At 33.3% G+C, this 44,962-nt stretch carries 39 protein-coding genes, 1 other RNA gene and 1 pseudogene (1 of these 41 running past the window's edge); 21 read left to right on the top strand and 20 right to left on the bottom strand.

Features of this window, described 5'->3' with window-relative positions; all coding sequences use genetic code 11:
- On the bottom strand, positions 1-2,016 hold a 2,016-nt coding region (locus DMB71_RS03135; RefSeq protein WP_317048393.1), incomplete at its 3' end, for an HYR-like domain-containing protein.
- Between the two features lie 823 nt (positions 2,017-2,839).
- On the opposite strand from DMB71_RS03135, the gene DMB71_RS03130 reads away from it, so the two are divergent.
- The 7 genes from DMB71_RS03130 (at position 2,840) to DMB71_RS03100 (ending at position 9,177) form a co-directional block, all read left to right on the top strand.
- Positions 2,840-3,325: a SixA phosphatase family protein gene (locus tag DMB71_RS03130; RefSeq protein ID WP_111363607.1), complete on the top strand. Its 486-nt coding sequence runs from the start codon at positions 2,840-2,842 to the stop codon at positions 3,323-3,325.
- A 5-nt stretch (positions 3,326-3,330) separates the two neighbouring features.
- Entirely contained in the window at positions 3,331-5,409 is a 2,079-nt protein-coding gene (gene ppk1, locus DMB71_RS03125) for a polyphosphate kinase 1 (protein WP_162614774.1), read from the top strand.
- A gap of 35 nt (positions 5,410-5,444) precedes the next feature.
- Positions 5,445-6,335, top strand: a complete 891-nt coding sequence (locus tag DMB71_RS03120; protein ID WP_111363603.1) for a Ppx/GppA phosphatase family protein — start codon at positions 5,445-5,447, stop codon at positions 6,333-6,335.
- A gap of 15 nt (positions 6,336-6,350) precedes the next feature.
- Complete coding sequence (locus DMB71_RS03115) at positions 6,351-6,932, top strand: TMEM175 family protein (protein ID WP_111363601.1); 582 nt, start codon at positions 6,351-6,353, stop codon at positions 6,930-6,932.
- An 11-nt stretch (positions 6,933-6,943) separates the two neighbouring features.
- A complete protein-coding gene (locus DMB71_RS03110; protein WP_111363599.1) occupies positions 6,944-7,504 on the top strand; it encodes a Crp/Fnr family transcriptional regulator in 561 nt (186 codons plus the stop codon).
- 61 nt (positions 7,505-7,565) lie between these two features.
- Complete coding sequence (locus DMB71_RS03105) at positions 7,566-8,594, top strand: saccharopine dehydrogenase NADP-binding domain-containing protein (RefSeq protein WP_111363597.1); 1,029 nt, start codon at positions 7,566-7,568, stop codon at positions 8,592-8,594.
- Between the two features lie 4 nt (positions 8,595-8,598).
- Entirely contained in the window at positions 8,599-9,177 is a 579-nt protein-coding gene (locus tag DMB71_RS03100; RefSeq protein WP_111363595.1) for an NAD(P)H-dependent oxidoreductase, read from the top strand.
- A 106-nt stretch (positions 9,178-9,283) separates the two neighbouring features.
- On the opposite strand, the gene DMB71_RS03095 is transcribed toward DMB71_RS03100, so the two are convergent.
- The 3 genes from DMB71_RS03095 to DMB71_RS03085 all read right to left on the bottom strand — a co-directional run bounded on the left by DMB71_RS03095 (position 9,284) and on the right by DMB71_RS03085 (position 11,767).
- The gene (locus DMB71_RS03095) at positions 9,284-9,700 is read right to left on the bottom strand and encodes a DNA polymerase III subunit gamma/tau (protein WP_111363593.1); all 417 of its coding nucleotides are present in this window, start codon (positions 9,698-9,700) and stop codon (positions 9,284-9,286) included.
- Positions 9,701-9,957: 257 nt separating this feature from the next.
- Complete coding sequence (dnaX, locus tag DMB71_RS03090) at positions 9,958-11,043, bottom strand: DNA polymerase III subunit gamma/tau (protein WP_066034110.1); 1,086 nt, start codon at positions 11,041-11,043, stop codon at positions 9,958-9,960.
- A 61-nt stretch (positions 11,044-11,104) separates the two neighbouring features.
- On the bottom strand, positions 11,105-11,767 hold the full coding sequence (locus tag DMB71_RS03085) for a hypothetical protein (protein ID WP_162614773.1): 663 nt from the start codon (positions 11,765-11,767) through the stop codon (positions 11,105-11,107).
- 110 nt (positions 11,768-11,877) lie between these two features.
- Here DMB71_RS03085 and DMB71_RS03080 point away from each other — a divergent pair, with 110 nt between their 5' ends.
- The 6 genes from DMB71_RS03080 (at position 11,878) to DMB71_RS03060 (ending at position 14,880) form a co-directional block, all read left to right on the top strand.
- Positions 11,878-12,678 (top strand): peptidase, encoded by an 801-nt coding sequence (locus DMB71_RS03080; RefSeq protein WP_111363589.1) that lies wholly within the window; start codon positions 11,878-11,880, stop codon positions 12,676-12,678.
- Positions 12,679-12,692: 14 nt separating this feature from the next.
- Entirely contained in the window at positions 12,693-13,088 is a 396-nt protein-coding gene (locus DMB71_RS03075; RefSeq protein WP_111363587.1) for an NIPSNAP family protein, read from the top strand.
- Between the two features lie 29 nt (positions 13,089-13,117).
- Positions 13,118-13,756 (top strand): 8-oxoguanine DNA glycosylase OGG fold protein, encoded by a 639-nt coding sequence (locus tag DMB71_RS03070; protein ID WP_111363585.1) that lies wholly within the window; start codon positions 13,118-13,120, stop codon positions 13,754-13,756.
- 19 nt (positions 13,757-13,775) lie between these two features.
- A complete protein-coding gene (locus tag DMB71_RS22215) occupies positions 13,776-13,910 on the top strand; it encodes a hypothetical protein (RefSeq protein WP_262510400.1) in 135 nt (44 codons plus the stop codon).
- A 113-nt stretch (positions 13,911-14,023) separates the two neighbouring features.
- On the top strand, positions 14,024-14,500 hold the full coding sequence (locus tag DMB71_RS03065; protein WP_111363583.1) for a BON domain-containing protein: 477 nt from the start codon (positions 14,024-14,026) through the stop codon (positions 14,498-14,500).
- A gap of 8 nt (positions 14,501-14,508) precedes the next feature.
- Positions 14,509-14,880 (top strand): LysM peptidoglycan-binding domain-containing protein, encoded by a 372-nt coding sequence (locus DMB71_RS03060; RefSeq protein WP_111363581.1) that lies wholly within the window; start codon positions 14,509-14,511, stop codon positions 14,878-14,880.
- A 102-nt stretch (positions 14,881-14,982) separates the two neighbouring features.
- Here the strand turns inward: DMB71_RS03060 and DMB71_RS03055 are convergent, their stop codons facing one another.
- Entirely contained in the window at positions 14,983-15,276 is a 294-nt protein-coding gene (locus DMB71_RS03055; protein ID WP_111363579.1) for an SH3 domain-containing protein, read from the bottom strand.
- Positions 15,277-15,401: 125 nt separating this feature from the next.
- Between DMB71_RS03055 and rnpB the strand changes: the two genes are divergently transcribed.
- Together rnpB and DMB71_RS03045 are read left to right on the top strand one after the other, a co-directional pair.
- An RNA gene (rnpB, locus tag DMB71_RS03050) (RNase P RNA component class A) lies at positions 15,402-15,742 on the top strand.
- A 30-nt stretch (positions 15,743-15,772) separates the two neighbouring features.
- Complete coding sequence (locus DMB71_RS03045; RefSeq protein ID WP_111363577.1) at positions 15,773-17,020, top strand: cation:dicarboxylate symporter family transporter; 1,248 nt, start codon at positions 15,773-15,775, stop codon at positions 17,018-17,020.
- Positions 17,021-17,330: 310 nt separating this feature from the next.
- Here DMB71_RS03045 and DMB71_RS03040 read toward each other — a convergent pair whose 3' ends face one another.
- The 3 genes from DMB71_RS03040 to DMB71_RS03030 form a co-directional block, all read right to left on the bottom strand.
- On the bottom strand, positions 17,331-17,525 hold the full coding sequence (locus tag DMB71_RS03040) for a hypothetical protein (protein WP_008467912.1): 195 nt from the start codon (positions 17,523-17,525) through the stop codon (positions 17,331-17,333).
- 97 nt (positions 17,526-17,622) lie between these two features.
- Entirely contained in the window at positions 17,623-18,309 is a 687-nt protein-coding gene (locus DMB71_RS03035) for a response regulator transcription factor (RefSeq protein WP_111363575.1), read from the bottom strand.
- A gap of 10 nt (positions 18,310-18,319) precedes the next feature.
- On the bottom strand, positions 18,320-19,720 hold the full coding sequence (locus DMB71_RS03030) for a sensor histidine kinase (protein WP_239452910.1): 1,401 nt from the start codon (positions 19,718-19,720) through the stop codon (positions 18,320-18,322).
- 91 nt (positions 19,721-19,811) lie between these two features.
- Here DMB71_RS03030 and DMB71_RS03025 point away from each other — a divergent pair, with 91 nt between their 5' ends.
- Positions 19,812-21,926 carry an outer membrane beta-barrel family protein gene (locus tag DMB71_RS03025; protein ID WP_111363573.1) on the top strand — a complete coding sequence of 705 codons (2,115 nt, stop codon included), beginning with the start codon at positions 19,812-19,814 and terminating at the stop codon, positions 21,924-21,926.
- A 115-nt stretch (positions 21,927-22,041) separates the two neighbouring features.
- Here DMB71_RS03025 and DMB71_RS03020 read toward each other — a convergent pair whose 3' ends face one another.
- Together DMB71_RS03020 and DMB71_RS03015 are read right to left on the bottom strand one after the other, a co-directional pair.
- Positions 22,042-22,647, bottom strand: coding sequence for an RsmD family RNA methyltransferase (locus tag DMB71_RS03020; protein ID WP_111363571.1), 606 nt, complete (start codon positions 22,645-22,647; stop codon positions 22,042-22,044).
- Entirely contained in the window at positions 22,644-23,465 is an 822-nt protein-coding gene (locus tag DMB71_RS03015) for a DUF3822 family protein (RefSeq protein WP_111363569.1), read from the bottom strand. The genes DMB71_RS03020 and DMB71_RS03015 overlap by 4 nt, the downstream gene beginning before the upstream one ends.
- A gap of 358 nt (positions 23,466-23,823) precedes the next feature.
- Between DMB71_RS03015 and DMB71_RS03010 the strand changes: the two genes are divergently transcribed.
- A complete protein-coding gene (locus DMB71_RS03010; protein ID WP_111363567.1) occupies positions 23,824-25,233 on the top strand; it encodes an ATP-dependent DNA helicase in 1,410 nt (469 codons plus the stop codon).
- Positions 25,234-25,435: 202 nt separating this feature from the next.
- On the top strand, positions 25,436-26,266 hold the full coding sequence (gene ygiD / locus DMB71_RS03005; protein ID WP_111363565.1) for a 4,5-DOPA-extradiol-dioxygenase: 831 nt from the start codon (positions 25,436-25,438) through the stop codon (positions 26,264-26,266).
- A 1-nt stretch (position 26,267) separates the two neighbouring features.
- Here the strand turns inward: ygiD and DMB71_RS03000 are convergent, their stop codons facing one another.
- On the bottom strand, positions 26,268-27,602 hold the full coding sequence (locus tag DMB71_RS03000; protein ID WP_111363563.1) for an outer membrane protein assembly factor BamB family protein: 1,335 nt from the start codon (positions 27,600-27,602) through the stop codon (positions 26,268-26,270).
- Positions 27,603-27,716: 114 nt separating this feature from the next.
- On the opposite strand from DMB71_RS03000, the gene DMB71_RS02995 reads away from it, so the two are divergent.
- Positions 27,717-28,241 carry a hypothetical protein gene (locus DMB71_RS02995; RefSeq protein ID WP_111363561.1) on the top strand — a complete coding sequence of 175 codons (525 nt, stop codon included), beginning with the start codon at positions 27,717-27,719 and terminating at the stop codon, positions 28,239-28,241.
- 2 nt (positions 28,242-28,243) lie between these two features.
- On the top strand, positions 28,244-28,978 hold the full coding sequence (gene kdsB / locus DMB71_RS02990) for a 3-deoxy-manno-octulosonate cytidylyltransferase (protein WP_111363559.1): 735 nt from the start codon (positions 28,244-28,246) through the stop codon (positions 28,976-28,978).
- A gap of 151 nt (positions 28,979-29,129) precedes the next feature.
- Here kdsB and DMB71_RS02985 read toward each other — a convergent pair whose 3' ends face one another.
- From DMB71_RS02985 to DMB71_RS02950, 9 genes and pseudogenes are all read right to left on the bottom strand, one after another.
- Positions 29,130-31,541: an alpha-ketoacid dehydrogenase subunit alpha/beta gene (locus DMB71_RS02985; RefSeq protein WP_111363557.1), complete on the bottom strand. Its 2,412-nt coding sequence runs from the start codon at positions 31,539-31,541 to the stop codon at positions 29,130-29,132.
- Between the two features lie 190 nt (positions 31,542-31,731).
- Positions 31,732-34,479 carry a gluzincin family metallopeptidase gene (locus tag DMB71_RS02980; RefSeq protein ID WP_111363555.1) on the bottom strand — a complete coding sequence of 916 codons (2,748 nt, stop codon included), beginning with the start codon at positions 34,477-34,479 and terminating at the stop codon, positions 31,732-31,734.
- A 300-nt stretch (positions 34,480-34,779) separates the two neighbouring features.
- A complete protein-coding gene (locus DMB71_RS02975; RefSeq protein ID WP_111363553.1) occupies positions 34,780-35,508 on the bottom strand; it encodes an LOG family protein in 729 nt (242 codons plus the stop codon).
- A 27-nt stretch (positions 35,509-35,535) separates the two neighbouring features.
- A complete protein-coding gene (locus DMB71_RS21930) occupies positions 35,536-35,712 on the bottom strand; it encodes a hypothetical protein (protein WP_162614772.1) in 177 nt (58 codons plus the stop codon).
- A gap of 463 nt (positions 35,713-36,175) precedes the next feature.
- Complete coding sequence (uvrA, locus tag DMB71_RS02970) at positions 36,176-39,007, bottom strand: excinuclease ABC subunit UvrA (protein WP_111363551.1); 2,832 nt, start codon at positions 39,005-39,007, stop codon at positions 36,176-36,178.
- Positions 39,008-39,108: 101 nt separating this feature from the next.
- Positions 39,109-40,059, bottom strand: a pseudogene (locus tag DMB71_RS02965) (Fic family protein).
- Positions 40,060-40,122: 63 nt separating this feature from the next.
- A complete protein-coding gene (locus DMB71_RS02960; protein WP_111363549.1) occupies positions 40,123-41,907 on the bottom strand; it encodes a chloride channel protein in 1,785 nt (594 codons plus the stop codon).
- A 72-nt stretch (positions 41,908-41,979) separates the two neighbouring features.
- Positions 41,980-43,668 (bottom strand): gamma-glutamyltransferase, encoded by a 1,689-nt coding sequence (ggt, locus tag DMB71_RS02955; RefSeq protein WP_111363547.1) that lies wholly within the window; start codon positions 43,666-43,668, stop codon positions 41,980-41,982.
- A 21-nt stretch (positions 43,669-43,689) separates the two neighbouring features.
- Complete coding sequence (locus DMB71_RS02950; protein WP_111363545.1) at positions 43,690-44,274, bottom strand: acyl carrier protein phosphodiesterase; 585 nt, start codon at positions 44,272-44,274, stop codon at positions 43,690-43,692.
- A 205-nt stretch (positions 44,275-44,479) separates the two neighbouring features.
- Here DMB71_RS02950 and glmM point away from each other — a divergent pair, with 205 nt between their 5' ends.
- On the top strand, positions 44,480-44,962 hold the 5' end (the start) of the coding sequence (gene glmM / locus DMB71_RS02945) for a phosphoglucosamine mutase (RefSeq protein ID WP_111363543.1). It continues 906 nt past the right edge of the window; only the first 483 of its 1,389 coding nucleotides appear in the window; its start codon is at positions 44,480-44,482; the stop codon falls past the right edge of the window.

The following is a 44,962-nucleotide window of genomic DNA, read 5'->3' as shown; positions in this document are numbered from 1 at the left end:
CCAAGTTGGAGCAGTCGTGTCTTGAATAGTGATTACCTGAGTGAAAACTGTTGAAGTATTATTGCAGACATCTTTTGCGGTCCACGTGTTGGTGTAAGTTCCAGAATTTGCACAAGTTCCAGCGACGAAAGTTCCGCTCACTTTTGTATAGGTTACAGTTCCTCCGCAATTGTCTGTGGCAACAGGAGTTTGATTTTGTGCTGCTGTCAATCCTGCTGCATCACTGCATTGCAAAGTAACATTCAAAGCTGTAGGAGCAGTTGTCCAAGTTGGAGCAGTCGTGTCTTGAATAGTGATCACCTGAGTGAAAACTGTTGAAGTATTATTGCAGACGTCTTTAGCTGTCCAAGTGTTGGTGTAAGTTCCAGCGTTTGCACAAGTTCCAGCGACGAAAGTTCCGCTCACTTTTGTATAGGTTACAGTTCCGCCGCAATTGTCTGTAGCCACTGGAGCTTGATTTTGTGCTGCTGTTAATCCTGCTGCATCGCTGCATTGCAAAGTCACATTTAAGGCTGTTGGAGCAGTTGTCCAAGTTGGAGCAGTTGTGTCCTGAATAGTGATGACCTGAGTGAAAACTGTTGAAGTATTATTGCAAGCGTCTTTGGCAGTCCATGTGTTGGTGTAAGTTCCAGAATTGGCACAGGTTCCAGCAGCGAAAGTTCCGCTCACTTTTGTATAGGTTACAGTTCCTCCGCAATTGTCTGTGGCAACAGGAGCCTGATTTTGTGCTGCTGTCAATCCAGCCGCATCGCTACATTGCAAAGTTACATTCAAAGCTGTTGGGGCAGTTGTCCAAGTTGGAGCCGTTGTGTCGTTAACAGTTACTATTTTTTCACAAGTAGAACTGCATCCATTTAAAGTAGTAGTTAATAATAATTTAAACGTTGTATTACAAGTAGAACCAGCTTTAACAGTTACGTTTTGTAAATTTGTAGCTGATGTGATTGTAGCACCATTCGCAGTTGCAGGAGGTAAAGACCATAAATAGGTCGTCATACCAGCTGGAGCCGCATAAACATTAGAAGAAGATAAACATACCGGACCATCAGTACCAGTAATAGAGCAAGCTGTTGGAGTATTTACCGTTACAGTTGCTTCACTTGTCGCAATATTACTTCCAGAGCATAAACCTGAATTAGAGAATATTGCTCTGAATTTTGTGGTTACTGTTAAATTACCTGTATTGTAAGCTGTTAAACCTGAAGTGCCAGAAATATCTACCCAAGTTGAAAATGGAGCAACAGATGATTGCCATTTAATTACAGTAGAACCGGCATTGAGACCTGTTATGGTTAAAGCAGCACTAGCTCCCGAACATATAGTTGAGTTTGGTCCAACTGTTCCTTTTAGTGGAATTCCAAAAGTAAGTGGAGTATTAGTACATAGACTTGAATTAGGTGAGTTACCACTAACGGAAGCTAATTTTGTAACGTTAATTACGCCAGGATTATTGGGATCACAAATGTTAATTCCTAAGCTTCCAAAAGGAACATTAAACTCTAAAAATGTAGCGCCAGAATTACAATTGGCATTACCTGCCTGAGCAGCAAGACCTGGAGGGATAACATTAGTTTGAGTTTTGACACTACCATTTCCGGTATATAAAGTAAAACCATTTCCGTTAGAATTAATTTCTAAGATATACTCAGCACCAGCCACACTAATGGTTCCTCCAAATGAATCTGAAGTTAATCCTGTTGATGAATTATTATCGGTATCTAAGTACAATCTAAAAAGTGCCGAACCACCATTACCAATGTCCATACCTAATCTTAAAACTTGACTTTGGGTATCAACTTTAGCGTGAATCGTTCCGATGTTACATGTTGAAGAAGGGTTAGCTAATAATACTGTGCTATAAACCGTTCCAGTCGCATATTCATCACCAACTGCACCTGGGCCAGGGCAGTAATTGCCATCATATGTATTTTGAGAATAGCCACTTGTAATAAATATTAAAAGCAACGTAATATAAACGCATTTAATATTCAAATTAATTAAAGTAATGTTTTTCATAATCTCTAATTTTTAATCTTTAGTAAATTTTATTTTGAGATTCTTGAGCTATAATCCGTTTTAATTGATTATAAATTGCCGAGGTTGTTCTTAATAAAAAATTATAATGCTGACTTAAAAAATTGGCTTGTAGAAAAAATGAGCGTTTTTTGTTTCTTTAGTTTTAGGTTAATGTTCAGTAAAATCTCAAGAAGATGGAAAAACTGTTCTATTCATTTTAAATGGGACAAATAGTTTATTAATCACATCGTACATTTCTAACAAAAAAATAACTTACAATTTTGACACTTTTTAGGACCGTTCAAGTGACACTTTTTTATTCTTATAAATTGTTTCTCTGTTTTGTGATATATTTAATATTTTAACAGAATCAAAGTTATATTAGAGTTTTTCTAATATGATTTTTTTATCTGTAACTAACCTAAAAACTCGTTGAAGTGTTGTTTTTTTATAAAAAAATGACTCAAAAACACTTTTTTTTAACCCAAAAAAGTAGAATTTTTTCGTACATTTTTTTGCTTTATTCGTGATATTGAGATTTTTAAAAACGTTTTAAATGATTAATAATCAGGTGTTTGGTTGAAATTTTAAAATATTGTATAATATCGACCAAATACTAATTTTATAGATGAAGTACACAAAATGCAATTTTTGATTTTTTAGAATATTCTATGTGTTAACATTTTGAGGATTATTTATTCTTGTTAAAATTTAGATATAATGTTAACAGAAGTAAAAAAAAGAAAAGGTTTGAAATTTCTTTTGTAAATTAGAACTTAATTAAAAAATGACCTGCAATTCAGGTTTTTAAAATATGCTACTTATGAAAAATCTTATATTAATTCGTCATGCCAAATCTAGTTGGGAAGCACCATTAAAAGATTTCGATCGTCCGTTAATGAAAAGAGGAATTTTAGATGCGCATGATGTTTCATTAAATATTTCAGAGTATCTTCCAAAAACGTATATTATTTGGAGCAGCACTGCCGCGAGAGCCACAGAGACTGCTTTAATTTTTGCGCAAAACATTTCCTATCCATTAGAAAGCATCATTTTTAGAGATGATTTGTACACTTTTGATGAGAAGCAACTCGAAAAAGTTATTAAATCGTGTGATAATAGTCTTGAAAGCGTTATTCTTTTTGGACATAACGAGGCTATTACAAATTTTGTTAATAAATTTGGGGATGTTTTTATAGAAAATGTACCAACTTCAGGCTTTGTTTCGTTACAGTTTGATGCCGATAGTTGGGACACGATCTATAAAGGCAAAACACATAAAACTATTTTCCCCAAAGATTTAAAATAATTACAGTGTACGAACAGAAATATATCGATAGAGAAAAAAGCTGGTTAGCGTTTAATGCAAGAGTACTTCAAGAAGCAGCAGACAATACAGTTCCACTTTTAGACAGACTGCGTTTTGTTGGAATTTTTTCAAACAACTTAGACGAATTTTTTAGAGTTCGGTACGCGGCCATTCGACGATTAAGTCTCTCAGGTATTTCTGGCGAAAAGTATTTAGGAGGTATTTCTGCCCACCAATTAATTAAAGATATTACCGAAATCGTAATTCAACAGCAATCTGAAAGTTTACGTATTCTAGGAAATATTGAAGCTGAGCTAGAATCAGAAAATATTTTTATTATCAACGAAACTCAGATTACACCAAAACAAGAGTGTTTCTTAAAAGACTTTTATACTCAAAAATTAAGTCCGGAATTGGTAACCATCATTTTAAATGATTTAGCTGTTTTTCCAATTCTAAAAGATACTTTAGGATATTTGGCAGTTCGTTTAGAATTAGCCAATGATGAGGTTCGTTATGCTTTAATTGAAATTCCAAAAAACATCAACAGATTTGTTGTGCTTCCTTCTGAAGACGAAAAACAATATGTTATTTTAATTGACGATGTTATTCGTTTCAAACTGAAAAACATCTTTAATATATTTGATTACAAGAGCGTTTCTGCTCACATGATCAAAATTACTCGTGATGCGCAATTGGATATAGATAGTGATTTGAGTAAAAGTATGCTTGAGAAAATCGCTTCGTCTGTAAAAGATCGCCGAATCGGAGAACCTGTTCGTTTTATTTACGATAATTTAATTGAAGAAGATACCCTGCAATTTTTCTTAGATAAAATGAAAATTGTAGAAACAGATAGTATAATCCCTGGAGGAAGATATCATAACCGTCGCGATTATATGAGTTTTCCAAACCTTGGCAGATACGATTTATTGTATAAGCCAAACGAACCGCTGCCAGTTCCAGGTTTGAGTTTGGAAGGAAGTATTCTAGAAAAAATCTCTAAAAAAGATTATCTAGTGCACGCACCTTATCAGTCATTTTCATATTTAACGAAGTTTTTGCGTGAAGCCGCTTTAGATCCAAAAGTAACAAGCATTAAAATTACCTTATATCGTTTAGCTAAAAACTCGCAAATCATCAGTTCACTGATAAACGCAGCTAAAAACGGTAAAAGAGTAGTAGTTCAAATTGAACTTCAAGCACGTTTTGATGAAGCTTCAAATATTTCGTATGCAGAACAAATGCAGACAGAAGGAATCGAGCTTATTTTTGGTATTAAAGGACTTAAAGTGCATAGTAAAATTTGTGTGATCGAAAGATTGGAAGAAGGTAAAAACCGTCGTTACGGATTCATTTCGACTGGAAACTTCAACGAATCGACAGCAAAAATTTATACCGATGTAACGCTTTTTACTTGCCACCAAGGAATTTTAAAAGACACATCCAAAATATTTGAGTTTTTTGATATCAATTATAGAGTGCACAGATACAAACATTTAATTGTATCGCCTCACTATACAAGAACTAAATTCATCAAACTAATTGATCGTGAAATTCTTCATGCGCTTGCTGGAAGAAAAACGCACATAAAGCTGAAAATGAATAGTTTATCTGATTTTAAAATGATCGATAAATTATATGAAGCAAGTAATGCAGGAGTAAAAATTCAGCTTCAGGTAAGGGGAATTTGTTCTCTAATTCCGGGAATTCCAGGAATGAGCGAAAACATCGAAGCTATAAGTATCGTGGATAATTACTTGGAACATTCAAGAGTTTATATTTTCGGAAATGCTGGTCTGACCGAAGTTTACATTTCGTCTGCCGATTTCATGACTAGAAATCTAGACGGAAGAGTCGAAGTAACCTGTCCGATTTATGATCTTGAAATCAAAAAAGAACTGATTGATAATTTCAATATTGCGTGGAAAGGAAACGTAAAAGTGAGATATCACTCTTATAAATTAGATAATAAATATAAGCCCAAAAATCATCATGCCCCATTTAGAGCACAATTTGAAACCTATAAATATTATCAGAACAAAGTAGCCATACTTGAAGAGGTTCCTCAAAAAGTAAATTAATAATAAATACCAATTTTCAAAATCATAAAGTGAGCATGATTAATATTAGGAAGTTTGCAGCGATAGATATCGGTTCAAATGCCATGAGGCTTTTGATCGCTAACGTTGTAGAACAAGAAGGCAAAGAACCGCAGTTTAACAAAAGTTCCCTTGTTCGTGTGCCAATTCGTTTAGGACAAGACGCCTTCACGGTTGGAGAAATTTCACCAGAAAATATAGATCGAATGGTAGATGCTATGAAAGCATTCAACCTTTTGATGAAAGTACATAAAGTAGAGCGTTATATGGCATTTGCAACTTCTGCAATGCGCGAAGCCTATAATGCAAAAGAAGTTGTGGCTTTAATTAAGAAAAAAGCTGACATTAAAATAGAAATTATCGATGGTAAAAAAGAAGCAGCAATTATTGCTTCTACAGATTTGCATCATTTAATTAAATCTGACGAAACCTATCTTTTTGTGGATGTTGGAGGTGGAAGTACCGAGTTTACGTTATTCTCTGACGGAAAAATGATTACTTCAAGATCTTTCAAAGCAGGAACCGTTCGTTTATTGAACAACATGGTTCATGATTCAGTTTGGGATGAAATCGAAAAATGGATTAAAACCAACACGGCAGATTATGATGAGGTAACGCTGATTGGTTCTGGAGGGAACATTAATAAGCTGTTTAAAATGTCTGGTAAGCAGCAGGAAAAACCGCTTTCGTACATTTATGTTAACTCGCAATATGCATTTTTAAATTCATTGACATATGAACAGAGAATTGCCGAATTGGGTCTAAACTCCGACCGTGCCGACGTAATTATCCATGCGACTCGTATTTATCTAAATGCGATGAAATGGAGTGGCGCGCGCCAGATTTATGTTCCTAAAATTGGACTTTCTGATGGTATCGTAAAAGCAATGTATTACGGTAAAATTTAATATTATATTTTTTAAATGAACAAAGGCAGATTAGAAGCTTTTAGTGATGGCGTTTTGGCAATCATTATAACGATTATGATTCTGGAAATTAAAGCGCCAGAAGGGCATCAATTTACAGATCTAAAACCGCTTATTCCGAAGTTTTTGAGCTATATTTTAAGTTTTATATACGTTGGAATATACTGGAACAACCATCACTATTTACTTCATAGTTTATCAAGAGTAAACGGAAAAGTATTATGGAGCAATCTGCACTTTTTGTTTTGGCTGTCTTTAATTCCTGTTTCCACCGCTTGGATGGGAGAACATAATTTTGAAAAAGCAGCTATGACAATGTACGGAGTTGTATTGCTTCTTTCTGCGATCTCGTATATTATTTTGCAATACACTATTATGTGCAGCGAAGGAAAGAATTCTGCTTTGAGAAACGCACTTAAAAAAGATTTTAAAGGTAAAATATCTTTAGTTTTATATGTAATAGGAATTGTTACTGCATTTTACAACCAGTGGATTTCTGGTGCAGCTTATTTTACAGTTGCAATGTTATGGCTTATTCCTGATAAAAGAATTGAGCGCGTTTTTGACTCAAGAGATTAATTTCGCCTAAAATGAAATCCGTATTTCAATCCATTCAGCTTATACCGCAAAGTGAATTAGATCAGTTAGATGATTTAATTATCACACACAAACTCAAAAAAGGAGAGTTATTATTAAAAGAAAATCAGATTAGTAAAGAAATCTACTTTATTAAAAAAGGCATTTTGCGTTCTTTTTTTTTCAACCATCAAGGAGATGAAATCACCAATTGTTTTGCTTTTGAAAATGAATTTATGGCTTCATTTTCAAGTTTTATAACGCAGAACGTTGCCGAAGAAAATATTCAGGCTCTGGCAGATACAGAGCTAGAAGTTTTAAGCCGTGAAGGATTATTCAAGCTTTATGAATTAGGCGCACATTGGCAAGAAATTGGACGTAAATTGACCGAAATGGAATATGTAACGCTTCAAAAACGCATGATTTCATTTCAGAAATTATCGGGAACAGAGCGCTATGAAGAACTTTATAAAAACCATCAGAAATATTTGCAGTTAATTCCGCTTCAGTATTTAGCCTCTTACTTAGGCGTTACCCCAAGGCATTTAAGCCGAATCCGTAAAGCTATTTTATAGGACATTTGTCTAGTTGTCTTAAGATATTGCCTCATTATTTTTGCTGAAAACAATATATATAATGAGAAAAAATATTTTAGTAATCGGAGGAACCGGATTGGTTGGAAAAGTTATATTGCGTATTCTAGAAGCAAGAAATCCCGATTTTAACCTTTTTATCGGCAGCCGCCAATCGGGAAAAAATGCTAACAATCTTGTTATTGATGTAACCAATTCAAAAACTTTTGATGCTATTACAGATAACAAAATTGACCTGATTGTATTATGTACAAAAGACGGCAATAATGAAGTTTTACAGTTTGCAATAAAAAACAAAGTCGATTATATAGATATTACAAAACCAACTCCAGAGTTAACCATTGCTTATGATTTAGCCAGAACAATGCTAAATGTGCAAAGCCGAATTGTTTTCAGTTCTGGATGGATGGGGGGAATTGTGCCTAGCTTGATTGATTTTACGGAATCTGACAAAACTAAAATTCAGGAAACGGGTATTTATATATACTATTCTGTTAAAGACTTGGCAGGTAAAAGTTCGGCCAATTTTTTAGCTGAAAATGTATGCAAACCATTTCTAACTTATAAAAATGACAAACCGTTAAGAGTCAAACATTTTCTAGATTCTGAGAGGTTTAATTTTTCATTCGGAATAGGAGATCGTCAGGTTTATAATCTAGATGTTCCGGATTTGTTTATTTTAAACCAGATAGAAAAAATTCCAACAGTGTGTGTTAAGATGACGTACAATTCTAAGTTTATAACCCGCTTAATGGGATATTTTCAATCGCTTAAAATTTTCAATATCATGCTTTTGAGAGAAAGACAATTGTTGTTTGGTTCTAGTGGAAACGGTGATCAGACTGTTTTTGAAGTGATAATTAAAACTCAAAATACAACCAGACGAATTAGTTTGCAAAGTTTAAAAGGTCAAGCCGAGTTAACTGCATTTTCTACTGTTTTGCATATTGAGAAAATGCTGCATGAGTCTTTGTCTGGCGGAGTTTATTTTAGTCATCAGATACATTCCTCGAAAGAAGTTTATGAAGCATTAAATAGTTACAGTACATTCAATCTTAAAATTGACAATTAGCATTATGAAAAAAATACTGATTATAAACGGACATCCCAATGCGGAAAGTTTCAATTTCGGAATCGCAGAAGCTTATGAAAATGGAGCCATTTTTTCGGGTGCTGAAGTAGAAACGATTACAATTGCCAATTTAAAATTCAATCCAAATTTGCAGTTTGGGTATCAAAAACGTACTGAGTTAGAACCAGATTTGCTAGAATCTTGGGAGAAAATAAAAAGAGCCGATCACTTGGTTTGGATTCATCCTGTTTGGTGGGGTGGGCTCCCAGCGATAATGAAAGGTTTTTTGGACCGATTATTTTTACCTGGAATGGCTTTTCGATACCGAGAAAACTCTGTTTGGTGGGACAAATTGCTTAAAGGTAAAACAGCTCACATCATTACAACGTTAGATCAGCCAGGCTGGTATTATAGATTAATGTTCGGCAGACCAAGCGTTAATCAATTAAAAAAATCTACTTTGGAATTCTGTGGGGTAAAACCGGTCAAAGTAAGTTATGTTGGAATTATAAAAACCTCTAACGAAAAACAAAGAAAAAAATGGCTCGAAAAAATCTATAATTACGGATTGCAAAATAAATAGCGACAATCTAAGAAATAAGCGAATAAAGAAGCAATTTTATGAATTTGCAAAGTATTCATAAAGAAAAGAATAAGAAAAAAATATCGTAATTCGCGATGAAAAAATATTAAGAAGGAAGATCCAATCCAAATGTAGAACGCAAAAGTTCAATGTTTGGATTGATTTCTAAGAAGCGATTGTATCGATCTTGATCGTTAAGGGCTCTTACTGTTTTAATTTCTTCGTTTACAATTACTTCAATCGTAATGTCATGATTGTGTAAATGTCCTTTTAAATACCCTAATAATCCATTTATTTGGTTTTCAAAATCTAGTTTTGAACCTTCATTTGGCAACTCATAATAAATTGTTGTACCATCCAGAGTAGGATCACTAATCAATAGAATTGATTCCATGATCTTAAGTCCTTTTTGGCCTAAACGTTCCGCGTATTTGTTCCAATGCAGACGCATATCGGTTTCGTTAAATTCTTCAGTTAGAAAAACAGTAGTAGGCTTAACGTACGATTTGCTATTTGCTTCCATTTCTTTTTTCTTGCGGATACTAGCAAGAGAAAAAGCAGAAACTTTAGGTCCGCTATTAGCTTCTGTTTTTGGAGCTTCTGGAGTTTGAACTTTGGGAGTTTCGGTAGGAGCTTGAACTGTATTTTGGGTATTTACAGATGCGGCATTATTTTTTTCTTCCGAATTTGGAATTTGGGATTTTGTATTTGGATTTTCCTTACTCGGACTTTGAACTTCAACAATAGAATAACCTCCATTTTTAAAGTAAACGGGCGGAATTATGAATTGCTCAACTTTTTTTTTTCTCCATCAAAGTTGATAGAGGCCAATTGCATCAAGCATAATTCAACTAAAAGTCGCTGATTCTGGCTTAATTTGTATTTTAAATCGCAGTCGTTTGCAATGTCAATTCCTTTAAGTAAAAACTCTTGAGAACATTTTTGAGATTGAACTGCATACATTTGCTGCGCTTGTTCACCAACTTCTAATAAAGCAATAGTAGAAGGTGTTTTGCTCACTAATAAATCTCTGAAATGAGAAGCTAAACCAGCAATAAAATGATGTCCATCAAAACCTTTAGCTAAGATATCATTGTATGCCAATAAAAGTTTCGGAATCTCATTTTCCAAAAGTAAATCGGTAATCGAAATGTAAGTTTCGTAATCTAGAACGTTTAGGTTCTCGGTTACAGCTTGACGCGTCAAATTTGTTCCGCAATACGAAACTACACGGTCAAAAATAGATAAAGCATCACGCATGGCTCCATCTGCTTTTTGAGCAATAATGTGCAATGCATCATCTTCAAAAACGATTCCCTGACTTTCAGCTACATCTGCTAAATGTTCTTTAGCATCTTTTACTGTAATTCTTTTGAAATCAAAAATTTGGCAACGAGATAAAATCGTTGGAAGAATTTTGTGTTTTTCTGTTGTTGCTAAAATGAAAATAGCATGTTTTGGCGGTTCTTCTAATGTTTTAAGGAAAGCATTAAAAGCAGCCGAAGACAACATATGGACCTCGTCAATGATATATACTTTGTATTGTCCAGTTTGTGGCGGGATTCGAACCTGATCGATAAGGTTACGAATATCATCAACAGAGTTGTTTGAAGCAGCATCTAGCTCAAAAACGTTAAATGCAAAATCTTCGGTAGGATCATCATATCCAGGCTGATTTATTTTTCGAGCCAAGATACGGGCGCAGGTAGTTTTACCAACCCCACGCGGTCCTGTAAATAAAAGAGCAGACGCTAAGTGATTGGTTTCAATAGCATTCAACAAAGTGTTGGTAATGGCTTTTTGCCCCACAACATCCTTAAAGGTCTGCGGGCGATATTTTCTTGCCGATACTACAAATTGTTCCATATTCTCTTTTATTGGATAGCAAATATATGACTTTTGTTTCGTTGTTTAAAACCGATTTTAGTTATTTAGAGAAATTCTTTTTCCTCAAAATAACAAAGAGTAAAATAAGAAATAATACGATGTTGACAATCAAAGCAATGATAATATATTGACTATAGCATTCTATTTTTGATTGCTGTTCTTTTTCTAAATTTTGATTTTCAAAAGTTTTATATGCTCTAAGTTTTTCTAGATGATAAATCCAATCTTGTATATTTTGATTTTCGTATTTTAGTTCCCAGACGTAATTTGATAATAAATTTACTTTTTCATCTTTTGAAATTAATAGATGATCTTTTGGAGGTGGTGGAGGGAGGAAGTAATTTTGATATGGCTTGAATCCCATACTTGGTGAACAACCGCTTATGTCAATAATAGTTTTATCTTTTTTAAAATCGGCATAAATAATCCAAAGTTGTTTTTGGATTGGTAAAATAGAACAACTAGTAAATTCTTTCCCTTTAATATATTGAGAATTGTATTTTCCTTTGAATAATTCTATAATTCTAAAAGTAAAAGTTCTTTTTATTGAATCCACTTTTATGACTTCTCCGTAGAATACAATTTCAGATTGATTTAACCCTTTTTCGATCATATTTTCTTTGTCAATAGGCATGCATTCACAAGAAAAAGAATAATTAGGGAAGTAAATAAATATAAAAAAGAGAAGAGGGCTAAACTTCATAAGTTAGATTTTAAATACAATAATAATAAATTTTTGTAATAAAAAATGCACTATTTTTAATCCGAAACTAAAATAACTTTATTTAAAAAACATAATTTTTTTTATAATTCATGAACGCAAAACAAATTGTCAGATTAAGTAATATTATTGGTATTGCTTCTATACTTTTATTGGTGTATTGGGTTTTTACATTTATTGTAATTGAGGTTTTCGGACTAAAGGTTTTTAGAGAAAACATGACCGAAAGCTTTTATTTAAGCATACTTGGAATCCTTGCTCTTATGGCTGGATCTCTAATAGTGAATCTCATGTTTAATTTGACAAGAATTGCCGAAAGAAAAAATGAAGATGAAGTCAACACCAAATCAAACCGACGCAAGTTTGCTGTTCTGCTTTTAATTTTTCCATTAATTCTAAGTATACTTTTTGGCGGTGATTATCTGACTTCTGCCAAAAAGGAAAAAATGCTAATTGATTCTGCAAAATCAATCATAGAATCAAATAAGTCAAATAGTGATAAACTTCTAAATTATACTTTTTCTAAAGCGTATATCAAGGAAACCACTGGTATTTTAAGAGTTTTGTCTGAAACAGACAATAACTTTCCAAGTGTTACCTTAATAGTGAAAGATTCGATTAAGGATTCGCCTGTTTTTCTAGGTTTTAATGCTTATTATGATGAAATTTTGGAAGCAAATGATAGTATACAGCCTAAGAAAGTAAATTATATTTATAAGACAACTAAAGAAGAAAGAGCTTATTTGAATGAGGTTTTTGATAAAAACAATGATGAATTATGCTATAGTTCGAGAAAAGGAAATTATGAATTGTTTTACCCATATAAAAAAAATGGAAAAACGATTATTATTTATTTTTCTGAACAGCAGCGTTATGGTAAAATAGGAAGCTGATAAACTTGCATAATATGAGGAAGTATTTTCTACTAATAATTTTGCTTGCAGCGTTTGCTGTAAAAGCGCAAAAAACTCAAACGAGTCCAATTTATCAATTGCGAATCTATGAGATTTTCGAAAGCAATAAAAAAGAATTTCATGAGCGTTTTCGCGACAATGCCATGCGTATTATGAAGAAATACAATTTTAAGATTATTTCTATTTACGAATCAAAATCAGATAAGAAAACCGAGTTTGTCTATTTTCTGGAATGGCCGGATGAAGCAAAAATGAAAAAAGCTTGGGAAGATTTTAGAAAAGATCAGGAATGGATTGATATTAAAAAACGATATACCGAAAAATATGGCGATGTTGTGGGGAATATCGAAGATCGAGTTTTGAATAAACTTGATTATTCGCCTAATTAGGATGGTTTTAAAGTTAAAATAGTAATAATATGGATATTTCAATTTATAGAGAAGAAATTAAAAAGCTGAAGCCATTAATGGATTCTAAGTTTAAGTATAATATTAACAAATGGAGCAAGTTAAATCCTGATTTTGTAAGTCATGTAAATGAGTTTGAAAATTTAGATATTTCAAGGCATGATGTCATTTATGCATTTAGAGAATATTATTCTAATAAAATTAGATGGGAAAAACCTTTCCTTCTCACAATGATTTGGGGATTCGCAGATACTGGGTATGGAACATTTCGAACAAATAATTATATTACTGAAAAAGATAATCAAAATAAAATTAGGAAATCATTTGATGCTGTGAGAGATAATGATTTAGAATTGGCATATAAAATTTTAAAATCAATTAAAGGTCTTAATATAAGTTATATTTCAAAGATTTTATATTTTGCAACAAGAGCTTGTGATTATAGCGAATATGCACTGATTTATGATATTAGAGTAGCAAGATCACTTATAAAATTGACAACTTTGCCTGAGATTTTTGAAATTGTGGAAATAAACCCTTCATCTAAATTCTCTCATTATAAAATTTATAATTCTTTGATGCATAGATATGCTAATGAATTAGATTTTGAAGCAGAATCATTGGAAATGTTTCTTTTTAATCTTAAGTGATATAAACTTAATCTTAATTATGAAAGCAAAAGAAAGCGAATTAGCTATTTTAAAGAAAGCAATCCAAGATGGTCTTGAGAGTGGAAGAGCGGAAAGCTTTAGTTCTAAAAAGCATCTTGAAAACTTGAAGCTGTCCAGGAATGCTAGAAAATAGATGCAAATTAAGTTCCTACTGAAAAACTTATAAAACTCACCACAACATCATATAATCTTTTGATACTTAATCTTTTTAATTTTAAAAATGTAAACTATTAAAAAGAGAGTATTATGAAAATGAGATCCATTTTATTAGGAATGAGCCTTAGTATTGCTTTGGTGTCGTGCAAACCGAGCGATGCTGATATTGAAAAAGCAATCAGTGAAAAATTAAATGATCCAGATATCCAAGTTGCAGTTCATGAAGGCGTGGCTACAATTACAGGTGTTTGTGATGACGAAATTTTCAAAAAAAATATTGAAAAAAGTGTAAGGGCAACCAAAGGTGTTAAATCTGTGGTAAATACTTGCGAATTGGCAAGAGCCAATCAAGAACCAGCTGCCGCTACGGTTGTTATTAATTCTGATACAGATTTTGATAAATCGGTTAGTAAGGTTGTAGATGCTTACGATGGCGTAAGTGCTACAGTTGTAGGTGGCGTTGTGACGCTTTCGGGTGAAATTAAAAGAGACAAGTTACAGCCTTTAATGCAAAGCATTCACGAATTACATCCTAAGAAAGTTGACAATAAATTAATCATTAAATAAAAGATGTTATGAGTTTACAAGATAAATACAGAGAAGTGACCAATTTAGCATCTGAATTAGGAATCGAAAATTTGCAGGTAAGAGAACAAGATAATGTGTTATACATTGACGGAACAGCAAAATCGGCAGCAGATAAAGATAAACTTTGGAATGCTTATGAAAAATTGGATCCAGAATATAGATCGGCAGATGTAGTTATGAACATACAAGTAGAAGAAGGCGTTTCTAGAGAATATACAGTTGAAGTGGGAGATTCTCTTTCGAAGATTGGAAAAGCGTATGGAGTTTCTTGGCAGGATATTTTTGAAGCGAATAAAGATATTATTTCGAATCCTGATTTAATTCAGCCAGGCTGGAAATTGAAAATACCGACACCCTAAAATTGACAAATTCCAATAAAAAAAATCCAAATTCCAATTTTGCATTAATACAATTGGAATTTGGATTTTTTTATTTTCAAGCTCTGGATTGGATTTTAAAAATTACCTTCCCCTAATGCTTAAATCAAATAAAAACTGTGCTGTTTCCTGATCTGAATCGGCTGAGAAACCAGCAACATAAACTCCTTTTTTGCCCGTAGTCGACTTAATTCCGTATACAACTGCCTCATCCGCTGGGTCTGACTCACCCTCGTATCGATACACATGAACAATTTCAAATTTCTCAGGATTCTTCTTAATCGCATCAGCATTTCGATTAAAATCGCACGTAAATCCTTTCTCATTCAATTGATCTAAAGCCTTTGAAACAGTTGCGTAATGATACATTCTTTTCATGATAAACTGTATTTAAAATTATAGATTTCTAAAGATAACTATTTTAAAATTAAAAAGTTATGATGAAACTCATAAAATAGGAAATTTAAAATCATTATTGTTAGTTCTTAAATCGTTACTTTTGCAGTGCAGACCGCCTTATCGTCGTCCCGTCCCGATAGCTATCGGGATCGGGAGGGAGGAAAGTCCGGACACCATAGAGAAGCATAGCGGGTAACGCCCGTCGGTTCCGAAAGGGATTAGGACAAGTGCAGCAGAAAGTATGTACAGGTAATGCTGTAGTGAAACCAGGTAAACTCTATGCGGTGAAATACCAAGTATATCGGCATTTAAGGGCTTCTCGTTCGTTGCCGAAGGGTAGGTAGATTGAGTCCCGAAGCAATTCGGGATCTAGATAAATGATAAGGTATTGTCTCCTTGCAAAATGAGACAAGAACAGAATCCGGCTTACAGGTCTGCATTTTTTATATATTTGTGAACTATCTAACTTATCCTCATGAATATTACGACTCCAAACCCTTCTTCAAAAGCTAAAAAAAGTCTTTTTCGAACTGTTGTAACCAATCTTACATTTTGGGTTTTAATTGCTATTATTTCGGGCGTTTTGCTTGGACATTTTTCTCCTGAAAATGGTGTGAAAATGGAGTTTCTTGGCAAGAAGTTTATTCAGCTTATTTCTCTTTTTATAGGTCCAATTATTTTCTTGACAATCGTTTTGGGAATTTCTGGAATGGGAAACTTAAAAAAAGTGGGTAGAATTGGCGTTAAAGCTTTAACTTATTTCGAAATGGTCTCCACAGTTGCTCTTGCAATTGGTGTGGCTGTTGCTTATATATTTAAACCAGGAAAAATAGATAAATCGGGACTTACTTTTGGCGATGCAAGCCAATATACAAATGGAGCAGCAAAAGATTTTTCTTGGTTACAGTTTTTCTTATCCAATTTTACATTACAGGTTTTATTGGCCGCTATTATATGCGGAATCGCTCTGAACTTTTATAAGAAAAGAGAGCAGACTATTTTGGTTTTAGAACGCTTTTCGAAAGTCGTTTTTACTGCTTTAAAATATGTTATGTATCTAGCTCCAATCGGTGCTTTTGGCGGAATGGCTTACACGATTGGAAAATTTGGTTTAGCAACTTTGATTCCTCTTGGAAAACTGATGCTTTGTGTTTATCTGACGATGGCATTATTTGTCTTTTTGGTTTTGGGAAGTATATTGAGATATTATAAAATAAGCATTCTTTCAATTTTAAAATACATTAAAGAAGAACTTTTGCTAGTTCTCGGAACTTCATCTTCAGAAGCTGCTTTGCCAAGTATTATGGTAAAATTGGAGAGAATGGGCTGTAGTAAATCGGTTGTTGGATTGGTTATTCCGACTGGTTATTCTTTTAATCTTGACGGAACTTCGATTTATCTTTCTATGTCGGTGCTTTTCATTGCGCAACTTTACGACGTACATTTAACCTTTTTTGAAATCATGACCGTTATCGGAATTCTGATGATTACTTCGAAAGGTGCGGCGGGCGTAACAGGAAGCGGATTTATTGTTTTAGCATCGACTTTAACCGCTTTGCATAAAATTCCAGTTGAAGGTTTAGCATTTCTATTGGGCGTAGATAAATTTATGAGCGAAGCCAGAGCGATTACCAATTTAATAGGAAACACAGTCGCGACGATCATAATTTCTAAAACAGAAAGAGATTTTGTAGAGTTGAATCTTGATCCTTTATTAGAATGATTTTGCCACAAAGGCGCTAGGGCGCAAAGTTTTTGTTTTTCTTTGAGTTTAAAATTGCTCGCAAAGTCGCGGAGCCGCAATGTTTTTTTGAGTTGACTCTAGCTTTAGCTGGAGTTTAGGGTGAATTAAATTTTAAAGGCTTTAGCCAAACAGCTTCTAGTATGGCTAAAGCCCTTGTCCTTCGTTAATTTGTTAACATCCAGCTAAAGCTGGACGCTATTCAAATTAATTTTATAAATAAACTTTGCGACTCCGCGACTTTGCGAGATTAAAAAACTTCGTGCCTTAGCGCCTTCGTGGCAAAAAAAAACTACGATTCGTCTTTTGTTGTTCGCACCAAGCTAATTCCCGACATGAAAAAGACGATTCCTAATATTCCGTAAATAATAAGCGATTTTATATCTCTGGTTTCTCCAGATGTGCCGGCAAAAATAACGGCCGTATAAATAAGTCCTACTATTCCGAGGATTGTAAGCAATCCACCGAAAAATCTTTTTAGGTTCATGATTGTTAGATTTAAAAGTTCTCTAACAAAGTTAAATTTCGATAAGTTAATTGTTGTTACACAATTGTTTATGAGGAATTATATGATTTACAGGATTTTATTTTTCTATTTTAAATTCCAATCCGATGTTTCGAACACTTTCTATTTTAATATTTGGATCTGAATTAAAATATTTTCTCAATCTGCTGATAAAAACATCCATGCTTCGCCCTGAGAAATAATCGTCTTTTTTCCAGATTGACATTAAAATCTGATCTCTTTTTAATAGCTGATTATGATTCAGATATAAATACTCAATAAGAGAAGCTTCCATTTCTGTTAGCTGCTGAACATGATTTTTATTATTAAGAGTTAAGCGTTCGTTATCAAAAATATACGAACCAATTTCGATGATATTATTTCCTTCTAACGTTCTTTTCTGTTCAATTCTTTTTAAAATATTCTGCAAGCGAAGAACCAGTTCATCCACTTCAAAAGGTTTTGCGATGTAGTCGTCTGCACCAAGTTTCAAGCCGATGATTTTGTCTTCTTTCAGCTTTCTTGCCGTTAGAAAAATAAAAGGAATTTCAGGATTGATGGTAATGATTTTTTCAGCTAATGAAAACCCGTCCATTTTGGGCATCATTACATCAAAAATACAAATATCAAAAACCTGATTTTTAAAATAGTCTAAAGCTATTTCGCCATTTTCTGCCCAGATTACTTCAAATTGATGCAATTCTAGGTATTGTTTTAAAATCGCCGCAAAGTCAAAATCGTCTTCGGCTAAAAGTAATCTTTTCAAAATAAGGGAATTAAACTTTTAATAAAATAGTAAACTGAGTTCCTTTTCCTAAATCGCTAATAACGTTTACAGAACCCTGATGCGCTTTTACGATTTGATCAACATAATACAATCCTAAACCTAAGCCTTTTGTATTGTGCAGGTTTCCTTGTTCTACGCGATAAAATTTCTCAAAAAGAAAAGCTTGTTTATTTTTGGCAATTCCAATTCCGTCATCTTCAAAACTAATAGAGAATTGCTTTTCCACAATTTTCGTTTTTACAGTAATCGTGTTAGAACCATATTTTACAGCATTTTCAAGAACATTCAAGAAAGCAGTTGTTAAATGAAATTTATCTAAAACTAGAATGGTTTTCGCTGTTTGAAAATCGGTTTTTAGGTTGATTTTTGGAAAAGTAATTTTAAAATCATTGACAATAGAAAACAAGAAATCTTCGGCATCGATTTTTTCCTTTTGCAATTCAATTTCATTTTCTGCTAAAGAATTGGCCATAACCTGATCAATTAAATTTTGCAGACGGTTATTCTGGCGTGAAATTGTACTCACAATGGCGTTGAAATTTTCTTCGTTTTCACGAATGCTTTTCTGCGCCAAAATCTTTGTCGAAATTCCTAATGTTGCCAAAGGAGTTTTAAGTTCGTGTGTAATGTTATTGATAAAATCGGTTTTTACATCACTTACTTTTTTCTGTTTAATTAAAGCTTTTAAGGCAATTACAAAAAGCGTAATTAAAGTCAGAATTGATAATAAAGACAGAATAAGAATGAAAGTCATTCGTCTCAAAATAATCATTTCCCAATCAATTACAGAAACATACATAGAATCTTCTGTAAGCAATTGGTATTCCTGATTTTCAAACGTTCCGTTGGTTGTTCCAACATAATTTCTAACTAAAAAAGCATGATCTAAAGACGCTAGATTTCCGTACAATTTATTTTGGATAAAAGGCTTTTCTGAGAAAATCGTATCGGCTTTTTTAGCACTTTGATACAGAATAAATTTATTGAGGACAATCGCAAAATCAATTTTAAAATTAGGCAAATCTCTTTCAAATTTTCGCTGAATTTCTTGTGTTACAGCATTCTTATATTCATTTTTTAAAACACCAATTTTGATATCCAGTTTAGTGTTTTTCCCTTTTATGTATTTTTCAGAAAGACTTTTGTAAAGCGCTTCTTTTTTTGCCACAAAAGCTGAGTCAATATCACTGTAGTTGTTCGAAATCTGAGCAATTTCATTTTTAATCTGCGTATGGAACTGTGCCACTTTATATTCGTAGGCTGTTTTTACCAAATAACATTGCACGGTCATAAGCACGATGAGCGCAATGACAGAAAATGCGATTAATAAATTGATTCTTTGTTTCATACTCATTCGGAATTCTGTTTCAAAAATACGTGCTTTTACCATACAAATGGCAGATTAACTCTCCATTAACCTACGATTAACTTTCACAACCAGGTTTTCAAAGCATTTTTGCAGCAACACTAATCAATTTAAAATGAATATTTATTTGCCTTTAAAACTTCTTATTACACTTTTACTTTTTTGTCCTTCCTATATTGCTAATGCACAGAGTGTAACGCCAAAAGATTCAATTTCAAATCAATTAGACGAAATTGTCATCAGTCAGGAGAAAAAGACTTTTACAAATTCAAACGGAAATATAAAAGTTGACGTTGCCAATTCGGTTTACAATTCAATTCCAAATCCTGTGGATTTACTTTCAAAACTGCCAACTGTTCTAGTAAGTGCAGATCGTGAAAATATCTCTGTAGTTGGAAAAGGAACACCGTTGATTTATATTGATAACCAGAGAGTAGGAATGAACGAACTGAACGCTCTGGCTGTGAGCGACATCAAAACAATTGAAATCATTCAAAATCCATCTTCAAAATACGAAGCAGAAGGCCGTGCGGTAATTTTAATTACAAGAAAACTAAGCAGAAAAGAAGGTTTTAAAACTGATATTTCTGAAACGGCTTCGTTCAAAAGAAATTACAATAATTATTTAGGATTCAATTCGAGTTTCAAAAAAAATAAAGTGGAATGGAAAGCCAATTTTAATTACAACCGTTTAAATCCTTGGGAAAATCACAGTATTGCATATCAGATTCCGCAGGCAGCAATTATTTCAGATTATGATGTTTCTGCTACTACTTACAGAAATCAATATGTTTTTGGTGGAGGAATATTTTACAAAATAAATGAAGAAGATTATTTGTCTATCAATGTAAATGGCAAAAGGCAAGGTGATACTTTCGGCATTAACACGTTTACATTTAATCAGAATAAAGATGAAATAAATAATGTTTTTACTTTTAGCGATAATGCAAGCGATAAGAATTTCATTAATTCAATTACAAATTATTCAAAGAAAATAGAAGCTATCAATACCAAATTGTTTGCTGGTTTTCAAGTTTCAAATTTTAATCAGCATTTGTGGAGTTTGGTTCAAAATAGTTTTAATGAAAACGCATTGGAGTTGTCTCAAAACCGCGATCAAAAGTTTAATGTGGATGTTTTTTCAGGGCGAGTTAATTTAGAAAAAAAGTTCAAAAATGAAATGAACTGGGAGTACGGCGGACTTTATTCGGCTGCAAAATCTCGATCAGATTATGATGTTTTTGATTATCAGCAAAATTATAATACAGTTTTCAGTTATAATTTTAGAGAAGAAAATTTAGCTGCTTATTCTCAGCTTTCGGGAAAAATTAAGAAGGTAGATTTTTCGATAGGATTACGACTAGAAAACACCAAAGTAAGCGGAAAATACAGTACAGAACAAGAAGCTTCAATCGATAAAAATTACGCTAACTTATTCCCAAAAGCGCAGTTTTCTTTTTCAATAGACAGCACAAAATCTATAAGTTTCGATTATTCTAAAAGTGTTTCAAGACCCAATTATTCTTCTTTGAGTATGATCGCGACTTATATAAATCCGTATTTTATTTATGGAAGCAACATCAATTTGGGACCAACATTTATGGATGTAATTTCTACCGCTTTTCAGTATAACGATAAATCTTTAAAATTGACTTTATATCAAAATAAAAACCCCGTTTACCAAGATTTTGTTTTTGACAGTCAAGGAAATATTTTAACTTTTACAGAGAAAAACTTTCAGAAAGAATCAGGTTATAATATTGAGTTTACCTTGCCATTTGCTTATAAAATTTGGACCAACACTAATTCTTTAATTTTTGCAACTAATAAAATTGAAGACCAATCGGCAGTTTTTAATTCTTCTAGAACGTATTTGTATTACTATTCCAATAACACCTTCAAATTACCAAAAGATTTCACGTTTGTTCTGTCTTTTTGGGGAGCTACTAAACAAAAAGAAGGTGTTTTTGAACGAAATGCTAAGTTGATTTTTGATTTGTCTCTGGCAAAATCGTTTGGCAAGAACTGGAATTGTACGTTGAACTACAATGATATTTTTAAAAACACTATTTACACTGAAAAATTTACAATTAATACTATAAGCTCGAGAGCTAGATATTTAGTCGATGCTAATGCTATTTCTCTATCCTTTCGTTATTCTTTCGGAAAAATCAAAGATTCTGAATTCAAAGAAAAAAGTGTCAACGAAAGTGAAAATAGAATCAGATAAGGTTTAAAATTCCAAAAAATAAAAATTCCAAAAAATAAAAATTCCAAATTCCAATTTTCTCAGAAGCGTTGAGATTGGAATTTGGAATTTCAAATATTGGAATTTTAAAAAAAAATTACCCTTCATCTTCTTCAGATTCTTTTTTAGAGTCATCGTGCGGTAATTCTTCATCATCATCAGTCGAATTTAATTCGAAGAAACTAAAAAAAGAACCGCCATAACTTTTCTGGAAAGAAAAATTACTCAGATGATCCAATTTGGTATATTTTGAATGTTCTATAATCATCATTCCATCTTCTTCCAATAAATCTCTTTCAAAAACTGTTAGAACAATTTTCTCAAAAGTTGCCTGATCCAATCCGTAAGGTGGATCAGCGAAGATAATATCATACGTAGTTTTGCAGTTTTCTAAAAACTTAAAAACATCGCTTTTGGTTGCGGCAATATCAAAATCATATTCTGATGAAACTTGTTTGATGAATTTTACGCATCCGAAATCGCCATCCACAGAGGTGATAGGAGCGCTTCCGCGTGAAGCAAATTCATAGCTTATGTTTCCTGTTCCCGAAAAAAGATCTAAAACCTTTAAGCTGTCAAAATGAAAATGATTATTCAAAACATTAAACAATGCTTCTTTACTCATATCAGTCGTTGGTCTTACAGGTAGATTTTTTGGCGGATTAATACGGCGTCCTTTGTATTTTCCTGAAATGATTCTCATGATTGAAATAAGATATAATGTTTTTGATTTTGAGCTGTTGTAAAGCTGTTTCTTTCTTTTAGGTTTGAGACATCCATGAAAGAAATATGGCGCACGTACTTGTAAGCTATAGCATAAAATGGATCATTTTCTGAAATTGTACCCAATAATTCTAATTTGAAACTTTCAGGATTCATGCCCATTTGCTCAGCTGTAAATAAAATGTAGTAGATAAAATCTTCTGGAGTATTGTATTCGAACGTATTAAACAATAAAAGTTTCTGATTCTGCACCACGATAATTTCAAAATTACCAGGATTAAAATTCACGATCATTTTCTTGTCATCATTGTTTCTTGAGTTGTCCAGAATTTTTTCGACCAAAATGGTATTGGCATGTTTAGAATTAAAAGAGCCCACATTATCGATCAGGAAATTGTTGATATTCACATACGGAATATAAACCGAATTCATCTGGTAATTAGGAATTTGATCAAAAGTAAAGTGGTCTGTTTCAAATACTTTGGTAGTGTATTGTAAATAACTTCCTAAATAATTCTCATCAAATAAAGCAGTTGGAACAAAAGTCGAAAAATTGTTATTATGGATAACCATTACTTCGTCGTAAGTTTCTTTTAATTCAGGATTAACCTTGAAAGCATTGCTGAATAAATCTTCTATTCGGCTTGTTTTGCTAGTGGTGTCAAACTTTATTTCTTTAAAAGAAGTAATGACATTGTTTAAAGTATCAAAACAGCAGTATGAAAATCCAGTCAGGGAAACTTGAATAGAAAGTTTTCTGTAATTTTTTGAAGTAATGTTAGTATTTTGTAATGACATAGTTGATTTACAATTCGTTACCTGTTTTAAATCAAGAAAGAATTTAAGCGACCACAAACTTACAAATAAAAAAAATAACAATGTCAATTTCAATATCAATGAAAAAGACTTAAATAACATGCAATTTCAAAATTTAATATTGCAAGAAAGTTAGCAGAATGTTATCATTTTGTTTATTATCAGTTATTTAAGTATGTAATTAGAATTTAAGTTTAGAGATTGTTTTTAATTTTCATATTAAACTTGATTTTGTCATTGAAATTGACATTGAAATTGAAATTGACATTGAAATTGACATTGAAATTGAATTTTGTCATTGCCATTAAAAAAAGCGACCTTTGTATTTCAATATTATTTTATGAATTCTGCACAGTTTTACGGTATTTTACAAAAACGATTTCCTTTTCCTCCAACATATAAGCAGGATATTTTTTTTCAGAAAATTGCAATATTCCTGACTGAACCTCAAAACGATACTATTTTTGTTTTGAAAGGATATGCCGGAACCGGAAAAACAACCGTTATTTCGACCATTGTCAATAATTTAGGCGATATCAATAAAAAGTACGTTTTATTGGCGCCAACGGGACGTGCAGCAAAAGTAATTGCCAATTATTCTAATAATCCAGCTTTTACGATTCATAAAAAAATATATTTTCCGAAGAAATCCTCTGGTGGAGGAGTTGCTTTTACCAAACAAGTCAACAAACATAAAAACACCATTTTTATCGTCGATGAAGCTTCGATGATTTCAGATAGTACTTTAGATAGCGGTTCACTTCTAGACGATTTGATCAATTATGTCTATTCTGGCCAAAATTGTAAAATGATACTTTTAGGAGATACGGCTCAGCTTCCGCCAGTCAATTTGGATGTTAGTCCTGCTTTGGATATTGATACTTTGGGTTTTCATTACAGCAAAGAAATTGATCATATCGAATTGGATGAAGTAATGCGTCAGGAAGAAAGCTCAGGGATTTTGTACAATGCAACAGAATTACGAGAATTGCTCAAAGAAAGCTTCATTACCGAGTTCCGATTCAATGTAAAGAAGTTTAAAGATATTGTTCGCTTGACGGATGGTTATGATATTCAAGATGCGATAAATTCGGCATACAGTAATTATAGTATTGAAGATACTGCTTTTATTGTTCGTTCTAATAAACGTGCCAATCAGTACAATGAGCAGATTAGAAGCCGAATTTTATTTAAAGAAAGCGAACTTTCGGTAGGTGATTTCTTGATGGTAGTTAAGAATAATTATTTCTGGCTGAAAGAAACCGACGAAGCTGGATTTATTGCCAATGGCGACATTATAGAAGTCTTAGAACTTTTCGGAATTAAAGAATTGTACGGATTTAAGTTTGCGAAAGTAAAAATAAGAATGGTCGATTATCCAGAACAAAAGCCTTTTGAAACGGTTTTAATTCTAGATACTTTAACTAGCGAATCGCCTTCTTTAACGTATGAAGAATCAAATCGTCTATACGAAGAAGTGATGAAAGATTACGAAGACGAACCAACCAAGTACAAGAGATTTCAAAAGGTAAAAGAAAATGAATATTTTAATGGACTTCAAGTTAAATTTTCATACGCAATAACCTGTCATAAATCGCAAGGTGGACAATGGAATACGGTTTTTATCGAACAGCCATTTCTACCAAATGGAATTGATACCGATTATATTAGATGGCTTTACACCGCTATGACACGTGCTAAAAATAAGCTATATTTGATAGGCTTTAAGGACGAGAGCTTTGAAGAGTAAATTTTAGCCACAGATTAAAAGGATTAAAAAGATTTTTTTTGAATGCGTTTAAATTCCTCTCGCAGATTGAACGGATTATTAATTTAAAAAACGCAATCAAACAATCTGCTCAATCTGCTCAATCTGCGAGAAACAAAAATTAAGCATCACACCATTTTAAATCTGTGAAAATCCGTTTAATCTGTGGCAAAAAAAAGTAAAAATGACAACACTAAACGACTTACATTCGATTTCATCTACGTTTTCGAATACCGATAAAATGCCGGTTCTATTTTTAGGACACGGCAGCCCAATGAATGCAATTGAAGAAAATCAGTTTGTGACTGGTTTTCGCAATCTGGCAAAAACACTGCCACAACCCAACGCTATTTTATGCGTTTCTGCACATTGGTTTACCAAAGGAACAAAAGTAACCGCAATGGAAATGCCACGAACGATTCATGATTTTGGAGGTTTTCCGCAAGCACTTTTTGATGTTCAATATCCAGCAAAAGGAAGTCCAGAATTAGCGATTGAAACTAAAAAACTCTTAGATCCCGTAATGGTCGAATTAGATGAATATTGGGGATTAGATCACGGAGCTTGGAGTGTAATTAAACATTTATATCCAAATGCAGATGTTCCTGTTATTCAGCTGAGTATTGATTATACCAAATCGGGACAATATCATTTTGAATTAGCTCAGAAACTGCAAGCGCTTCGCTACAAAGGCGTTTTAATTATCGGAAGTGGCAATATTGTTCACAATCTTAGAATGGTCGATTTTAGAAATTTTGATAAAGACAATTACGGCTACGATTGGGCAATTGAAGCTCGAGAAACTGTAAATAATTATTTGTTGGATGGAAATTTCCAACCTTTAATTGATTTCGAAAAACTAAATAAAGCGGTTCAAATGGCAGTTCCAACACCAGAACATTATCTTCCGTTATTGTATACTTTAGGTTTAAAAGATAAAACTGATGAATTGGATTTGTTTAATGATAAGCTATTAGCAGGTTCTTTAAGCATGACTTCTGTAAAAATTATGTAATTTATTTTCTCAAATTATAAGCATATAAATAACCATCTGCACTTCCATAAAAAATAACATTATTACTGATGAAGGGCGAAGAAACAATTGAACCTAATTTGTAAAATTCATCCAGGACTTTTTGATTTTCGGCATAAATAGACAAATCAGCTTTTTGGGCTACGAATCCAAAATCTAAAAGATTATTTTTGAGAGTGCTGCCCGCATATTTATTTCTGTTTTCGGTTGGAATTATATGTGATTCTTTTCCGTCGGAAAGCAAGTTTAAGTCAAAGAAATTCCCTGTAAAATCTCCAAAATAAATTGTATTTCCGGCAATTGCAGGTGAAGAATACACATATCCGTTTCCTTTAAATCTATATTTTTCTTTTCCTGTTTTTGCATCTAATGCCAATAAAGCGTAAGTATCTGAAGTTCCCACATAAAGTATATTGTCTTTAATAACAGCCGTACTCAAAATCCAAGAGTTTTCAGCATTGTATTTCCAGATTACTTTTCCTGTTTCGGCATCTAGTGCAAACAAATAAGGGTCTCTAGCACCAAAATATACTTTGCCATCAGAAACGGTTGCAGAAGCCTGAATTCCAGTAAAACCTGTTTTAATTTCGGTAGTAAATTTCCATTTTTCTTTTCCTGTTTTACAATCCAAAGCATATAAAATGCCATCCCATCCGCCAAAATAAATGGTGCTTTTTTCTAAAATTGGAGTGCTGTGTATAGCAGCTTTTGTTTGGAAATTCCATTTCAAAATTCCAGTTTTAGAATCAAGAGCGTACATGTTTCCATCGCTGCTTCCGAAAATTACAAATGCCGACTTATTGTCTAAATAAATAACTGGTGTCGAAAGATAAAAATCCCATAAATCGGCCATGAGTAAATCGTTGGGTTTCATGCCCCACATTCCAATTTCGCTATACCAGTGTTCGCCTTTGGTTTTAAATCGCCATATTTCTTTTCCAGTTTTAGCATTTACAGCATAATAATGTCCGTCAAAACTTCCAAAATAGACAATATCATTATAAATACTTGCGGAACTGTGAACGGCTCCATTGGTTTTAAATTTCCATTTTAAGTTTCCAGATTTTTCATCGACAGCATAGAAATAACCATCTTCACTGCCAATATATACGATTCCGTTTTGAACGATTGGAGAAGAAAAGATTTTACCCTCGGTTTTAAATTTCCATTTTAAATCTTGCAAAGGCTGATATCCTTTTCCTGAAAAAATGCGATTAGAAAACGGATTTAAGATATTGGAATTGCCAGTTTGTGAGAAAGTATTTAAACTTAGAATTAAAAAGAAATAGAGCAGGAGAGAAGTAAAGTTTCTTTTCATGGTTTTTTTCTTATAAAAGTAAAAATATTATAAGAAACTAAAATGCAATGCTTTAAGAAATATGTTATAAATATATTTTATAAAGCTCTTGATGTATAGTATATTTGTTTTGATATGGAAATAGTAAACGAAAACGTCAAAGTTTATCAGTCATCTAAAAAAGACCAATTTATAATTTATATAATTGTTGCATTACTAATAATTATATTTTCAGCATTTAGCGGTTCAATAATAGCAGTAGTCTTTTGGTTTATATTTTTCTTGCTTTGTGGCACTTTGGCATTTGTAGCTTCGATGAATTTAAAATTTACAATAGATTCTGAAAAAGAATTAATTACTGTTGAAAAAATAAATTTTCTAGGAAATGTAATAGAAATAAAAGAATACCCCTTGAGTCGATATTATTTTGAACGAAGATTTATAAAAATGTATAAAAATCGAAGAAAAGATTGTTTTTCGTTTAGTGACAGCAGTTACGAAGGAGGAGAACTATATTATAATAAAGAATTTTATACAGATGATTATGTTATAGAAGGGCTTCCTAAAAAGATGGTGCAATTAATGGAACGAGATATTCAAAAAATGCAAGATAAAAAGGGGCAAGTTTTATCTATAAATTCAAAATTGATAAATAATTAAAAATGAAAATAATAGCAGTAATTCCAGCCAGATATGCTTCAACACGTTTTCCTGCAAAACTAATGCAGGATTTAGGTGGAAAAACAGTAATTCTCAGAACCTACGAAGCAACAGTTTCGACAAAATTGTTTGATGATGTTTTTGTAGTAACTGATTCTGATTTAATCTTTAATGAAATTTTTTCGAATGGTGGAAAAGCCATTATGAGCATCAAAGAGCACGAATCAGGAAGTGATCGAATTGCTGAAGCTATTGCCGATCTTGATGTTGATATTGTAGTAAATGTTCAAGGTGATGAACCTTTTACAGAAGCAGAACCTTTAGCGCAAGTTTTATCGGTTTTTAAAAACGATCCTGATAGAAAAATCGATTTGGCTTCGTTAATGCGTGAAATCAGTAATGAAGACGAAATCAATAACCCGAATAATGTAAAAGTAGTGGTTGATCAGTCACAGTTTGCATTGTACTTTTCGCGCTCTGTGATTCCGTATCCGAGAGAGAAAAATGTTGGAGTACGATATTTTCAACATATCGGAATTTATGCTTTTAGAAAACAAGCGTTATTAGATTTTTATAGCCTTCCAATGAAATCTTTAGAAGCTTCTGAGAAGTTGGAGCAATTGAGGTATTTAGAGTTCGGAAAACGTATCAAAATGGTTGAAACAACTCATGTAGGAATTGGAATTGATACGGCTGAGGATTTAGAAAGAGCGAGAGCGATGTTACGTGATATTTAATTTTGGGTCATTGCGAGGAACGAAGCAATCTCACTTTGCTAATACTGTTTTAGTGAGGTTGCTTCGTTCCTCGCAATGACACACTTTGAGTAAAAACAAAAAAAAACGCTCCAAAATCTTGGAGCGTTTTTAATATCTAGAAATATTATACTTAATATAAAGCAGGATATTTAGAAGGATTAACTTCATGCATCATATCGTAAATTTTCTCGTAAATATCTTCTGCAGAAGGTTTAGAGAAATAGTCACCATCAGTTCCGTATGCAGGTCTATGCGCTTTTGCTGCTAAAGTCTGTGGTTTGCTATCCAAATGTTTATAAGCATCTTGTTCCTCTAAAATCTGCTGTAAAATGAAAGCTGAAGCTCCTCCAGGAACATCTTCGTCAATTACTAAAAGACGATTTGTTTTAGCAATACTTTTTACAATGTCTTTGCTAATATCAAACGGAAGTAAAGATTGAACGTCAATAACTTCGCACTCAATTCCTTTTTCTGCCAATTCATTAGCCGCTTGCATAACCAATCTTAAAGTTGATCCGTAAGAAACTAAAGTAATATCTGAACCTTCTCTTAAAGTTTCTACAACTCCAATTGGCGTTTTAAATTCACCAAAATTCAAAGGTGTTTTTTCTTTTAAGCGGTATCCATTCAAACATTCGATAACCAAAGCAGGTTCGTCACATTCTAGCAAAGTGTTATAAAAACCAGCCGCTTGTGTCATATCTCTTGGAACCAAAACATGGATTCCGCGAATAGCATTGATAATCATTCCCATTGGAGAACCAGAATGCCAGATTCCTTCCAAACGGTGTCCGCGGGTTCTAATGATTAATGGTGCTTTTTGTTTTCCAACAGTTCTATATTGTAACGTAGCTAAATCGTCACTCATGATCTGAATAGCATACAATAAATAATCTAAATACTGAATTTCAGCAATTGGGCGTAAACCTCTCAATGCCATTCCGATTCCCTGACCAATAATAGTCGCTTCACGAATTCCGACATCGGCAACACGAAGTTCTCCGTATTTTTCCTGCATTCCTTCTAAACCTTGATTTACGTCTCCGATGTTTCCGACATCTTCACCGAAAATTAAAGTTTCAGGATATTTCGCGAATATAGCATCAAAGTTATCACGAAGAATCATTCTTCCATCCAAATCTGGTTTTGCATTTTCTGCATATTTCGGAAGAACTTTTTCTACTGAAAATACATTTTGATTAGACTCTGAATGCAAATTGCTGCTGAATTTCTCTTGAGTTTCATTCAAGAATCTTGTAATCCAGTTAGATAAAAGAACTTTGCTGTTTGGAACTTCGATAAAACGAAGAATCTTTCTAGCATAAACTAATAATTCCTTTTTTAGCGGTGCTTTAATTGCAGCCAATTCAGAAATTAATTTTTTGATTCTTTCTTTATGATTGATGCTTGCTTCAGCAATTTGCTCTAATAAAGCTAAGAGATTCTTTTGCTCATCAATAATAGGATTAATAAAGTTGTTCCAAGCTTCTTTTTTAGCTTCTAAAACTTCTTTCTTTAATTCGAAATCAAGTTCTGCTAATTCTTCTGGAGAAGCAATATTAATAGCGATCATCCAAAGACGCATTTGACGAATACAGTCAAAATCTCTTTCCCAAGCCAGTCTTTCTGCACTTTTGTAGCGTTCGTGAGAACCAGAAGTAGAATGGCCCTGCGGCTGTGTTAATTCGTTTACGTGAATCAAAACTGGTATATGTTCTTCGCGCGCAATGGCTCCGGCTCTTTCATAAGTCGAAACCAATTCAGCATAATCCCAGCCTTTTACTCTAAAGATTTCATAACCTTTAGAATCTTCATCGCGTTGATATCCTTTTAAAATTTCAGAAATATTCTCTTTAGTAGTTTGGTGTTTAGCGTGAACCGAAATTCCGTATTCATCATCCCAAACGCTCATTACCATCGGAACTTGTAAAACTCCCGCAGCGTTTATAGTTTCAAAAAATAAACCTTCAGAAGTACTCGCATTACCAATAGTTCCCCAAGCTACTTCGTTTCCATTAACAGAAAATTTATCTTTAATCGTAATTCCGTCAACGTTTCTGTAGATTTTTGAAGCCTGAGCCAAACCAAGTAATCTTGGCATCTGACCAGCAGTTGGAGATATATCTGAGCTTGAGTTTTTTTGTTTTGTTAGGTCTTTCCAAGAACCGTCTTCGTTTAAACTGTGCGTTACAAAGTGTCCGCCCATTTGTCGTCCCGCAGACATTGGATCAAAGGCTAAATCAGTGTGGCCATATAAACCAGCGAAAAATTGTTTAGCATCCAATTCGCCAATAGCCATCATAAAAGTTTGATCGCGATAGTATCCAGAACGGAAATCTCCATTCTTAAAAGCTTTGGCCATTGCCAACTGCGGCACTTCTTTTCCGTCTCCGAAAATACCAAATTTAGCTTTTCCGGTTAATACTTCTTTTCGACCTAAAAGACTACATTCACGGCTTGTTACCGCAATTCTATAGTCATTCAATACCTCAGTTTTGAAATCTTCAAATGTCAGTGTAGTATTGCCTTTTTCTTTTATCATAATCTTGCAGGGTCATGTTGTTTATGTCGCGAAATTACTTAAAAACAATCAATAATCATAATTCTTTGAAGTAAATATAATTTAATTATTTGTATTCAAATCTAGAAACTACGTATTTTATTTATGTAATTTTTATGTGAAATTTAATTTTATTGATAATTTCGCAAGTTTTTGTTTAAAATTCATTTGATTAAAACCATTTTCGGGTAAAAAGTGTGACTAACGTTTTTGGCGAGAAAGTGATTATAAATCGTATTTTTTCATTGTATTTAGGCTGCGATATTTCCCATCCATTATTAGAATAAACAGGAAAATAGAGTTCAAAGTAGTCTGGAACAAGGTTTAAACGCACTCCAGAATCGTAGGCAAAGAACTCACTTTGGTGTTTGTTTTTCAAAAAACCGATGTCTCCATAAAGTTCTACCCAGTTCCATATCGCATAACTCGCATTTAATGTGGTTATCCATTGATTGGCGTACGAAGGTTCTAATTGTGATTTGAAACCTCCTTCTGCAATAACGTATTGTTGGCTAAAAAAACCTGTGCTTTCTGATCTTCCGAATAAATTATAATCAAATAAATAATCGGTTGGACGGTCTAAACCAAAACTAAAATAATCTGAGTTTGTTCTGTTGTACAAGAAACTTCCAGCATATAATCTTAAATTTAACTTTTTGTTGTTTTCAAATAATCTTCTGTATTCTAGTTCTCCCGAAACTTTTCCAAATCCTCCAGAAAACTGTAAATCGGTCATAAAACTTATATGATCAATTAATTCGGTTTTGGTATTAGAATAACGAGCATTAAAAACAGAATAATTAGGTTCTGAATTATCTGTAATATAGTCGCTAGCTTCACGGTTTACAATAACCTGACGGAACATAAACATTTGCTTTCTATTGTCTCTGAAGTCTTTTTCGCGAATGCGAAATACAACCATTGGATTTAACCTTAAATAAGTAGCATCTGGAGCATAATGAAAATAATTCTGGCTGATAGAATATCGAACATTATATAAAGTGCTGTTTCTATAATACTGATTCCAAGAAAAGGCTGATGAACCAGAAATTGTCCCTGCTTTTATTGAATACGCTGGATTAATATCAAAATTGAAAGGCTTGTCTAAAATGGTTTTGTTATGAAAACGAATTCCAGGCGTAAAACCATCATAGTAATTATAATTTAATGTTGGAATGTAGAGAATCTGATTGTAATCTGGATCTTCTAAATCTTTGGCAAAATTTAACTTTATAGGACGATTCAGCGAAACATGCTTAAGAGATCTCCAGTTGTTTCTCTGGTTGTACTCTGGAACTTCGTTATTATAATTAATGACAATTTTGTCAGCATTTTTTCGGCTGAACTCATAAACAGAATCTTTTTTAGTAGGCTCAATCCATTCTTTAAATACAACTTCTTTCTTTTTAATTCCATAAATCGGAATAGGAGCGTAGATTCCAGTTTTATTTTTAACCGAAAACGTTATGCTGTCTGCAGTTCTCGAAACGTTAGAAAATTTATAATCGATTATGTCTCTCGAATCGATAATAGTTTTAAAGAACCAGTCGATATTTTTTGGACTTTTTTGAGTTAAGATTTTTTCAAAATCATATCTATTCGATTGTCCAATCTGGTTAAGGTTGTAAAACTCTTTTACACTTTTGGGAACAATATCATGATTAAGATAATCGTCTAAATAACTCAAACTTAAACCAGCTCGATACTTGCTTGCAATCTGCTCGTTAAATTTTATCAGCGTGTTTTTTGGATCTCCAAGTGGTTGATCCAAGTTTTTACGTGCCATTAGCATATAATAATAGCTGTATTGCTCATTAAAAGTCAGATTGGTGATGTTGTAACTTTTAAAGAGTTTCATGTCTGAAAGCCTTCCTAGCATTTTTTCATCCTGATGATGTTCTTCCATATACTTCATCATCGTATAAATCTGTATTCCGTCATAAACCCAATTATCTTTTCTCGGATCCAAACGAAGACTGTTTTTAAGATAATTGTTTAAAAAAGTTTTTAAAAATTGAATCTCAAAAATAAAGTCATCTTCAAAAGGACTAATGAAAGAAGGTAATTGATTTAAACCATAAAATGGATTTCGGTCATAATCAGCCTGAGAAACCGTGATTTTTTCATGCGGATATTTGCCAATAAATTTCTCAGCATAAGAAACCACGCGGTTAATAATTATAGCTTTCTGGTATTCGTCTATTTTTTTGTTTTTTAAATTCGTCAGAACCTGTAAAGAACCATTGTCATAGATTCTAAAACTATTTTGTTTTTCGATGTAAAGGCTTAAATCGGTTCTGTTTTTGCCCGAAAAAGAATAAATAGTATAGCTCTGATTGGTAGAATCTGTCGATACTGAATTTAAATCGGTAACAATAGAATACTCATTAGGAATTTTAATTTCTACCTCATAATCACTCACCGCATTAGCAATATCATCCAAATTGAAATTGTTGTACTTTACAAAAAGACCATTTTCAAAACGTGCGGGACTTAAGAACCAATTTTTTAAAGCCATACCGCCATTTTGAGTAAACCCAAAATGTGTGAACTTATCGTTTGGTATTTTTACAATGTAATTAAGATGCAAATCGATTTTTTCATTAGGAAGAAGTTTACGATTCAATCTTACAGTAATATAATCAGGATCTTTCGCGCTTCTTTCCCATTCAAGAGCCGAAAAATTAGTTTCGGTTAGATTTATAATGGTTGTTTTTCCTCTATCTGCAGCTTTCGCCAAATGAAAACCTCTATAAAACTCATCAGAAAAACGCTTTGCTAAAGGCGTGTTTTTATCCGCAAAAGCATTGTTCCAATCATTCAAAACAATTGAAGTTAGGGTGTCATTTGTGTTATTATGATACGCAATATCCTGCTTTATGTTCAGTGTTTTAAGCTCAAGATTTACCGCCACTTCCATCTTAGATTGATGTTGTGCAGTAAGTTTTATCGAAAATGATAAAACTATAACGAGACAAATAATTTTATAAAGTGCTTTCAAATAGTGGCTTAAAAATTATCAGACATACTTATGCTACGGATATATTGAAGTTACGGATTTTTGTAAAAATAGTATAAAAAAAGCTGTTTAAAAAAACAGCTTTTAATTTTTGCGTATTTGCAGTATATTTTAACCATATCGGTGATATAAGTTCATTTAAAAGAATCGCTTTGAAAGTTGCGATAAAACGTTCTTAAGTCACTTAAACAGGTGACAAAATTAGAAATTCGGACTTAAATCGTACTTTTTGTAGAATTTATCCAATGCTTCTACAACTTCGTCTTCTGTGTCTACGATTTTAAATAAATTCAAATCTTCAGGGCTTACTGTGTGCATTTTTTCAACCAAAACAGTTTTAACCCATTCAATCAAACCAGACCAGAATTCAACTCCAACCAAAATAATCGGGAATTTTCCAATTTTCTTAGTCTGAATCAAAGTGATGGCTTCAAACATTTCGTCCAAAGTTCCAAAACCTCCTGGCATAACCACAAAACCTTGCGAATATTTTACGAACATTACTTTTCTCACAAAGAAATAGTCGAAATTCAGGTTTTTATCGTGATCAATATACGGATTAAAATGTTGCTCAAACGGAAGCTCGATATTTAAACCAACCGAAGTTCCTCCGCCTAAGTGTGCACCTTTATTCCCAGCTTCCATAATTCCGGGACCACCTCCTGTAATAACACCGTAACCTGCTTTACTGATTTTATAAGCGATTTTTTCTGCCAATTGATAGTACTTATCTTCTGGTTTTGTTCTTGCCGATCCAAAAATAGAAACACAAGGACCAATACGTCCCATTGCTTCGTAACCATTTACAAACTCAGACATAATTTTAAAAATTGCCCAGCTGTCATTGGTTTTAATTTCATTCCACGTTTTTTGTTTCAAACGATCCTGAATTACTTTATCTTCATCATTATCAAAATCTTCTAATCTCATTTTAGGTATTTTAATTTATTATTTTATTTATGTTTTTGTCCCTGTAATTGTCATCCTGAGCATAGTCGGAGTGAGAAGCTTCCCGATAGCTATCGGGACTCCCTGTCCGCTATATTCCCGATAAACAAAAACTACGGCTAAAAAGCCATGTTTTTCTAAATCGGGAGATGCCGCTCCCATCAGGGTTGGGGCAGTTGGTTTCATATAAACATTCAGTTTAATCGAAACATGTTTTCTTTAAAAAAGTTTGAATTTTTCAAAAAAAGCGGACACTAAATTAACGCTTTTTTCTAGAATTGTTATAAAAAATAGGAATTATAATCCAAAAGTAATGTTGTGATAATAATTAAATTCGTTTTTTTGATTCATTATCAGGTATTTGATGTATTTGAGAACAGTAAGTTTTTTTTTAGTTCTAAATCTTTGTCAAAATTTAAGAGTAAAGGTGTAATGAACATTAGTTTTACGCAAAATAACCGCAATCATTGTCATTTCGCCGAAGGAGAAATCTTCGCTAGAAGCTCCACAAAGATTGGATTTTCGTTACGGAGTCACTTGTGGAGATTTCTCCTTCGTCGAAATGACAAAAATGTGCAAACCACTTTATTATTTACATTTTATCAAATTTACTTTAGAGCTTAGTTTCGGACTTCAACAAAAGTCACTCTTACTCTAACTCTTTTTTCAAAAACTTAGCCGTATGACTCTTTTTATTCTGAGCCACTTCTTCAGGAGTTCCTTTGGCAACCAATTGTCCGCCGCCTTTTCCGCCTTCAGGGCCAATATCGATAATATAATCGGCAAGTTTAATTACGTCCATGTTATGTTCGATCACAAGAATGGTGTTTCCTTTATCAACCAGTTTATTGATTACTTCCATCAAAACACGAATGTCTTCAAAGTGTAAACCTGTAGTTGGTTCATCAAGAATATAAAATGTATTTCCAGTATCTTTTTTAGATAATTCTCCCGCCAGTTTTATACGTTGCGCTTCACCACCAGAAAGCGTTGTGCTTTGCTGACCAAGCGTAATGTAGCCCAAACCAACATCTTGAATGGTTTTGATTTTTCTATGAATCTTCGGAATATTTTCAAAAAATGGAACAGCTTCATCAACCGTCATATCCAAAACATCAGAAATAGATTTTCCTTTGTATCTAATTTCTAAAGTTTCTCTATTGAAACGTTTTCCTTGACAAGTTTCGCATTCTACATAAACGTCTGGTAAAAAGTTCATTTCGATTGTTCTTACACCAGAACCTTCGCAGGTTTCGCAGCGTCCACCTTTTACATTAAAGCTGAAACGACCCGCTTTGTAACCACGAATCATACTTTCAGAAGTCATCGTAAATAGATTTCTGATTTCAGTGAAAACCTCTGTATAGGTCGCTGGATTTGAACGCGGTGTTCTTCCAATCGGACTTTGGTCAATATCGATTACTTTGTCGATATGTTCTAAGCCTTCAATCTTTTTATAAGGTTGCGGTTTCTTTACTCCATTAAAATAATACGCATTTAAAATAGGGTAAAGCGTCTCATTAATCAAAGTCGATTTTCCGCTTCCAGAAACACCCGTTACGCAGATTAACTGTCCTAACGGAATTTCAATAGAAACGTTTTTAAGATTGTTTCCAGTTGCTCCAGTAAGTTTTAAAAATTTACCATTTCCTTTTCTTCTTTGCTTCGGAATGTCGAATTTCATTTTACCGTTCAAATATTGAGCAGTAATTGTATTTGATGCTAATGTTTCTTTCGGAGTTCCTGTGCTGATGATTTGTCCACCATATTTTCCCGCTTTTGGACCAATATCAATTACATAATCGGCAGTTTCAATCATGTCTTTATCGTGTTCTACCACAATAACCGAATTTCCGATATCACGTAATTGCTCTAGCGACTGAATTAATTTTTCGTTATCTCTTTGGTGTAAACCAATACTTGGCTCATCCAAAATATAAAGAACTCCAACCAATTGCGAACCAATTTGCGTTGCCAGACGAATACGCTGTGCTTCGCCACCAGAAAGCGATTTTGAACTTCGGCTTAAAGCCAGGTAATTCAAACCGACATTCATCAGGAAGTTCAAACGGTCTTTGATTTCTTTTACAACTTCAGAAGCAATTAAAAGCTGTTTATCAGTCAAATGGCTATTTAAATCTTGAAACCAAGCTGTTAAATCTGAAATATCCATATCACACAATTCGGTGATATTTTTTCCATTTACCCTAAAGAACAAAGCTTCCTTTTTAAGACGCGAACCTTCACAAACAGGACAGTTTATTTCGTCCATAAAATCTTTCGCCCAACGTTTTATGCTTGTTGTAGCGCTTTCGTCATATTGATTTTTGATGAAATTAGAAATTCCTTCAAAATCAATTTTATATTCTCTTGTTACGCCAAGATCTTTTGAGTTGATAGAAAATTTATCTTTTCCGCCATACAAAATCATTTGCATCGCTTCTTCTGGAATTTTCTCGATCGGATCGGTTATTTTAAATCCGAATTTTTCTCCAATGGTTTCCAATTGCTTGAAAATCCAAGAAGATTTGTATTCGCCAAGCGGAGCAAAACCACCGGCTTTTATAGATAATTTCGGATTCGGAATAATCTTTTTGACGTTGATTTCGTGCACAGTTCCCAATCCGTTGCAATGAGGACAAGCTCCTTTTGGAGAGTTGAACGAAAATAAATTCGGCTCTGGATTCTGATAAGAAATTCCTGTTGTAGGACACATTAAGTTTCTACTGAAATAACGTACTTCATTAGAATCCTGATCTAAAATCATCAAAACATCTTCACCGTGATGCATTGCTGTATTGATGCTTTCAGATAATCGTTTTTGCGTGTCGGGATTATCTTCAATCACCATTCTATCTACTACAATTTCAATATCGTGGGTTTTGTAGCGATCCAGTTTCATTCCCGCAACTAAATCTTGAACCTCGCCATTTACACGAACTTTCAAGAATCCTTGTTTGGTAATCTGCTGGAATAATTCGGCGTAATGCCCTTTTCTGGCTTTAATTACCGGCGCTAGAATATTGATTCGTTTTCCGCTATAATCTTGAATAATCAGATCCTTAATCTGTTCATCAGAATACGAAACCATTTTTTCGCCAGTGTTATAACTGTAGGCATCTGCACCACGTGCATATAAAAGCCTAAGGAAATCGTAAATTTCTGTAATAGTTCCAACTGTAGAACGCGGACTTTTACTGGTTGTTTTTTGTTCAATTGCAATTACAGGAGAAAGTCCGTCGATTTTATCAACGTCAGGACGTTCTAAACCGCCAAGAAATTGTCTTGCGTAAGCTGAAAAAGTTTCAACATAACGACGCTGTCCTTCGGCATAAATCGTATCAAATGCCAAAGAAGATTTTCCCGAACCTGATAAACCGGTAATTACAACCAGTTTTTCACGCGGAATAGATATATCGATATTTTTTAGATTGTGAACTCTTGCACCAAGAACTTCAATAGTATTGTCTTTATCTAACATAATTTTGAGCAAAACGCAAAGTTACCACTTTGATTTATTCTTTTAGTGCTCGATAGCAAAACTTTATGTTACAATTAGTAACAAAAAACGCTGATTGTAAATCAGCGTTTTCTTTTTCGGGTTGCCATATAGTTTTCTATAGCTTCTTTTGTGGTGTACCAATTTCGGCCTTCTTTGTAAGCATCAATTTTGCCTGTTCTGGTCAATAAACTTACATATTCTTGTCCGTAGGGCGTGTCAGGCTCACTAACAATGTTTTGAATAGATTGATAGTCATAAGGGCTTTCTGGCATTGCGCCTAAATAAATATTAAGCGTTCTTTCGAGTGCCTGACACATCAAAAGTGTCAATTTTTGATAATTCCCATTATTGGCTTGATTGAGCGCTTCGTAATATTTCTTTCTATCATTTTTTAAAATAATCGCTGGCGGAAAACCACATCGCATCAATAGTAAATTCATGCTTAAACGAACCGTACGGCCATTTCCATCAAAAAAAGGATGAATCCAGACCAGTTTATGATGATAGATTGTTGCCAATTCTATATCGTTTAAACCTAAAGGATTTGTATTGATAAACTCTATTAACTCGTCTAAATAATCTGAAACCTTATTGGCATTTGGAGGCATAAAACTAGCTCCAGAAATTCGAACACCTCCATTGCGAATTCTTCCTGCAAAATCTTCTTCGATAGAGCGCATTACCAAACCATGAATAGAAAGAATATCGATGCTTCTTAGCTTATATTCTTCATCAACAATTGAGTAAAGATAATCAATAGCTTTATAGTGGTTATGGGTTTCAAAATGTTCACGCAACGATTTCTTTAATGGTAATTCCTTCTTGAATAACCATTTGAGTTTCTCTCAAACTAAGCGTATTTCCTTCAATACTATTTGAGTTGTAAGTCATTCTAGGGATAGGCTTTCTCGTATTTTATTCAAAGCAATATTGGGCAATGGTCTGCTGTTTTGCAGTTCCTGCCTTTTTTGGTACAATCTATCAAATGTTGATTGAAATTCTTCGCGATATGTTAGGTCAATATTAAACATAATCCTAGAAAGGTACTTCTTAATATCGGATAATAAAAATTTTTAACGTATCCGATATTAAGCTTATTCAATTGTCATAGAACGAAGTTTTGTTCTGTAAGCTTCAAGCGCTATCGATTTGGAAATGAATCCGTGGTATTTTCCGTCTCTTAGAACTGGAAGAAAAGCAGATTTTGTAGTTTCAAATTTTCTCATTACAATTTCCATGCTGTCGAGTGTGGAAATTGTTGCGGAAGGCGCTTTCATTACATCTTTTATTAAAGTGTATTTCACTCGGTACGCATTAAAAATAATTTCTCTAATATCATTAAAATGAACAACACCAACCAAATCTTTGTCATTATTGACAACCGCAAAGACAACTTGGTTAGAATGCGAAATAAGATCTACCAATTTGCTTAGATTTTCCTCTGGATGAACCGTTAAGTAATCGCATTGAATGATCGAATCGATATCTAAAGTTGATAAAATGTTTGAATCTTTATTGCTTGTAAACGCATGTCCTTTTTTGGCTAATCCTTTTACGTCAAGCGAATACTTTTCAAAACGTTTAGAAATAGCAAAACTGATTGATGAAACAATCATCAGCGGAATCATTAAGCCGTAGCCTCCTGTGATTTCTGCGATTAAGAATATTGCAGTTAAAGGTGCGTGAAATAAACCGCTCAGAATTCCAGCCATTCCAACCATAGTAAAATTACTGATAGGAAGTTTTGATAAACCTATCATCGTAACTAGTTTAGAGAAAAAATATCCCAAATAAGATCCTAAGAATAGAGAAGGAGCAAAGTTTCCTCCATTTCCACCACTTCCTAGAGTTAATCCTGAAGCAAATACTTTCATCATCATGGTAGCTCCAATAAATAAAAGCAAAACCCACTGGTTGTTTCTAAAATCGGCAAATAAAGTATTGTCTAATAATTGTCCAGGGTCTGTATCAGATAAGGTTTTAATGCTTTCGTATCCTTCACCAAACAGCGTTGGAAATATAAAAATTAACAGTGCGAGTAAAGATGAACCGATTAAAGCTTTTCTATAAGGGTTAATTTGCTGTTTGGCAAAATAATGCTCTACTCTCTGGAAATTTCTTGAATAATAGATGGCAACCAGCCCCGTTAAAACTCCCAAAATTACATAGAACGGAATATTGTGGTAGTCAAAAGATTCTTGTTTTTTGAAACTTAAAAGAATGCTTTCGTCCAAAACAATTGCAGAAACCAAAGCACCTGTCGCGGCAGAAATCATAATTGGCGTAAAAGCAGAAATGCTGACATCTACCAATAAAACTTCAATAGCAAAAAGAACCCCTGCAATTGGTGCGTTAAATGCTGCCGCGATTCCAGCTGCAACTCCACATCCAATTAATAAAGTTCGGTCCTTATACTGCATCTTATAATTCTGGGCATAATTTGAACCAAATGCCGCTCCAGTAATTACAATTGGACTTTCTAAACCAGCTGAACCTCCCAAACCAACCGTTAAAGAGCTTGTCACAATTTGAGCATACATCTGCTTTCTCGGAATAATACTAGCTTTTTTGGCAACTGCATATAAGATTTGCGAAGTCCCTTTTTGAATACTCCCATTAAGAACTTTATTTACTACAAAAACGGTTAATGTGATACCAATAATAGGCAGGATACTATTAATGAAACTCAATTTTAAGATTCCATTAATGTATGTGGCAAAAGAGAATACGCTATGAGCGAAAGTTTTAAGTACGATAACTGCAAGAGAACAAGATATTCCGATAAGAACGCTTGACAAAAAAAGAAACTGCTTTGGAGTCATTAAGGATTGTGCCAAAGCAATGATGCTTTCGAGTCTTCTGAAATATTTTTTTAGCATTCTGTTTTAAAATTATCGTTCTTACAAAATTAGTTCATAATGTTAGATTAAAAAAATAAAAACTTAAGACTATTAAAAACCAATGGCTTTATCATCGCCTCTAAAATCAGCTCCTCCTTCTAATTTGTTGTCAGGCAAAACCAAAATAGCATCTACTTTTCCGATAATTGGAGTTGGCTTTTCGTTGATGATATAACTTTTTGCTTTAAGGTTGTCAATAGTTTTAGTTTCAAAAGTATTGGGCTCAAAAGTAATTAAATCTGGAAGCCACTGATGATGAAAGCGCGGAGCATTAACGGCTTCCTGCATGCTTAGATTGTATTCGTAAACATTTAAAATAGTCTGTAAAACAGAAGTAATAATTGTTGAACCTCCCGGAGTTCCAACCACCATAAAAAGTTTTCCATCTTTTTCTACAATTGTTGGCGTCATAGAACTTAGCATTCTTTTTTGTGGAGCAATGCTGTTGGCTTCATTTCCAACCAAACCAAACATATTCGGAGAACCAGGTTTAGCGCTAAAATCATCCATTTCATTATTTAAAAAGAAACCCAATTCGTCACAATAATATTTAGAACCGTAACCATCATTTAAGGTTGTTGTAGCAGCAATAGCATTTCCGAATTGGTCTATAATTGAGTAATGAGTGGTTTCTGTGCTTTCAGCATAATTAACTCTCCCTTCTTTTATTTCGCTAGACAAAGTTGCTTTTTCCGGATTAAAACTAGCCATTCTTTCACGAAGGTAATTTTCATCTAATAATTCTTTCATCGGAATTTTGACAAAATCTGGATCGCCTAAAAAATAGCTTCTATCTGCATAAGCTCTTCTTTCTGCTTCCACAATTACTTGAATAGCATCTGATGAATTATGCCCCATTTTGGCTAAATCATAAGGTTCTAGCATTTTTAAGATTTGAGCAAGACAGATTCCACCGCTGCTTGGCGGAGCCATCGAAGTAATTTTTAAATCTTTATAAGTAAACTGCAAAGGTTTTCTCCATTTAGCTTCATATTTAGCTAAATCTTGCATTGTGATAATGCCGCCTTTTTCCTTTAGATAATTGACTAAAATTTTTGCAGTTTCACCTTTATAAAATTCGTTTCTTCCTTTTTTCTGGATTCTTCTTAAAGTTTTTGCAAGCGCTGGATATTTTATAGTGTCGTTTTCTTGGTAAGCTTTTGATGCCGGAGAATTCTCTCCGTTTATTTTTACAATACTTTCATGATAATCTTTTAAGCTTTTTTCTTGTTTTTTGGTCACTACAACCCCTCTTTCTGCTAAAGCAATTACCGGTTCAAGGATTTTAGAAATAGGCATTGTACCATATTTTTTATGAACAGCAAAAACGCCAGCAATTGTTCCAGGTACGCCAATGGCAAGTGCTGTTTGAGTACTTTTTCCTTTTATGACATTTCCTTCACTATCCAAAAACATATCTTTTGTAGCTGCCAGCGGCGCTTTTTCGCGATAATCCAAAGAACCGACTTCGCCATTTGCTTTTCTATATACCATAAATCCGCCGCCGCCGATGTTTCCAGCAAACGGAAAAGCAACTGCAAGAGCTAATTCAGTTCCGACCATGGCATCAAAAGCGTTTCCGCCATTTTTCATAATATCAGAACCAATTCTTGAGGCTTCTTCACGGGCAGAAACCACCATTGCTTTTGTAACTACCAATCCAGTCGGATTTGGAGCTGTCTGTTGTGCATTGCTGCTGTTTATATATAAAAGTGCTATTAAAAGGGTAATTTTTTTCATATTCAATAAAATTAAATTGGCTTAAAGAGAAAGCAGTTTTTCTTTGGCTTGTTCTCTCATTTCCTCAAAAAATAGTGTAAATTCTTCTTCAAATTCCTTATAAAATTCAGTAAGCTCTTCGACAGCAAACTGCATTTGAGAAACATTTTTAGACCTTCTATCCATTTGGGTTAATATATTTTGGATTCCTTCGGTAGTACGATAACTCAAAAGCCAGTTTCTTTCAATCATATAAGGCATTAAACCTTGTGTTTTTTCGGTTAAAATATCATAATTATCATGTAAAGAATGATAAAAACGCTTAACAAAAAGCTCTAATTCTTCATCAGAATATTGTGTCCAGTTTTTGGCTAAGAAATGATCGTAAACAATGTCTACAATAACTCCTGCATAATGATGATATCGTTCATGAAGGCGTTTGGTGCTTTTTCTAAAAATATCGTGAGAATCGGTATAAGTATCTATGAATCGATGCAGTAAAATTCCTTTTTGTACATCTTCAGGAAAATGCTCAAACTGTTTACCGCGAATTCCATCCGCCATAAAGTTCCCGATTTTAATTAAATCATTGTCTCCAGAAAGATATATATGGGCTAAGAAATTCATTTTTTTATAAGTTTCCAAGAATCAAAATGGCTAAGATTCTGAGTTATTTTAGTAAATGTATAAAAACTTTTTTAAATCATTTTGTTATAAAAAAGCGAGATGCAAGTACTTTCTTATAGGTTAAATTTAAAATCTTAGAAACTTAGCATCTTAGTAACTCGGTAACTTTTTTATATTTGTAAAAAAATAACCCTAACTCACAAAAATGACTCTAATAAAATCTATTTCTGGAATCCGCGGAACGATCGGAGGAAAAGTAGGAGACAATTTAACTCCTGTTGATGCGGTAAAATTTGCATCGGCTTACGGAACTTTCTTAAAAAACAATATTGCTAAAGATAAATTGACAGTTGTAATTGGCCGTGATGCAAGAATTTCTGGACCAATGATTCATAATTTAGTTGTGAATACTTTAATTGGTTTAGGAATCGATGTTATTGATCTTGGACTTTCTACAACGCCAACTGTTGAAGTGGCTGTTCCGTTGGAAAAAGCTGACGGAGGAATTATTTTAACAGCATCTCATAATCCAAAACAATGGAATGCTTTAAAATTATTAAATGCAAAAGGTGAATTTTTAAGCGGTGCAGACGGAGCAAAAATTCTTGAAATTGCAGAAGCAGAAGCTTTCGATTTTTCTGATGTGGATAGTTTAGGTGAAGTTATTTCTAACGATGCTTACATGGAT

The sequence above is a fragment of the Flavobacterium tistrianum genome (assembly GCF_003254545.1).
Taxonomy (GTDB): Bacteria; Bacteroidota; Bacteroidia; order Flavobacteriales; family Flavobacteriaceae; genus Flavobacterium; species Flavobacterium tistrianum.
This window is presented reverse-complemented; position numbering and strand designations above follow the sequence as displayed.

Bases quoted from the DNA above. Each gene is read 5' to 3' on its own strand.
- DMB71_RS03020 (WP_111363571.1), bottom strand. From the start codon at position 22,647: ATGAGAATCATTTCAGGAAAATACAAAGGACGCCGTATTAATCCGCCA.
- DMB71_RS02985 (WP_111363557.1), bottom strand. From the start codon at position 31,541: ATGATAAAAGAAAAAGGCAATACTACACTGACATTTGAAGATTTCAAA.
- DMB71_RS02975 (WP_111363553.1), bottom strand. From the start codon at position 35,508: ATGAGATTAGAAGATTTTGATAATGATGAAGATAAAGTAATTCAGGAT.
- DMB71_RS03010 (WP_111363567.1), top strand. From the start codon at position 23,824: ATGAATTCTGCACAGTTTTACGGTATTTTACAAAAACGATTTCCTTTT.
- DMB71_RS03015 (WP_111363569.1), bottom strand. From the start codon at position 23,465: ATGTCATTACAAAATACTAACATTACTTCAAAAAATTACAGAAAACTT.
- DMB71_RS03080 (WP_111363589.1), top strand. From the start codon at position 11,878: ATGAACGCAAAACAAATTGTCAGATTAAGTAATATTATTGGTATTGCT.
- DMB71_RS22215 (WP_262510400.1), top strand. From the start codon at position 13,776: ATGAAAGCAAAAGAAAGCGAATTAGCTATTTTAAAGAAAGCAATCCAA.
- DMB71_RS03100 (WP_111363595.1), top strand. From the start codon at position 8,599: ATGAAAAAAATACTGATTATAAACGGACATCCCAATGCGGAAAGTTTC.
- DMB71_RS03115 (WP_111363601.1), top strand. From the start codon at position 6,351: ATGAACAAAGGCAGATTAGAAGCTTTTAGTGATGGCGTTTTGGCAATC.
- DMB71_RS03130 (WP_111363607.1), top strand. From the start codon at position 2,840: ATGAAAAATCTTATATTAATTCGTCATGCCAAATCTAGTTGGGAAGCA.
- DMB71_RS21930 (WP_162614772.1), bottom strand. From the start codon at position 35,712: ATGAAACCAACTGCCCCAACCCTGATGGGAGCGGCATCTCCCGATTTA.
- DMB71_RS02950 (WP_111363545.1), bottom strand. From the start codon at position 44,274: ATGAATTTCTTAGCCCATATATATCTTTCTGGAGACAATGATTTAATT.
- DMB71_RS02960 (WP_111363549.1), bottom strand. From the start codon at position 41,907: ATGCTAAAAAAATATTTCAGAAGACTCGAAAGCATCATTGCTTTGGCA.
- DMB71_RS03000 (WP_111363563.1), bottom strand. From the start codon at position 27,602: ATGAAAAGAAACTTTACTTCTCTCCTGCTCTATTTCTTTTTAATTCTA.
- DMB71_RS02995 (WP_111363561.1), top strand. From the start codon at position 27,717: ATGGAAATAGTAAACGAAAACGTCAAAGTTTATCAGTCATCTAAAAAA.
- DMB71_RS03060 (WP_111363581.1), top strand. From the start codon at position 14,509: ATGAGTTTACAAGATAAATACAGAGAAGTGACCAATTTAGCATCTGAA.
- ggt (WP_111363547.1), bottom strand. From the start codon at position 43,668: ATGAAAAAAATTACCCTTTTAATAGCACTTTTATATATAAACAGCAGC.
- DMB71_RS03120 (WP_111363603.1), top strand. From the start codon at position 5,445: ATGATTAATATTAGGAAGTTTGCAGCGATAGATATCGGTTCAAATGCC.
- DMB71_RS03105 (WP_111363597.1), top strand. From the start codon at position 7,566: ATGAGAAAAAATATTTTAGTAATCGGAGGAACCGGATTGGTTGGAAAA.
- ygiD (WP_111363565.1), top strand. From the start codon at position 25,436: ATGACAACACTAAACGACTTACATTCGATTTCATCTACGTTTTCGAAT.
- DMB71_RS03085 (WP_162614773.1), bottom strand. From the start codon at position 11,767: ATGAAGTTTAGCCCTCTTCTCTTTTTTATATTTATTTACTTCCCTAAT.
- kdsB (WP_111363559.1), top strand. From the start codon at position 28,244: ATGAAAATAATAGCAGTAATTCCAGCCAGATATGCTTCAACACGTTTT.
- DMB71_RS03030 (WP_239452910.1), bottom strand. From the start codon at position 19,720: ATGGTAAAAGCACGTATTTTTGAAACAGAATTCCGAATGAGTATGAAA.
- DMB71_RS03045 (WP_111363577.1), top strand. From the start codon at position 15,773: ATGAATATTACGACTCCAAACCCTTCTTCAAAAGCTAAAAAAAGTCTT.
- uvrA (WP_111363551.1), bottom strand. From the start codon at position 39,007: ATGTTAGATAAAGACAATACTATTGAAGTTCTTGGTGCAAGAGTTCAC.
- DMB71_RS03075 (WP_111363587.1), top strand. From the start codon at position 12,693: ATGAGGAAGTATTTTCTACTAATAATTTTGCTTGCAGCGTTTGCTGTA.
- DMB71_RS03040 (WP_008467912.1), bottom strand. From the start codon at position 17,525: ATGAACCTAAAAAGATTTTTCGGTGGATTGCTTACAATCCTCGGAATA.
- DMB71_RS03055 (WP_111363579.1), bottom strand. From the start codon at position 15,276: ATGAAAAGAATGTATCATTACGCAACTGTTTCAAAGGCTTTAGATCAA.
- dnaX (WP_066034110.1), bottom strand. From the start codon at position 11,043: ATGGAACAATTTGTAGTATCGGCAAGAAAATATCGCCCGCAGACCTTT.
- DMB71_RS03070 (WP_111363585.1), top strand. From the start codon at position 13,118: ATGGATATTTCAATTTATAGAGAAGAAATTAAAAAGCTGAAGCCATTA.
- DMB71_RS03025 (WP_111363573.1), top strand. From the start codon at position 19,812: ATGAATATTTATTTGCCTTTAAAACTTCTTATTACACTTTTACTTTTT.
- DMB71_RS03110 (WP_111363599.1), top strand. From the start codon at position 6,944: ATGAAATCCGTATTTCAATCCATTCAGCTTATACCGCAAAGTGAATTA.
- DMB71_RS03065 (WP_111363583.1), top strand. From the start codon at position 14,024: ATGAAAATGAGATCCATTTTATTAGGAATGAGCCTTAGTATTGCTTTG.
- DMB71_RS02980 (WP_111363555.1), bottom strand. From the start codon at position 34,479: ATGGAAGTGGCGGTAAATCTTGAGCTTAAAACACTGAACATAAAGCAG.
- DMB71_RS03095 (WP_111363593.1), bottom strand. From the start codon at position 9,700: ATGGAAGCAAATAGCAAATCGTACGTTAAGCCTACTACTGTTTTTCTA.